At 33.1% G+C, this 57,671-nt stretch carries 50 protein-coding genes, 1 tRNA gene, 1 rRNA gene and 1 pseudogene (1 of these 53 running past the window's edge); 29 read left to right on the top strand and 24 right to left on the bottom strand.

Annotation, left to right across the window (positions count from 1 at the left end; genetic code table 11):
- From PUD86_08665 to polC, 5 genes are all read right to left on the bottom strand, one after another.
- Positions 1 to 283, bottom strand: the 5' portion of a protein-coding gene (locus tag PUD86_08665) for an RNA polymerase Rpb4 family protein (protein MDD6777349.1). 62 nt of this gene lie to the left of the window's left edge; only the first 283 of its 345 coding nucleotides appear in the window; its start codon is at positions 281 to 283; its stop codon lies off the left edge, out of view.
- A gap of 5 nt (positions 284 to 288) precedes the next feature.
- Complete coding sequence (locus PUD86_08660) at positions 289 to 579, bottom strand: 50S ribosomal protein L21e (GenBank protein MDD6777348.1); 291 nt, start codon at positions 577 to 579, stop codon at positions 289 to 291.
- Between the two features lie 250 nt (positions 580 to 829).
- Positions 830 to 3,097: a hypothetical protein gene (locus PUD86_08655; protein MDD6777347.1), complete on the bottom strand. Its 2,268-nt coding sequence runs from the start codon at positions 3,095 to 3,097 to the stop codon at positions 830 to 832.
- 213 nt (positions 3,098 to 3,310) lie between these two features.
- Positions 3,311 to 5,620 carry an anaerobic ribonucleoside-triphosphate reductase gene (gene nrdD / locus PUD86_08650; GenBank protein MDD6777346.1) on the bottom strand — a complete coding sequence of 770 codons (2,310 nt, stop codon included), beginning with the start codon at positions 5,618 to 5,620 and terminating at the stop codon, positions 3,311 to 3,313.
- 222 nt (positions 5,621 to 5,842) lie between these two features.
- Complete coding sequence (gene polC / locus PUD86_08645) at positions 5,843 to 9,139, bottom strand: DNA polymerase II large subunit (GenBank protein ID MDD6777345.1); 3,297 nt, start codon at positions 9,137 to 9,139, stop codon at positions 5,843 to 5,845.
- Between the two features lie 181 nt (positions 9,140 to 9,320).
- Here polC and PUD86_08640 point away from each other — a divergent pair, with 181 nt between their 5' ends.
- Genes PUD86_08640 through PUD86_08630 form a run of 3 tightly spaced genes read left to right on the top strand, consistent with a single transcriptional unit; the run spans position 9,321 to position 11,176 of the window.
- Entirely contained in the window at positions 9,321 to 10,295 is a 975-nt protein-coding gene (locus PUD86_08640) for an acyltransferase (GenBank protein ID MDD6777344.1), read from the top strand.
- A gap of 33 nt (positions 10,296 to 10,328) precedes the next feature.
- Positions 10,329 to 10,799, top strand: a complete 471-nt coding sequence (locus PUD86_08635) for a nucleoside deaminase (GenBank protein MDD6777343.1) — start codon at positions 10,329 to 10,331, stop codon at positions 10,797 to 10,799.
- Positions 10,799 to 11,176 (top strand): hypothetical protein, encoded by a 378-nt coding sequence (locus PUD86_08630; GenBank protein ID MDD6777342.1) that lies wholly within the window; start codon positions 10,799 to 10,801, stop codon positions 11,174 to 11,176. Before PUD86_08635 ends, PUD86_08630 begins: the two co-directional genes overlap by 1 nt.
- A 27-nt stretch (positions 11,177 to 11,203) precedes the next feature.
- On the opposite strand, the gene lysS is transcribed toward PUD86_08630, so the two are convergent.
- The 4 genes from lysS to PUD86_08610 form a co-directional block, all read right to left on the bottom strand.
- Positions 11,204 to 12,787 carry a lysine--tRNA ligase gene (gene lysS / locus PUD86_08625; GenBank protein MDD6777341.1) on the bottom strand — a complete coding sequence of 528 codons (1,584 nt, stop codon included), beginning with the start codon at positions 12,785 to 12,787 and terminating at the stop codon, positions 11,204 to 11,206.
- Between the two features lie 218 nt (positions 12,788 to 13,005).
- On the bottom strand, positions 13,006 to 14,304 hold the full coding sequence (gene thiC, locus PUD86_08620; protein ID MDD6777340.1) for a phosphomethylpyrimidine synthase: 1,299 nt from the start codon (positions 14,302 to 14,304) through the stop codon (positions 13,006 to 13,008).
- Positions 14,305 to 14,538: 234 nt separating this feature from the next.
- A complete protein-coding gene (locus tag PUD86_08615) occupies positions 14,539 to 15,453 on the bottom strand; it encodes a carbohydrate kinase family protein (GenBank protein MDD6777339.1) in 915 nt (304 codons plus the stop codon).
- Positions 15,454 to 15,598: 145 nt separating this feature from the next.
- The gene (locus tag PUD86_08610) at positions 15,599 to 16,465 is read right to left on the bottom strand and encodes a LysR family transcriptional regulator (protein ID MDD6777338.1); all 867 of its coding nucleotides are present in this window, start codon (positions 16,463 to 16,465) and stop codon (positions 15,599 to 15,601) included.
- A gap of 57 nt (positions 16,466 to 16,522) precedes the next feature.
- Between PUD86_08610 and hxlB the strand changes: the two genes are divergently transcribed.
- Positions 16,523 to 17,113 (top strand): 6-phospho-3-hexuloisomerase, encoded by a 591-nt coding sequence (gene hxlB, locus PUD86_08605; protein MDD6777337.1) that lies wholly within the window; start codon positions 16,523 to 16,525, stop codon positions 17,111 to 17,113.
- A 1-nt stretch (position 17,114) separates the two neighbouring features.
- Here the strand turns inward: hxlB and fdhD are convergent, their stop codons facing one another.
- Entirely contained in the window at positions 17,115 to 17,864 is a 750-nt protein-coding gene (gene fdhD, locus PUD86_08600; protein ID MDD6777336.1) for a formate dehydrogenase accessory sulfurtransferase FdhD, read from the bottom strand.
- A 448-nt stretch (positions 17,865 to 18,312) separates the two neighbouring features.
- Between fdhD and PUD86_08595 the strand changes: the two genes are divergently transcribed.
- The 3 genes from PUD86_08595 to PUD86_08585 all read left to right on the top strand — a co-directional run bounded on the left by PUD86_08595 (position 18,313) and on the right by PUD86_08585 (position 22,593).
- Entirely contained in the window at positions 18,313 to 19,116 is an 804-nt protein-coding gene (locus PUD86_08595; GenBank protein MDD6777335.1) for a formate/nitrite transporter family protein, read from the top strand.
- An 88-nt stretch (positions 19,117 to 19,204) separates the two neighbouring features.
- Positions 19,205 to 21,370 carry a formate dehydrogenase subunit alpha gene (gene fdhF, locus PUD86_08590; GenBank protein ID MDD6777334.1) on the top strand — a complete coding sequence of 722 codons (2,166 nt, stop codon included), beginning with the start codon at positions 19,205 to 19,207 and terminating at the stop codon, positions 21,368 to 21,370.
- 17 nt (positions 21,371 to 21,387) lie between these two features.
- The gene (locus PUD86_08585) at positions 21,388 to 22,593 is read left to right on the top strand and encodes a Coenzyme F420 hydrogenase/dehydrogenase, beta subunit C-terminal domain (protein ID MDD6777333.1); all 1,206 of its coding nucleotides are present in this window, start codon (positions 21,388 to 21,390) and stop codon (positions 22,591 to 22,593) included.
- A gap of 94 nt (positions 22,594 to 22,687) precedes the next feature.
- Here the strand turns inward: PUD86_08585 and PUD86_08580 are convergent.
- From PUD86_08580 to mobB, 3 genes and pseudogenes are all read right to left on the bottom strand, one after another.
- A pseudogene (locus PUD86_08580) lies at positions 22,688 to 23,451 on the bottom strand (SDR family oxidoreductase).
- A 172-nt stretch (positions 23,452 to 23,623) separates the two neighbouring features.
- Positions 23,624 to 24,559, bottom strand: coding sequence for a GTP 3',8-cyclase MoaA (gene moaA, locus PUD86_08575; GenBank protein ID MDD6777332.1), 936 nt, complete (start codon positions 24,557 to 24,559; stop codon positions 23,624 to 23,626).
- Positions 24,560 to 24,563: 4 nt separating this feature from the next.
- Positions 24,564 to 25,598 carry a molybdopterin-guanine dinucleotide biosynthesis protein B gene (gene mobB / locus PUD86_08570; protein ID MDD6777331.1) on the bottom strand — a complete coding sequence of 345 codons (1,035 nt, stop codon included), beginning with the start codon at positions 25,596 to 25,598 and terminating at the stop codon, positions 24,564 to 24,566.
- Between the two features lie 405 nt (positions 25,599 to 26,003).
- Here mobB and PUD86_08565 point away from each other — a divergent pair, with 405 nt between their 5' ends.
- The 9 genes from PUD86_08565 to PUD86_08525 all read left to right on the top strand — a co-directional run bounded on the left by PUD86_08565 (position 26,004) and on the right by PUD86_08525 (position 33,102).
- Positions 26,004 to 26,465 carry a 4Fe-4S binding protein gene (locus tag PUD86_08565; protein MDD6777330.1) on the top strand — a complete coding sequence of 154 codons (462 nt, stop codon included), beginning with the start codon at positions 26,004 to 26,006 and terminating at the stop codon, positions 26,463 to 26,465.
- A 1-nt stretch (position 26,466) separates the two neighbouring features.
- Positions 26,467 to 27,564 carry a 4Fe-4S binding protein gene (locus PUD86_08560; GenBank protein ID MDD6777329.1) on the top strand — a complete coding sequence of 366 codons (1,098 nt, stop codon included), beginning with the start codon at positions 26,467 to 26,469 and terminating at the stop codon, positions 27,562 to 27,564.
- Between the two features lie 8 nt (positions 27,565 to 27,572).
- Positions 27,573 to 27,803 carry a 4Fe-4S binding protein gene (locus tag PUD86_08555; protein MDD6777328.1) on the top strand — a complete coding sequence of 77 codons (231 nt, stop codon included), beginning with the start codon at positions 27,573 to 27,575 and terminating at the stop codon, positions 27,801 to 27,803.
- A gap of 13 nt (positions 27,804 to 27,816) precedes the next feature.
- The gene (locus PUD86_08550; protein ID MDD6777327.1) at positions 27,817 to 28,386 is read left to right on the top strand and encodes a molybdopterin dinucleotide binding domain-containing protein; all 570 of its coding nucleotides are present in this window, start codon (positions 27,817 to 27,819) and stop codon (positions 28,384 to 28,386) included.
- The gene (locus PUD86_08545; GenBank protein MDD6777326.1) at positions 28,376 to 29,752 is read left to right on the top strand and encodes a formylmethanofuran dehydrogenase subunit B; all 1,377 of its coding nucleotides are present in this window, start codon (positions 28,376 to 28,378) and stop codon (positions 29,750 to 29,752) included. The genes PUD86_08550 and PUD86_08545 overlap by 11 nt, the downstream gene beginning before the upstream one ends.
- Before the next feature lie 6 nt (positions 29,753 to 29,758).
- On the top strand, positions 29,759 to 31,477 hold the full coding sequence (locus PUD86_08540; protein ID MDD6777325.1) for a formylmethanofuran dehydrogenase subunit A: 1,719 nt from the start codon (positions 29,759 to 29,761) through the stop codon (positions 31,475 to 31,477).
- 2 nt (positions 31,478 to 31,479) lie between these two features.
- Positions 31,480 to 32,355 carry a formylmethanofuran dehydrogenase subunit C gene (locus tag PUD86_08535; protein ID MDD6777324.1) on the top strand — a complete coding sequence of 292 codons (876 nt, stop codon included), beginning with the start codon at positions 31,480 to 31,482 and terminating at the stop codon, positions 32,353 to 32,355.
- A gap of 41 nt (positions 32,356 to 32,396) precedes the next feature.
- Complete coding sequence (locus tag PUD86_08530) at positions 32,397 to 32,687, top strand: DUF2097 domain-containing protein (GenBank protein ID MDD6777323.1); 291 nt, start codon at positions 32,397 to 32,399, stop codon at positions 32,685 to 32,687.
- Positions 32,688 to 32,811: 124 nt separating this feature from the next.
- The gene (locus PUD86_08525) at positions 32,812 to 33,102 is read left to right on the top strand and encodes a DUF2097 domain-containing protein (GenBank protein MDD6777322.1); all 291 of its coding nucleotides are present in this window, start codon (positions 32,812 to 32,814) and stop codon (positions 33,100 to 33,102) included.
- On the opposite strand, the gene PUD86_08520 is transcribed toward PUD86_08525, so the two are convergent.
- The 6 genes from PUD86_08520 to PUD86_08495 all read right to left on the bottom strand — a co-directional run bounded on the left by PUD86_08520 (position 33,103) and on the right by PUD86_08495 (position 39,128).
- Entirely contained in the window at positions 33,103 to 34,785 is a 1,683-nt protein-coding gene (locus PUD86_08520) for an NrpR regulatory domain-containing protein (GenBank protein ID MDD6777321.1), read from the bottom strand.
- A gap of 61 nt (positions 34,786 to 34,846) precedes the next feature.
- Entirely contained in the window at positions 34,847 to 36,205 is a 1,359-nt protein-coding gene (gene glnA, locus PUD86_08515; GenBank protein MDD6777320.1) for a type I glutamate--ammonia ligase, read from the bottom strand.
- Positions 36,206 to 36,457: 252 nt separating this feature from the next.
- Complete coding sequence (locus tag PUD86_08510; GenBank protein MDD6777319.1) at positions 36,458 to 37,201, bottom strand: HesA/MoeB/ThiF family protein; 744 nt, start codon at positions 37,199 to 37,201, stop codon at positions 36,458 to 36,460.
- A gap of 8 nt (positions 37,202 to 37,209) precedes the next feature.
- Positions 37,210 to 38,376 carry an aldo/keto reductase gene (locus PUD86_08505; GenBank protein ID MDD6777318.1) on the bottom strand — a complete coding sequence of 389 codons (1,167 nt, stop codon included), beginning with the start codon at positions 38,374 to 38,376 and terminating at the stop codon, positions 37,210 to 37,212.
- A 116-nt stretch (positions 38,377 to 38,492) separates the two neighbouring features.
- A tRNA-Met gene (locus PUD86_08500) sits at positions 38,493 to 38,602 on the bottom strand.
- Positions 38,603 to 38,690: 88 nt separating this feature from the next.
- The gene (locus PUD86_08495) at positions 38,691 to 39,128 is read right to left on the bottom strand and encodes a C-GCAxxG-C-C family protein (GenBank protein MDD6777317.1); all 438 of its coding nucleotides are present in this window, start codon (positions 39,126 to 39,128) and stop codon (positions 38,691 to 38,693) included.
- A 138-nt stretch (positions 39,129 to 39,266) separates the two neighbouring features.
- Here PUD86_08495 and ahcY point away from each other — a divergent pair, with 138 nt between their 5' ends.
- From ahcY to PUD86_08480, 3 genes are read left to right on the top strand one after another with little or no spacing between them, the layout of a single operon-like run.
- Complete coding sequence (gene ahcY / locus PUD86_08490) at positions 39,267 to 40,517, top strand: adenosylhomocysteinase (GenBank protein ID MDD6777316.1); 1,251 nt, start codon at positions 39,267 to 39,269, stop codon at positions 40,515 to 40,517.
- Positions 40,518 to 40,539: 22 nt separating this feature from the next.
- Positions 40,540 to 41,190: a DUF2119 domain-containing protein gene (locus PUD86_08485; GenBank protein ID MDD6777315.1), complete on the top strand. Its 651-nt coding sequence runs from the start codon at positions 40,540 to 40,542 to the stop codon at positions 41,188 to 41,190.
- Positions 41,191 to 41,248: 58 nt separating this feature from the next.
- Complete coding sequence (locus tag PUD86_08480) at positions 41,249 to 41,917, top strand: PH domain-containing protein (protein ID MDD6777314.1); 669 nt, start codon at positions 41,249 to 41,251, stop codon at positions 41,915 to 41,917.
- 38 nt (positions 41,918 to 41,955) lie between these two features.
- On the opposite strand, the gene fen is transcribed toward PUD86_08480, so the two are convergent.
- Genes fen through cyaB form a run of 5 tightly spaced genes read right to left on the bottom strand, consistent with a single transcriptional unit; the run spans position 41,956 to position 46,546 of the window.
- Positions 41,956 to 42,939, bottom strand: coding sequence for a flap endonuclease-1 (gene fen / locus PUD86_08475; protein MDD6777313.1), 984 nt, complete (start codon positions 42,937 to 42,939; stop codon positions 41,956 to 41,958).
- 12 nt (positions 42,940 to 42,951) lie between these two features.
- Entirely contained in the window at positions 42,952 to 43,515 is a 564-nt protein-coding gene (locus tag PUD86_08470) for a chorismate lyase (protein MDD6777312.1), read from the bottom strand.
- Positions 43,516 to 43,523: 8 nt separating this feature from the next.
- Positions 43,524 to 44,777: a homoaconitase large subunit gene (gene hacA, locus PUD86_08465; protein MDD6777311.1), complete on the bottom strand. Its 1,254-nt coding sequence runs from the start codon at positions 44,775 to 44,777 to the stop codon at positions 43,524 to 43,526.
- Between the two features lie 6 nt (positions 44,778 to 44,783).
- Positions 44,784 to 45,953 (bottom strand): homocitrate synthase family protein, encoded by a 1,170-nt coding sequence (locus tag PUD86_08460; protein MDD6777310.1) that lies wholly within the window; start codon positions 45,951 to 45,953, stop codon positions 44,784 to 44,786.
- 41 nt (positions 45,954 to 45,994) lie between these two features.
- Entirely contained in the window at positions 45,995 to 46,546 is a 552-nt protein-coding gene (gene cyaB, locus PUD86_08455) for a class IV adenylate cyclase (protein MDD6777309.1), read from the bottom strand.
- Positions 46,547 to 46,861: 315 nt separating this feature from the next.
- Here cyaB and PUD86_08450 point away from each other — a divergent pair, with 315 nt between their 5' ends.
- The 10 genes from PUD86_08450 to PUD86_08405 form a co-directional block, all read left to right on the top strand.
- Positions 46,862 to 47,407 (top strand): TATA-box-binding protein, encoded by a 546-nt coding sequence (locus PUD86_08450; protein ID MDD6777308.1) that lies wholly within the window; start codon positions 46,862 to 46,864, stop codon positions 47,405 to 47,407.
- Positions 47,408 to 47,419: 12 nt separating this feature from the next.
- Entirely contained in the window at positions 47,420 to 48,949 is a 1,530-nt protein-coding gene (gene serB / locus PUD86_08445; protein ID MDD6777307.1) for a phosphoserine phosphatase SerB, read from the top strand.
- Positions 48,950 to 48,989: 40 nt separating this feature from the next.
- Positions 48,990 to 49,136: a hypothetical protein gene (locus PUD86_08440; GenBank protein MDD6777306.1), complete on the top strand. Its 147-nt coding sequence runs from the start codon at positions 48,990 to 48,992 to the stop codon at positions 49,134 to 49,136.
- Between the two features lie 104 nt (positions 49,137 to 49,240).
- The gene (gene topA, locus PUD86_08435) at positions 49,241 to 51,397 is read left to right on the top strand and encodes a DNA topoisomerase I (protein MDD6777305.1); all 2,157 of its coding nucleotides are present in this window, start codon (positions 49,241 to 49,243) and stop codon (positions 51,395 to 51,397) included.
- A 263-nt stretch (positions 51,398 to 51,660) separates the two neighbouring features.
- Positions 51,661 to 54,351, top strand: a complete 2,691-nt coding sequence (locus PUD86_08430) for an STT3 domain-containing protein (protein MDD6777304.1) — start codon at positions 51,661 to 51,663, stop codon at positions 54,349 to 54,351.
- 58 nt (positions 54,352 to 54,409) lie between these two features.
- Positions 54,410 to 55,504, top strand: a complete 1,095-nt coding sequence (locus PUD86_08425; protein MDD6777303.1) for a GTP-binding protein — start codon at positions 54,410 to 54,412, stop codon at positions 55,502 to 55,504.
- 20 nt (positions 55,505 to 55,524) lie between these two features.
- Positions 55,525 to 56,070 carry an adenylate kinase family protein gene (locus PUD86_08420; protein MDD6777302.1) on the top strand — a complete coding sequence of 182 codons (546 nt, stop codon included), beginning with the start codon at positions 55,525 to 55,527 and terminating at the stop codon, positions 56,068 to 56,070.
- 97 nt (positions 56,071 to 56,167) lie between these two features.
- Positions 56,168 to 56,848 carry a TIGR00266 family protein gene (locus tag PUD86_08415; GenBank protein ID MDD6777301.1) on the top strand — a complete coding sequence of 227 codons (681 nt, stop codon included), beginning with the start codon at positions 56,168 to 56,170 and terminating at the stop codon, positions 56,846 to 56,848.
- Between the two features lie 453 nt (positions 56,849 to 57,301).
- A complete protein-coding gene (locus PUD86_08410) occupies positions 57,302 to 57,451 on the top strand; it encodes a hypothetical protein (protein ID MDD6777300.1) in 150 nt (49 codons plus the stop codon).
- Positions 57,452 to 57,540: 89 nt separating this feature from the next.
- Positions 57,541 to 57,671, top strand: a 16S ribosomal RNA gene (locus PUD86_08405); the annotation flags it as partial.

The following is a 57,671-nucleotide window of genomic DNA, read 5'->3' as shown; positions in this document are numbered from 1 at the left end:
GATTTGCACTTTCTTTAGCTAAAATTAATCTTAAATCTGCTAAATCTTGTGGAGCTAAGTTAGCGATACGTACTGCAAGCTTGTCTCTTAAACCAAATTCTTCTTGAAGTTTTGCAACGATTTCTTCTGAATCTTCAACGGAATATCTTTTAAATCTTGAAAGGTGATTTAAAGTAATATTTTGTTCGTAGTTTAATTCATTTTCTTGTGAAAAATCTTCAAGAATTTTTCTTACTTCTGCACTTGATATTGGTTCACTTTCAATAATTTCTTTTCCAATCATAGAAATCATTTTTGTAATTTTAAGTGGTCAGGTCTTACAATTAATTCTTTTGCTTTGTTTCCTTCTTTTAAGGATACAATGTAAGCTTTACCTTTTTGACCAGTGACTTTTCCAGTTTTACCATGGAATCTAGGAGCAGGTTGTCCTTTTTGGATACTTGGGTTAATGGTAACGTGAACTAAGTCCCCTTCTTCGAATCTTTGCATTCTGTTAGTAATAGGGTTGGTTCTTCCTGGTCTTTGAGTTTTAGTCATTTTTTTTCTTGATCTACTTTTTAATCCTCTTGATCTTTGCATAATATAACCTCTTATCAGCTGTCTGGGTAATATTAATCTATGTTATCAGCGACCTAGTATTAAATTGCCCATAAATACTAGTAACATAGAATGTGAAAATAATGAATTATCACTCAGTAATATGATAATATTATAATTTTAGTTTAATGGTATTAATATACTTTTAGTTTTTTAGTATTTTTTAAAAAATATTTATTAAGTTTAATATTTTTAGATAAAAAAGAGAGTGTAGTAGATGAGTTTTCATCTACTATTTTGCTGTAATTTTTACAGTTTTACTTAATTTATTATAGTATGCGTTACCTGCATAACTAATTACTGCACTGTATTTACCTTTTTTAGTTAATTTGGTTATTTTGAATGTTGCTTTACCTTTACTGTTGGTTGTAGCAGTGTAGGTTTTACCCTTAACTTTTAATGTAACTTTGGTATTTTTCATAACTTTACCAGCGTTGTTTTTCAAGGTTACAGTGTATTTTTTAGTTTTTGTTTTAGCTTTGAAGGTCACTGAGTTTGCTGTTAATTTTGCAGTTGCTTTTTTAACAGTGATTTTAACTGTTTTTGTTGCTTTATTATTAGCATTGTTTCCTGCAAAACTGATTTTTACACTATATTGTTTAGGAACTAAACTATTTGTGATTTTAATTTGACCTTGGCTGTTAGTAGTTAAAACAGAAGTTTTTCCATTAATAAGAACGCTTACTTTTGCATTTTTAATAACATTTCCTTCACTATCTCTTAATGTAACAATACATGCAGTATTGCTGTTGTATGTCATTACAATGTATTTAGCAATGATAGTGGAATCAAGTTTGTTAACTTTAATACTACCTGCATTAAGCACTACATTTTCATATCCTTCAATGTTGGTGAGATTAGTATTTTCAAATTCCATGGTTGAACCAGGGGTACTTCCAACGCAGTTAATAGTACCTTTTCCATCAACAATATCACAGGATACTTGGCTGCCGTCATTTAATTGAAGAACAACTTTACCATTTAATGGGTTTTTAAGTTCATCTACAACACTAACTTCAATTATAAATGATTCTTTAGTGTTAATGCTTTCAGGAAGCACTAAGCTAATGGTTGCTTTGAAACCTAAATTGGTTAATATGATGTTGGTACTTTCATTTCCATTAATTGCATCATTTCCGAATTTACCGTTTGCAACTAATACATTGTTTGAAATAGTATTGTTTTCACTGGTTTGTAAATCAATTGCATAATCACCAGTGGTGTTGATTAAGTTTCCAGAAATGGTATTGTTATTGGATAAAACAGTCATACTTCCTTTCATTGTATTGTTTTGAAAGAGTGTATTGGTTGCAGCTTTTGCAATGCTTAAAGTACCTTCAATATTGTTGTCACAAAATGTAGTATTGGTTCCGGAAATTGTTATGGTACCGTTAATGTCATTGTTTTTAACAGTGGTGTGTTTTCCAGAAATAGTAAATCCTTTTACGGTGTTGCCGGTTGCGATACAGCCTTCAGTAATGGTCATTACTGCTTGAACTTTGTTGTTTTCTACAATACTGTAAGTTCCAATAGCCATTGATCCTCCACCGGTAATGGTGTTGTTTCTGTATATGTTTTTAGTTGAGGTAGCTCCGTATTGGTTAATAATTCCGTTTCCTTTAAAGTTGTTTAATGTATTATTTTCAATAAGGTTTCCTTGACCACATACTGTAATACCATACATGAATGCAGATCCAGCAACCTGACTGTTAATTACATTATTGGTGTAATTTACGAATTCAGGATTATCTCCAGTTCCAACGTAGATGTTAGATGATAATACGTTACCTGATGAACCTGTTATGTTAAATACGTTATTATCAAAGGTTGCGTATTTTCCTCCTTTACCTAATACAAGACAACTTGAACCGGTACCACCATTTTCAATATAACAGTTTTTAACAGTGGTGTAGTATGAATTTGAGTGAATTGAAGCAAAACCAGTTCCAGAACCCACACCTTTTTCATTTGCAATGATGGTAATTCCATCAATGGTTACGTGTGATGCACCTTTAACGAATACACAGGTGTTTATGAATTTAATATCACTTAAATTAGTATAATTTGCTCCTGCAACAATGTTAAAGCTAATTTTATCTGTTGCAGTTGATATGAATGTTGCATCTTTGGTAGATGATATGATATTAACTTGTTTGTTAATTTCCATTATGAATTTTTCATCTTCGGAGCTTGTAAAGTTACCTTGTAAATCTAAGGTGTCTCCGTCTTTAACTAAATCAGTTAAAGTATTATTTTCATCAAAATAATCTTTATAGTTTTGATTTGTAACTACGTGTGTAGTTGACTCAGATTTTAATATATTTTCAGTTAATGCAGTTTCCTCCACACTAACTGATTCTTCATTACTTATTGAGATTAAATCTTGTGTATTTATCTCATTTAAATTATTATCAATAGTATTATCTTCTGTAGCACTAACTGCGCCGATACAGCAGATTAATAATACAAATATTAAAATAGAAAAATTTTTTATTCTCATTATATCTCCAAAAAAATATCTTATAAAAATTAATAGTTCAAATATATTTTATTAATTTTCAGTATTACTTTTAGTAAACTACATATTTAAACTTTTCAATTATACTTTACAAAATATCTATTTTATTAGGAATACAATTGTTAAAAAAAGTGTTGAAAATTAGCTTGATGGTTTAGTTAAGGGTTAAAAATGGTGTGTGTGAAGATAACCATTTTAGTTATCTTCGAATCTTCTTCTGTCAATTAATTCTTGACGTTTTCCAGGGTTCCATCCTCCGGATGCAGATTTTGCACGTCCAACTTGTTGTACGTAACCGGTAATTCTGTCATACCATTCTACATCGTCTTGTTCTCCACAAGTAGGACAGACATTGTTTAATCCTTTCATTAAAGTTTTACATTTAAGACAGAAACTTAATGCAGAACTGTAAGCCCAGAATCCAATATCGGATTTCTTAGCGATTTTATTAGTTAAACTCATTAATGAATCTGGATCGGAGTAAGATTCTCCCATGAATGCATGGAAAATGTGTCCACCAGGGGTGATACTGTGATATTGTTCTTCAATTTTGATTTTTTCAATAAGAGACATTCCAGTATCTACTGGTACGTGAGATGAATTGGTGTAGTAATTAGCATTTCCATCACCTTGTAAGATAGCTTGATCTCCGTATTGTTTTTTATCAAGTGTTGCGAATCTGTATGCAGTGGATTCAGCTGGAGTTTGGAGAACAGACCATCTAAGTCCAGTTTCATCTTTTAATTGGTTAGCTCTATCGTTAATGTATTCAATACATTTTACACCAAATTTGTTTGCATCTGCATCATCAATACCTGCTCCGAATAATGAGGATAACATTTCGTTAAGTCCAACAAAACCGAAGGATAATGTTGAATTTTGGATTCTGTAGTAGGAATCTTCAGCAACTTTTTGTTTTAAGAATGGTAAAATGTGGAAATCATTTAAACATTTTAAACCTTGTTCTCTTCTAAGCATTAAGGTTTCAACTGCGAGATCCATGTATTCATCTAAGTATTCGAATACTTGGCTTTCATCTCTGGATTGATATCCGATTCTTGGTAAGTTTAAAGTAACATATGCAAGGTTACCGGTTCTTAAACAGTCTTGATCCCAGTCACCAGTCCAGGTATCTTGTAAACAGGTTCTGCAACCCATGTAGTTAGCCATGTCTCCTCTGTATTTAGGGAACATGTTTACAAAGTAGGATGAACCGTATTTTGCAGATAATTCGTGAACTAATCTGATGTCTTCTTCGTATTCACTGGTCATTGTTTCTTTACGGAGAGTGTAGATTGTGTTAGGGAATAAATGAGGTTTTCCTTCGTTATCTCCTTCAAGTAATGTTTCAGTAAATGCTCTTTGGATTAATCTGGTTTCTTCTTCGAAGTCAGCATAGGTTCCAACTACTTGTCCTTTAGGTCCGTATGCAGTTTCTTCTTTTAAGAAGTCAGGAACTCCGAATTCTAATGCCATACTTGTAAATGGAACTTGAGATCCTCTAGCAGCATATGCCATGTTCAAGTTGTAAACAAGCATTTGTACAGATTGTTTGATTTCTTCGTAGGTTCTGCCTCTTGCAAATGGTGCAACAAATACGTTCCAAAGGGACATTCCTTGTCCTCCAGACATGTTTTGTTGTGCTGCAAGCATAATTTCACCAGTGTGGTTCATTAAAGTTTCCATGTGGTTTGGTGCTCCTGCAATGGAGGTATGATCACCAGTACCGTCTACTTTAAGTCCGTATTTGATGAAAGTTCTAATATCGTGTTGCATACAGTTTAGAGGTCTTCCAGCGAAGAATTCTAAGTCGTGAATGTGTATGTCACCAGACATGTGAGCATCTGCTAAGTGTGCTGGAAGCATTTTTAAAAGAGCATATTGTTTTAATGCTTCGTCTGCTACATGTTTGTGAATACTTTCAGGGTTGTGAATCATATTAGCATTGTCTCTGTTACCGTTTTCAATTAAATTGGTAATGTTGTATACTGGAATACCTAAACGAGTGTATCTGCTTCTTAAATCTTCTAAACCGTATTCGACTAATTTTGTGTTAACAATTTCCCTAATCATTGGAGCGGTTAAGTACTCTACATTTAACTTTTTGAGTTCTTTCCAGGTTTCAGTAGCAATTTCGAATGCAGTTTCTTGACTTGCTCCGGTTTCTTCAATTAAGGTATTTGCAATTTTTGATAAGTCAAATGCTTCAATAGTGTCTCTGGAAGTACGTACTTTTAATCTGGTACTTGCTAAGTATTTGTTTGCAACTTCAGAGTCAATATCTTCTAAACATTCGTGTACGATTTTTTTGATTTCTTTGGTTTTAATTCCATCGTATAATTGGGATATTACAGTAGCTACGATTTTATCAGATTCGAAAAAGGGGGTTTCAACCATGATTAATGATTTTAATAATTTTTCGTAACTGAATCTTTCAGTAATCCCATTATTTTTCTCTACATTAATTTTTGCAGATTTTTTTAAGTCGTTTTCAAAGTTTTCCATTTTCAACACACCATTTAATTTTGGTTTAGAGAGTATGCTCTCTCACATATTATACTATGTAATCTCATGTATAATAAAATGTTCGTAACCATACGAACATCTTCAATATTATATTGAATATGATTGCATATAAAACATTCGCCTTGGTTGTGGACTATATATTATTAGGTATGGTTGTCCGGTTATTATTTAAAATCCCAAGAGCGTATGAAAAGTAATTCTTTAGAAGAAAATATCTAAAGAACTCTGTTTTGATTTATCACTTTCAAACAACGAGTTAATACCATATTCCTGGATTTCTAAACGTTGTCTTAAGTAATGTGAAACAGGATATCTATTAACAAGTTCCTGTGATATCTCAAGGTACTTTGTAACAGATCCTTTTGAAACAGATAAGATTAAATTACCACCACAACTGCATTTTCCGGTAAGTGGTATTCTTCTGTATTTTGCACCACATTTTGGACATCTTACCTTTTGTTTGGAAAATGCTCTTGAGTTTCCCATAATGTCAGGCAGGAAGTGTGAAGACAATACTTTTTCTACAACACCTCTTTGATCTACTGCTCTAATATTTTCTGCAAGTGCAATTTGAGCTTCAACCTTTTCTCTCATTGAAGGCAATCTCTTATAAAGACAAACAGTAGGTCCTGCATGGATACTTGAAGTGTGGTGAGAAAACATTAATCCTTCATATTGCTGTGGAGTTCCCAAATGCATTTCTACATTATCAATGTATTCTAGAACTTCTGCAGGCTTATGAGGAGTGTATGTTTCTTCATAAAATTCAACAGGGAATCTGTCAAATATATCTAAGTTGTGAGATTCGTCATCTATCTCTTCAGGGTCAATTCTTGAAGATAAAACTAAAGGAGCATCCATACTTCCTCCTCTAGTATTTGGTAAATATGATTTTGAAAAGTTGATTAATGCATCTAATAACAACATAACTGCATCTTCGTCACTGTCACAGTTTCTACGCTTTGCAGAATGGAAGTAAGGGTGAGCATAACAACCTAATGCTTTTGTAAATCCTACAATTCTTCCAAGTACTCCTGCTGAAGTGTGGGGTGCAAGACCTGCAACCAAGTGTCCGATTAAATCACTTTTCTCTTTAACATTATAGAATGTATCCATATGGTAATATCTTTCAAGCTCATCATCAATGAATTGAGCAGTACGAAGCAAATATTCTCCACAATTATCAGAAATAACAATATCCTGAACCTTAAGCTCAATAATTTGATCTTCATTTTCAATTGGGTTGCCGTAACAGTCTTTTTCATAACCCATTTCCAGTAGCTTTTCAACTGTAACACCAATTTCACTTGGTATGAAATGAGTAAGTGGCAAATCAGTTGAATCGTGTCTGATGGTTCCATCCTTAAATGTGAATACTTCATGTTTTGCTCTAAGTATTCCTTTTTCAATAGGTTCAGGTAATTTTGATTCTGAAATCATACCTACTACACCTTTAACTTCATCAACACGTCTTACTTTAACGTTATCTGAAGCTTTCTTAAGCATAGCTGCAAGAGGTATTGTTTTTAAGGATGGATTTCCCATTTCAGTTGGGCTTCCACATTTTGGACAAAGTGATCCAAAGGAGCTGATTCCACAATCGGGATTGGTACATTTTCTTCTTGAAATATCTACTTTGATACTTCCTTTTTTAGCTGCTGTTGCGACAAGTCTTCTGGACCCACCATTGTTTCCAATAGGAATTAATCCATGTGGTGCAGGTCTCATTAATCTTTCTTTTGACTTTTCAGGTCTACCTACACGTGTACCAATGTATGCAGGTGCTTTATTTATGATTTTAATTTTGGAAATTTCATTTAAAGCTTCAAGAGTAGTTTCTTTTTCAGGTAATTTTTGAGTTAATGTTTTTATGAGTGAATATGAATGGTCTTTGTCAATAATAATTTTGTTGTCACGTACAAGATGAGGAACTCCGATTATCTCAAGAATTCTTTTTTGATAGGATAAATCAAGTTTCATTCCTTCATCTTCACTGAATGTTGATTTTCCTTGTTCAATTAACTCAATCAATGAATTTAAGTCTTTTATTGTTACATCATTGTAGCAGTATGTGTATTTTGGGTGAAGTGGAATATCGTATTTTTCACTTAATTCAAATGCTTCTTTTGCAGTTAAATATTCATATTCCAATTTATGTAAATCTAAATCAGTATTTTCACTATCGAAGTTTTCACTTCTCATTAATAATTGAATCCACCATTCTTCACACCATCCTGATGGGAATAATGGCTGGTTGTTTCTTAAAAACTCTCCAAATGCAACAAGCATGTCACCTAAGAATAAGATTTCAACAACATCTTTTTTAACTTCACGTGCTTGTTTTACAGTGTCTAAGATTAACACGTCTCCATTTTTAAGTTTAACAGTAGGTCCTTCAATAGAATCAACAGGAACTACACAGTTACCTTTTCCAGGATATTCAATCTTAAGTTGTGTTCCAACTGCTAAGAAATCAAGTAATGCCATTGTTGCAGGATGAACTCCCATTGTTGCAAGACCTGTATTTCTAGATCTTCCATATCTTAACCTGAATCCTCCTTTTTCAGAAGGATATCCAAGAACTGGTCTTCCACCAATAATATCCTGAATATATTTTGGTTCATGAACAATATCAGAATCTCCAGCATCTTCTTTGGAGTCATCTTTTTTAGGTTTGGAATATTCTTCAAGCCAATCCCAGTCAAGACCTAATTTATTAGAAATCTTTTTAATCTTTTTAGATTTCTGAATTACTCCTTCAACCATAGCAAGCAATGCTCCACCACGGATGTTGTTTGTCTCAACACGTTCCAAATCCCTGTGTGATACTTCAACTTTATCAGTTTGTTCTCCGGATACTTCTACTGGAATGTGATTTGCAGCGAATCTCACTTCTTCTGGTGTTGGTGAGTATTGTAAATTTGTAACTTCTGATTCGTATAACTCAACTTCCTCTACGTATCTTTCGATTTCATCATCTATTGGTTTGAATACATCAATACCAATAGCTTGTCTGATTTTATCTCCTAAAAGTACAGCTAGTGCAGCTGCAGTACCTCCTGCACTTCTAATAGGTCCTGCAAAATATACTCCAATATATTTTGTTCCATCAAAGTTGTCTTTGATTTTAACATCTGAAATTCCTTCAAGAGGTGCTGCTACTACTCCTTCTGTAAGAATAGCAAGTGCAGTTCTAAGGCCTTGGTCACATCTTTGTTCTGTATCCCAGTCTGCCTTTTCACCAGTAAGTTCAAACTTTCCGGATGCAATTTCTGCAGCAATTTCAAAAGCAACTTCTTCTCTGGTAATATCTTGTTCTAATGTTTTAATTCTTTTAGCTACGCCTTCAGGACCAACAAGCCCTTCAACTCTTTCAGCTAAGTCCTTTGCAAGAGGCACTTCTGTTTCTAATTCAACATCTAGACCTTTGGACCTTGCTTCATTAGCTATTTCGTATAGGTGATGGGTGTCAGCTTCTAATCTATCAAAATAATCCATGGTATCGCCACAAGTTACAAAAATTAATTAATATATTATTATTGGTTTTACTGATATTAATAAATTTTCAATAGTATTTTTATCAAATTTAGTAATACTTAAATATTCTAAAGTATAAATTTTAATTTGTAATTTGTAGTTGAATTTTTATAATATTAATTTTGCTATTTTGGTGATTTTAATGTCAAGTGATAAACCAATTAATGCCATGTACGGTGGTAAAGTTAAATTAGACTTAGATAAACTCAAAAATAATCGTAAGTCTGATGAAGAAAAATCAAAACCTGTTGTAGAAGTTGAAGAAACCATTACTAAAGAACCTGTTCAAGAAGTTCCTAACGAAGAAGTAGTTATTGAATCTGCTAAGGAAGATGTTATTGAAAATGAAGTAGTAGAAGAACCTACTGATGATGTTAAAGAAGAATCTTCTAACGATGAATGTGACATTTCAGATGACCTAAAATCTCAACTAGAAGAAAAAGATGAGAAATTAGCAAATCAATCAAATGAGCTTCATTATTTGACTAATAATATAATTCCTAATCTTAAAAAAGAAAATTCAAAACTTAAAAGTCTCAAATTGGAATTGACTGATGCTCTTGAAAAAAGTACCAGAAACTATTATGATCAATTAGATATTAATGCTGATTTAAGTGATAAAATTGGAAAACTTGGTGCTGAAGGTGCAGTCAACAAAGTAAGAGCAGACAAGCTAGAATCAGAACTCAAAACTATCAAAGATGATTTACAAGCTAAAATTGATCAATACAAAGAAAAACTCGATTCAATTGATGTAGAAGGATTGAAGAAAGAAAATTCTGATTTGTTTGACGAATTAAGTGATGTCAAATCCAAGTTAGAGGCTGCTAAAAAGGAAAATACCAGTCTTTCTGATGAAGTTAAAACTTTAAGAAATGAACTAATTGAAATTGGTAACTACAAAGATGAAGTTGATTCTCAAAATAAAAAGGAAATTGACGGATATAAAGAAGAAATTTCCTCACTTAAAAATCAGCTCAGACTTAAAGAAAGTAGTTTTGATAAATTATCTAATGAATCCAACAAAGCTATTGCTGATTTGAAAAATCAAGTTGCAGAACTTGAGGAAGCATTAGAAAAAGAATCCAATAAAGGATTATTAAGTAGATTTAAATAGATGTTTTATTCATCTATTATTCCTTTTTTTAAAATGACAAACGATAATTATTTTATGGATGAAGCTCTTAAAGAAGCTAAAAAGTCTTCAAAGGATGGAGGCTTGCCTATTGGTGCTGTCTTAGTTAAAGATAACAAGATTATATCAAGAGGCCATAATAGATTAATTCAAAACAGTTCAGTAGTTATGCATGCAGAAATGGATGCAATTGAAAATGCTGGACGTCTTAACTATGAAGATTATATTGAATGTACACTCTACACCACACTATCTCCATGTTCAATGTGTTCAGGAGCTATTATTCTTTATAACATACCAAAAGTGGTTATTGGAGAAAATACTACACTAATGGGTGCAGAGAATTTCCTTGAATCTAACGATGTTGAAGTTGTTGTATTGGATAAAATGGAATGTAGAGAGTTATTTTTAGACTTTATTAAACAAAACCCTGGTGTGTGGGAAGAAGAACTTAAGAAAGTTGGAAATACTACTGAGGTGAAATAATGGAGATTATTGTTACAGATGAAACTGATGAAAGATTTGTTGAATTTTGTAAATCTTTTGGTTGTTTTTTAGATGATCCTCAGGTTGTATTGCTTTTGGTCAGTTTTAAAAAAACTGTAGGATGTGCTAGTTTTAGAGTTTATGACTCACAATCTGCAGAGATTACTACTTTATTTTTAAACTCATATGATGAGAGAGAAAAAATAGCTTACAAATTAATCAGACAGCTTGAAAAAATAGCTATTGATTATGAATTTAAAAGCATTGTTGTTAGCTTTGATAGTCGTGATGATATTTTAGTTGAAATATTTGAAAAATTAGATTATCAGTTTGTTGATGATTCTTTAATGAAAAAAGAGTTTAAAACATTACTTTAAAAATAAAAAAAGAAAAAATTTAAAAGATTAAGCTTCTTTTCTCAATCTTTTAATAACGAAATCTTTGTCTAAACTTAACAAGAATGAAGCTGCTCTTGGACCTTGTTTTTGACCAAGAATCATTTTGTAAATAGCTTGGAATCCTTTTTGAGGTTTTAATTCTTGTGCTTCTAAGATTTCATACATTGCATCGTGCAATTCAGTTGCTTCTGAGAATTCATTGTTTTCCATCAAGTCAGCTAAGTCAGCTAAGAATTTGTCTTGATCTTCGGTCAACGGTAATTTTGGAATGTTTTTCTCTTGCACTTGGAATTTTACGAATTTAGGTGCATAAGTATCTAACCAGTAAATTACGTTGTCAACTCTTTCACGATATTGAGCTAATTCAGTTTCATTTAAGTCGCCAAATTCTTTGTCTTTAAAGCTTTTTGATAATTGGGAGTTTCTTTTTAAAATTCCAAAGATTTTTTCTAAGTCGTCTCCAGCAATTTGGTAAGCGTTAACGAGGAATCTGAAAGGTGGTCTGAATGGTAAAGGACTACCTTCGTTGATTTGTACGATTTCATAGATTTCTTTGAATTTTTTACCTTCTTTTTCAGATGGTGCTTCTTCTTCACCGTAGAATACTTTTTCAACGGTATCAAATTGGTCGATAAAGTCTAAGAAAGACATTTTTGGTGAGAAGTCTTTTGCTTTCATTGGTTTGGATCTGAACAAGTAGTAGTTAAGACTTTCTGCAGGTCCAATTTTTAACCATTCTTCTGGAGCAAAGAATACTCCGTGAGATTTACTCATTGCTTCACCATCGAGAGTAATCCATTCGTATGGTACTGGGAATGGTGCAGGGTAATCAAAGATTTTTTCTGAAATAATGCTACTTACATCGTAGGATCCGCCACTAGCTGCGTGGTCTTTTCCGAATGGTTCACATGTGGTTCCGAAGATTTTCCATCTTGCAGCCCATTCTACTCTCCAGGTAAGTTTACCGTTACCTGATTTGATATCCATTTCACCGTCGTGGCCACATTCACATCTGTATTTGATGATGTCGCCGTCAAAGTCATAAGCATAAGTTGTGTTTACACGTCCACATTCGTCACAAATTGGGTTGTATGGTAACCAGTCATCTGCTAATGGTTCTCTTCTGTATTCGTTGAAAATCTCTTTGATTTCATCAACGTGTTCGAGAGAGGTTCTAATGTAGTCGTTGTAAACTCCAGTTTTGTACATTTCAAAACCGGATTTGGTTTCCATTTCAATTCCGTAATCGTCCATTACTGTGAGTAAAGGTTTTTCAAAGTGTTCTACAAAGTTGTCACAGCAGCCGTCAGGACATGGGATAACGGAGTATGGCATACCTAAGTATTTGTCGTAATCTTCAGGAAGTGGGTATGGAACTTTTCTTAATGGATCGTGGTCATCTGCAATCCAGATGGTTTTTGCTTGTTTTCCGAGTTCCCTTAATTTTTTTCCAATTGCATTAGCAATAAATATGTCGCATGAGTTTCCAATGTGAATTGAACCTGAAATGGAGGTTCCACTTGCAATAACATGTTCTTCTACATCTCTTTCTGCTAATTCAGTAGCTATGTTTTCAATCCAATGTGTCATTTATATTCACCGTTTTAATAAAAAAATTATCATAAAATAAGTTATATTAAAATGATATTTGTTGTTATTTATATAAAAAGATTAGTAAAACTAAGTGATTTGATGATTATTTTTTCAAAGTTTTTAAAAAATAGTTAGTATATGATGTAAAACACGTGGTTTATTACATCATATTTTGGGAAATGAATATAAAAAATAAGAATAGATAGAAAATCTATCTATTTGATTAGGTCAGAATCAGATTTGTCTAACCATTCGTTAACGATTTTTACTGCACAGAAGTTACCACACATGGTACAGGTGTCCTCTTCTTCAGGAGGTCTTTGGTCTCTTTTTGCACGTGCTGCATCAGGGAATAATGCGCATTCGTATTGTGCTTCCCAGTCGAGTCTTTTACGTGCTTCAGCCATAGCTAAATCTTGTGAACCGTCAATTTGTCCGGTTGCTAAGTCACCTGCGTAAGCTCCAATTTTAGTTGCAATAACTCCTTCTTTTACGTCTTCAGGGTTAGGAAGAGCGAGGTGTTCTGCAGGAGTTACGTAACAGATAAAGTCTGCACCTGCTTTTGCAGAGGATGCTGCTCCGATTGCAGATACAATGTGGTCGTAACCTGGTGCTACGTCACATACAATAGGTCCAAGCATGTAGAAAGGAGCGTTGGAACACATTTTCTTTTGAATCATTACATTAGTTGGGATTTCGTTGATTGGAATGTGTCCAGGTCCTTCAATCATACATTGTACTCCAGCTTCACGAGATCTATCAATTAATTCTCCTAAAATGATCAATTCTTGGATTTGTGCCCTGTCGGTTGAATCAGCAATAGATCCTGCTCTCATACCGTTTGCAAGTGAAAGAACAACGTCGTGTTCTTTAGCAAGTTCTAAGACATAGTCAAAGTTTGAGTATAATGGGTTTTCTTGTTCGTTTTCAACAATCCATCCGGACATGAATGATCCTCCACGGGATACGAGTCCAGTTACACGGCCTTGTCTTTTGAGTCTGGTTAAGGTTTCGATGTTAATACTACTGTGGATTGCCATAAAGTCAATACCATCTTTTGCTTGTTTTTCAATAGCATTGAATAAGTCATCTTCAGTCATGTCAACTACAGAACCGTGTTCTCTGATACTTTCGATGGATGCTTGGTATACTGGTACAGAACCAACTGGTAATGGGGACATGTCGAGAACTCTTCTTCTGATTACATCTAAGTCTCCACCAATACTTAATTCCATTAAACAGTCTGCACCGTGGTCAATAGCAATTTGTGCTTTTTTAACTTCTTCATCAAAGTCAACAATATCAGTTGAAGTTCCAACGGTTGCGTTTACTTTGGTTCTAAGACCTGCACCGATACCGGAAGCTTCAATGTCTCTGTTTACGTTACTTGGTATTACAATAGTACCTTTAGCTACAGATTTTAAAATAAAATCTTCTGAAACATTTTCTATTTTTGCAACATGTTTCATTTCTTCAGTTAATATTCCTTTTTTTGCATCACTAATTTGTGTCATGATATCACATCAAATAAGATTTAAAACAGTCAAATTTAATTTATTTAAATTCCATATCATTTTGATATTTTTTTATATTTAATTATTGGTATTTAAATTAATTGGTTGGCTTTTAATTAAAATATTATTGATATGTATCAATTATTTTTGAAAAAGTAGTTGTTTTAGTTTTTTAAATAAGAAATAAAGTCATATTGATAAAAATAAAGTATACTTGAAAAAAAGGAAAGGATTCTAGTAAAATCCATTCATTCTTTCAAATGCTTCATCAAATGTAGGCATGTTGGTTTGACAACCTTGATGTTCTACAATAAATGATGAAACGGTTGATGCGAATTTAGCAGATGATTCTAATGATTCGCCGTTTAAGAATCTGGATAAGAATCCTGCTCTATATGAATCTCCAGCACCAGTTGGATCGATAGCTTCTGTTTTAATAGCATCGATTTTAATTTTGTCTTCATCGGAGTAGATTTCACTACCATTAGCCCCACAGGTTTTAACAATAATCTTTGGACCTAATTCTCTAAGACCATCTAAATCCACTTCAAGAGATTCTAAGATTCTTCCGATTTCATGATGGTTTCCGAAAAGAATTGTTGTATTTTTAATTACATCTCTTAATTTTTTAATATCATACATTCCAAGGTCTTGACCTGGGTCAAATGAAATAAGTAAATCTTCATCTTTTGCTTCTTCAGAACATTTCCAGTTGAAATCAGGATCTCCTGTAGCTAAATGTACTGCTTCAACATTTTTTATTGCGGAGGTAGGTACTTTACTTTGTGCAAACTCACGAGCTGCACCCCAGTAGAAGTAACTGATTTGGTCTGAATTATCATCGGTTAATACAAATGCAGTAGGAGTTGATTCGCCTGGAACAATAATAAGTGAGTCAGTATCAATATCTAAATTTTGCATATGTTCATAGTATTCTGTTTTTTTAAAATCTCCACCAACCGCTGAAACCAAAGATGTTTTTAATCCTAATTTAGCACCAACACAAGCAACGTTAGCTGCTGCTCCTCCATTGAATGTTTTCATGTTGGTAATTGGAGCAGAAAAGTTTGCTTTTGGGAATTCTGGTACTTTAATGATATAATCGTGAGCAGAGTGCCCAATAGCTAGTAAATCTCTATTTTTCGCCATAATATCGCCTTAAATCTTCTATGTTAATATTGTTTCTTATCATTATTTAATGTTTTGAAACTTAAAATTCGGTCATATGAGTGTGATATAAAATATGTCATGTTATATAATTTTACTTTTTCTAAGAGCATCTGAAAAGTATCATCTACATCGGACTGAAACCTTGCTTTTCGATGTCGTTTTGCCCTTCATTTGTTAGGTATCTGATAAACTCGTCAACATCGTCTTTATCTTCGTTTACCTTAACTAAACTTATAACATGTTGGGTATCAAATTTTAAAAGTTCGTTTCCTTTAAAGTAACTTGCATTAAGGAATGTATGTAGATTTTTGGAATTTTTAACTAATTTATATGCTTCAAACTGGGAGTTTACAGTTTCGGTGATGTTTATGTTAATATCATAATGTTTTAAACTGTCCCATGCAAGCCTTTGAGCAGATCCAGAAACACTTACAAAATCAAGATTTTCCAAATCTGAAATACTTTCAATATCTTTTGTTTCTGGACTTGAAATAAGAACAAGGTAATCATAAGCTATTGGATAAAAGTTAATATCTCTTTCAAAAGCAATTAACGGGTCGTCAAGGGTTAATATATCCACAACTCCTCTTTTAGCAAGTTCAAATGCATCTTCGTCATTGCTGCTGTAGATATTTGTTTTAAAAGGTAAATCAATACTGTCCAAAAGACCTGTGCTGATATGACCTCCAACAATGTTGATTGTAGATGTCTTTTCGATTTGGATTGCATATTTTTTGAACTCTTCTAATAAGTCTAATCCTTCACGGGTGAGATGTGTACCATTTCCCACTTTTTTGGTAAGTTTTATCCCTAATTTTTCTTCTGCTTTAAGTATTCTTCTATTAAAAACAGTATGAGAAATATTTAACTGTTTAGCAGATTTTCTTTGAGATTTTGTTTTCGAAAGGGAGTCAAGACTTTCGAATAATCTATATCCGTAAACTTCACCATCTATCTCTAAACTTATCAATCCTTTACTTTCAAATTCCATCAATTATAAATAAAATTTTAATCATAATTAATAATATCGATTTTGGGATTAGATAAAATGGAAATTATGAAAACTTCTATTAACGCGATATTAGATAATATTAAGAATGCTGAAGAATTTTTAGATGAGGAAACTATTGACAAATTTGAAGATATTATTATCGAATCTAAAAATATCTTTGTTACTGGTGCTGGAAGATCAGGACTTGCTGCTAAAGCTTTTGCAATGAGATTAATGCATTTAGGTTTAAGTGCTTATGTTGTAGGAGAAACTATTTCTCCAGCTATTTATGAAGATGACTGTATTATTGCAATTTCAGGTTCTGGTGAAACAAATACCATCGTTTCTGCAGCAAAAATTGCTAAAAATAGAGGTTCTAAAGTATTGGCTGTAACTTCATATCCTGAGTCTACTTTAGGAAAATTATCTGATGCTTATGTTTTTGTTAAAGGAAGAACAAAAAAAGAAGTTGATGACGAAAACTATATGAAACGTCAAATTCATGGAAACTATACTTCCTTAACACCTTTAGGAACTGCTTTTGAGTTGACCACTTTAGTCTTTTTAGATGCAATTGTTTCTGAATTAATGGAAAAAATGCAACAAACTGAAAGTGATCTTAAAGCAAGACATACTGTATTAGAGTAATTTAGTCAAAAATTACTCTATTTTGATTATTATATATATTACAGCGTTGGCCTCTTAAAAATCCAACGAGAGTAATATTTCCTTTTTTTGCAATATTATATCCGGAATTTGCAGGAGCAGCATTTGATGCTAATACTGGAACGCCTGCTCTGGTCATTTTAATTACCATATCTGCTGGCATTCTTCCACTGTAGATTACATAAGACTGATTTAAGTCAAAACCATTTAATATACCATAACCAATTACTTTATCTACTGCAACGTGACGGCTTACATCTTCTTTTACAACAAATTCACCGTTATAAACGATTCCTGCAACGTGTGTTCCACCGGTAGCTTGCCAGATTTCAGCGTTGTCTTTTAACTCTTCAATTCGATCAATTAATTCTTTGACATTTACCTGGAAATCAGACTCAACAGGATGTACTTCTTTAATTTTACTTCTCCATCCTCCTGCAGAATCGGAACATAATACGGTTTCATTTGTTTTAAGTAAGGTATCATCAATCTCTACATTAATCTGTACGCCATCAATTTCAATTTTTTTAATATCTTCTAATGATTTGACGAGATTTTCATTAAATAGGTATCCAACTGCAAATTCTTTAAGTGAATCTTCTATTGCAGATAAGCTTCTTGATATTGTACCATTTATTGTTAGTGTGATGGTTTCATCTTTTACAACTTTTTCTCTTGCTTCGTTGTGCTGATTATTTTTATATGTTATAGCATCAATTTCTTCAATCTTCATCACATCGACCCCTTGTATTTCATATTTTTTTATAACAATAGTTATATTAATTTCTCTTTTCTTATAAATATTAGTGTAATGAAAATTATGTATGTTCAATATTTGTGTTTTCTTTTATAAATATTTAAAATCTTGAAAATTATAAGTATAATTTTTTATTAATGAAATTCAACGATTAAAATTATGTATTGATTAAATTAAGTTTTTTAAATAAATTATTCAATAAAAAAATAGTAAAAATACGATATTAACTATATTTATAATGATTTATCATTATGATTATTTTGTTAATTCTTTATATTTAAACATTTCTTTTTATTTCTAATGATAAATCGTTTATATAGTCATTAAGTAATATAGAACCATAATACTTTAAAAAACATCTCTGTAAGTGGATTCTTTAAGTATTATAAAAATTAATTTATAAAGGGAATAAGAGGTTGATAAAATGAGTTCATTTAAAAGTCCAGTAGATACTGCAAAAGCAATATCAAAAACTGCTGGAGCAAAAGACTCTGCTAATATTATTAATGTAGTATTACTCTCCTTCTTAGCAGGAGCATATATTGCATTTGGGGGTTTATTAGCAATTGTAACAAGCGCAGGTATGATTAAAGCTGGCGCTCCTTTAGGTTTAGAAAAATTTGTATTTGGTGCAGTGTTCCCTGTAGGTTTGATTATTGTTATCCTTGCAGGATCTGAATTATTCACTGGAAATGTTATGTTTATGATTATCGGTGTTTTAGATGGATCTGCTTCTGTTGGCGGTCTTGCTAAAAACTGGGTTGTAAGTTGGATTTTCAACTTTGTTGGAGCTTTATTCGTTGCATACGTTTTAGCTTACATGGGAGGAATTTGTCCTACTGACGCAACCGCACCTGCATATGCTATTACCACTAAAGCTATTGCTGTAGCTGAAGGTAAAGTAACTATGCCTTTCACAGTAGCTTTAATTAAAGCTATTGGTTGTAACTGGTTAGTATGTTTAGCTGTATGGTTAGCTAACGCATCTGATGATGTTATTGGTAAAATATTCGGTATTTGGTTCCCAATTATGGCTTTCGTTACCATCGGATTTGAGCACAGTGTTGCAAACATGTTCTTTATCCCATTAGGTATGTTCTTAGGAGCTAATGGAGTAACCTGGTCCAGTATTATTATAAACAACTTAGTCCCAGTTACCATTGGTAACATTATTGGTGGAGGACTCTTCGTAGCTTGTCTTTACTGGTTCACTTACCTTAAAGAATAAGCACTTGATGAACTTTCAAAAAGCTTAATATTAATTTAAGCTTTTTAAATTTTTTTTAAAAAAACAAAAATATTTTGGAGATTATAAAATGGTTGAAATTAAATATGTTCCAACAATCTGCCCATACTGTGGTACCGGTTGTGGACTCAATTTCGTTGTTAAAGACGGAAAAATTGTTGGTGTTGAACCTTTAAAAAGAAGCCCTGTAAACGAGGGTAAAGTATGTCCAAAAGGAAACTTTGGATACCAATTCATTAATAGGGAAGACAGATTAACTTCTCCTTTAATCAAAGAAAACGGTGAATTTAGAGAAGCATCTTGGGATGAAGCTTTAGACTTAGTTGCTAACAAACTCAAAGAAGTTTCTGACGAAGACCCAAACAAAGTTGGTTTCTACGCATGTGCTCGTTCACCTAACGAAAACATTTACATTACTCAAAAATTAGCTAGAGTAGCTTGTGGAACTCAAAACGTAGACCACTGTGCACGTATCTGTCACGGACCTACTGTAGCAGGTTTAGCAACCACCTTTGGATCAGGTGCTATGACCAACGGATTTGACAGTATTAAAGAAGCTGATTACATCTTCTGTATCGGATCCAACAACATGGAAGCTCACCCATTATTCGGACGTAAAATTATCCAAGCTAAACAAAACGGTGCTAAATTAGTAGTATTAGACCCAAGATTCACTCCTACTGCTAAACTCGCAGATGAATACGTACAATTCGAAACTGGTACTGACGTTGCTTTAATGAATGCTATGATTAAAGTTATCATCGACAACGACTTACAAGATGATGAATTCATTGCAAACAGAACCAAAGGTTACGAAGAAATGAAAGAAGTTGTTCAAAAATACACCTTAGAAAAAGCTTCTGAAATCACTGGTATCTCTCCTGAAACCATTGAACACTTAGCTATTGAATATGCATCTGCTGACAAAGCAGCTATTGTATACTCCTTAGGTATTACTGAACACTCCCACGGTGCAGACAACGTAATGTCCACCGCAAACCTCGCTATGTTAACCGGTAACATTGGTAGAGAAGGTACTGGAGTAAACCCATTAAGAGGACAAAACAACGTACAAGGTGCTTGTGATATGGGTGCATTACCTTCCGATTACGTAGGTTACAGAAAAGTAAGTGACCCAGAAACTACTGCATGGTTCAACGACTACTACAGTGCTGAAGGTTACGAAGTAAACTTACCAACCACTCCTGGTTTAACCTTAGTTGAAATGATGAACGCAGCTCACTCCGGTGACTTAAAAGTATTATACATCCACGGTGAAGACCCTGTTCTCTCCGATGCAGATGTACAACACACCAAAGAAGCACTCGCAAACTTAGAAATGTTAATCGTTCAAGAATGTTTCTTAACCGACACTGCACAATGTGCTGATGTTGTATTACCAGCAGCAGGTTGGGGTGAACAAGAAGGTACTTTCACCAGCGGTGAAAGAAGAGTTCAATGCTTACACAAAGCTCAAGAACCACCTGAAGGCGCATGGTTAGATTGGAAAATCATGGAAGAAATCGCAGTTAGAATGGGCGTACCAAGATCCATCTTCCACTACGAATCTTCTGAAGAAATCTTCGACGAAGTCAGAGAATGTGCTCCTATCATGGCAGGTATGAACCGTGAAAGATTAGACACTCCTGAAGCTCTCCACTGGCCTTGCCCATCCGAAGATGACCCATGTCAACCATTAATGCACAAAGAGAAATTTGCACACCCTGATGGTTTAGGTGTCTTCCAAGCATTAGAACACAAAGGACCAGTAGAAACTCCTGATGAAGAATACTCATTACTCTTAACTACTACCAGAGTATTATTCCACTACCACGCTGCAATGACCAGAAGATGTGAAACCTTAAGCAATGAGGTAAAAACTGGATTCATCGAAATCAACACTAACGATGCTAAAGCTAGAGGAATTATCGACGGTGAAGTAGTAAGAGCTTACTCCAGAAGAGGAGAAATTGCAATTCCTGCACGTGTAACTGACAACATTAGAGAAGGTATTGTAAACATCCCAATGCACTTTGTAGAATGTGCTGCAAATGTATTGACTAACTCTGATTCTTTCGACCCTAAATCTAAAATGGTTGAATTAAAAGCTTGTGCTATTGAAGTAGAAAAACTCCCTGAAAAAGTTGTTGTTAAAGGAGAAGTCTACAAAGATGGTACTGACACCGAAATTAAAGCTGAAGATATGAGTACTACTACCATTAAAGTAGGTAAATAAATAAGGAGTAGATTTAAATGAGCGCAAAAATTAACGATATGTACTACGCATACTCTGCTATCGAAGATATCAAAGAAAAAGGAGAGTACGGTGGAGTAGTAACCACTATTATGAAATACTTATTAGAAGAAGGTATCGTTGACGGTATTGTTGGAGTAACTGAAGGTGCAGATATCTACGATGCAGTACCTATTCTTGTAACTGACCCTGCAGATGTTATTAAAACTGCTGGATCTATCCACTGTGGTACCTTAAACATTGCTAAATTTGTATCCAAGTACTTAGACGGTGCAAGAGACATGAAAATTGCTGTTGCATGTAAACCTTGTGATGCAATGACCATCAAAGAATTGATGAAAAAAGGAAAAATCATCGAAGACAACGTAATTATGATTGGTGTTAACTGTGGAGGAACCATGTCACCTGTTCCTACCATGAACATGATTAGAGATGTATACGAAATGGACCCTAAAGACGTTGTCAAAGAAGAAATCGCTAAAGGAAAACTCATCATGGAAACAGCTGATGGTGAAAAAGGTATTGCTATTAGTGAATTAGAAGAACAAGGTATGGGTAGAAGAGAAAACTGTCAAAGATGTAACCTTAAAATCCCTTACAACGCTGACATGGCATTAGGTAACTGGGGAGTAATCGGACCTTTAGCAGGAAAAGCTACTTTCGTAGAAGTATTCTCCGACAAAGGTGCAGATGTTTTAGGTAAAGTTATTGACGCAGGTTTAATCGCTACCGAAGAACCTCTCGAAAAAGGAATTAAAATCAGAGAAAACATTAACAACTTCATGCTTAAAGAATCCCAAGAGAAGAAGGAAGTTGATTATGCAGGTACTACTGGTGATATTATCGACGTATTCTACAAATACGAAGACGAATTCTCCAAATGTATGAAATGTTACGGTTGTCGTGAAGCATGTCCATTATGTTTCTGTGAAGACTGCTGTCTTGAAGCTGAAGGTCCTGAATGGGTACCTGGTGGATACACTCCTGCAGCTCCTTTCTTCCACTTAACTCGTTTAGTACACATGGTTGACGCATGTACCAACTGTGGACAATGTTCCGAAGTATGTCCATGTGAAATCCCTGTAGCTAAAGTATGGAGTACTGTAAACAACAAAGTAAGAGAAATCTACGGATACGTACCTGGTATGGGCAGTGACGACCCACTTCCATTCACCGACCACGTATCTAAAGCTAAATGGATCTAAGGGTTCTTCCCTTTCATCCATTTTATTTTTTTAAATCTTAAACATAACATTGTTATATTATTATTTTAAAAAAAGAAAAGAAAAAATTCTTTTCTTAAGGTCTTAAACCTGATCCTCCTTGGAGGGTAAGGGTTTCACCAGAAATGTAACTTGCAGCATCTGATGCTAAGAATAAGCAAGTTCCACCAATATCTTTTTCTGCATCACCGAATCTTTGTAATGGAATTCCTTGAATGGTTTTATCATAAATTTCGGGATATTCTTCTCTCCATTGTTCTAACTGTTCAGTCATTACAAGAGGACATACAATGTTGATATTAATTCCATCAGGACCCCATTCTGTTGCAGCAACTCTGGTTAATCCCCTAATTCCTTCTTTTGCAGCAGCATATGATGATTGACCATCTCTTCCAAATAATCCTGCACCTGATGCAAAGTTAATTACAGACCCTTTAGTCTCTTTAAGATATGGGTGTGTAAATTTCATAAAGTTAAATACTGCATATAATCCGGAATTAATTGCTAAGTCAAAGTCTTCTTTTGTGTGTTCAATAAGTTTTAATCCGGACTTGGAAGCTTGTGCATTGTTAATTAATACATCTATTCTTCCAAATTCTTCAACTACTTTGTCAATTGCTCCTTTTACTTGGTCTTCGTAACCGCCGTCAGCTGTAATAGCTAAACTTTCACACCATATTTGTCTTCAAGTTCTTCTTTAGCTTTAAGGAGTGTTGATTCGGTTCTACCTGTAATTACAAGGTTAGATTTTGCTTTTGTAAATGCAGTAGCTATTCCAAATCCAATTCCTTTTCCTCCACCGGTAATTATGGTTACTTTGCCAGACATATCATAATTCATATATATTCACCTTAAATAATTTATAACGATTTATAATACAAATCATGTTATTTATAATTTTATCATTGATTTTTGTTAAAAAAGAGAGAATAATGTTATTTTTACAAATAACATTTTTTTAATCTTTATTTGGTTAAATGGTAATGATTAATTAGGTTTAAAGTAGAATTGTTTAATCTTCTTTGTTGAATGGTTCACGGTTATATATTCCTTTCATGAAGAGTTCTTCAAGTTCCTCTTCACTTTCACCATTTCTTATATGTGAAATTAATTCTACAAGGTTGTCATTTCTAAGTAAGCATGGTTTGATTTTACCATCTGGTGTAATCCTTAATCTGGAGCAACTTGCGCAGAATTTAGCATTATCAACAGGCTTAACTATTTCGATTTCACCATCGTTTATGTAATATTTCTTACGTCCTTGCATAAATTTACGTTCATGAACTTCATCAGATATATTGGTTAGCTTTTCTTCAAGTGGGTCTAATGAATAATGGTGTTTATTGCTGAAGTCATCATCATCACAGCTTTCACTTTCGATTAATTCAATTAACTGAAGGATAATTCCATGTTCCTGACAGAATTTAAACATGTCTTTTATCTCATGATCGTTGATATCTTTCATCACTACCATGTTTATTTTAACAGGATATAATCCAACTTCTACAGCTTTTAGAATTCCAGCTTTTGTTTTTTCAAGATAATCTTTAGATGTTACGTATTTGTAGGTATCTCTATTTAAAGTATCTAAACTGACATTTACTCTATCTAGTCCAGCATCTTTTAAACCCTGAGCATATTTTTCAAGCAATACTCCATTAGTTGTAAGTGAAATGTCTTTAAAATCAAGACTTGCAATCTTTTCAACGATTTCTACGATGTCTTTTCTTACTAAAGGATCTCCACCGGAAAGCCTGATTTTTTTAACTCCTATTCTTTTAGCTATTTTACTTATAGTAAATAGCTCATCAGGAGTCATTTCATTTTTAGAAGATACCATTCCATCATGATGACAGTAAAGGCAGTTTTCATTACATCTGTTTGTAATTGTAATTCTTAAGGAGATGATAGGTCTTTTGTATTTGTCTTTAACTACGTTTTTTAACATGCGCCTACTCTCCTACGTTGATTTTTAATTCTTTAATTTCATCATCAATTTTTAAAGAATTTACAATTGCATAGGTTGTTTCTTTTAAGATTCCCTGGGTAAATTCATTGATTTCAACACTGTGATTGTTTGTTTTAAGTTCAATTGAAGCATTTTCTAGTTGGTCATGTTCAATATTGGAAATAACAATTTCAATTGTTTTAACATCACTTTCAGTTTTAAGGGATCTTATCATTCCATTAATGGAATTTGAAACAATATTTTTTGTAAATGCATTTATTTCTAAATCTTTTCCATTAATTTGAATACTGCAGTTAGCATCAGTTGGGGTTAAGTGGGATTTTCCAGGGATGATTAATTCAATATCTTGAATATCTTCAACATTATAATCTTTTAAATTTAATGTATTGATAACACCAAGAACGGACTGTTTTAGATAATCACTAACGAATCTGTTTAATCCAACTACTTTACCGTCAATTGAAAGGTAGCTGTGAACTTCATCTAAGTTATCTACTGTAATATTTCCATTTCTGATGTCACATGCAATAGCTTCACCGTCATTGTATCCGCAGTTGTTTGCAAATAATGTGTCTACTATGTCGTGTGATCTCTCTTCAATGAGGTCTACTAATTCTGTTAAACCTTCATAATCAATTGTAAAGGAATCAACCTGTTTAATTGTGTATTCATCAACTACATCAGGGGATGTTGCAATTTTTGGGTAATTGTATCTTTTAAATCCTTCAATTACAACAAAATCAACATTGTCCATATGTTTTATTAAAAATAGTAATCTGTTAAGATCCATTTCTTTTCTTACATTAAAGAATGTTGTTGAACCAATTCCAACTACAACATTTGATCCTGCATTTTTATGTTTCCAGGTATCAGTGTTTTCCCTGTCCATTTCCATTGTATGGTGGGAATGTTTTATTGATGCAACATTATAACCTCTTTTTGTAAGCTCTTCAATAACTTTTACAGTCAGTGAAGTTTTTCCAGTATTTTTCTTTCCAACTATGGATACAATTTTCATTTTATCTTCCCCTTATTATATTATAATATTGTATTTTGTATTAATTAAGAATTTCTAAATAATTTATGTGTAGTTACTACACATTTAGGATGACCAAAATAAATTACATGATTTTTCATGTTTTTTTCATACTTTTATGGAATATATTTATTACAAATTTTACATAATTTTTACATTTTTTAATGTTATTAATAAATATACGTTCTTAATTTTATTATTTAAAGGATATTTGATTAATTCTAAAAAAATTAATTATTATGAATTATTATTTAATTATTTTAAGGATTTTAAGAGATTTTATTAAAAAAAATTGTGTAGTTATACCACAGTTATATATAAGTATTGTGTCTTTAATCTAGTAGGTAACTATATTTATATAGGTAAACATATGTGTAATCATTACACATGGTGGTTCAAATGCCAAAACATATTGCTTCTGGTTTAAAATATTTGGCTGCAGTTAAATTAAAAATGACTGGTAAAAGTCATCAAGAGATTGCTGATGAGTTAGGTGTTGATAGGTCTACTATTTCTCATTATTTGAATGGTAGAAACTTATCTTGGAACTCAATTGACGTTGCAAGAACAATCATCGACTTATCTCCCAAAGATTTTTTAATAATGACTGAAGCAATATTTAATAATCCAGAACAGAGTCGTAAAATTGTGAACATTTGCAAAGAAAGAAATTTCCAAGCAAGTGTAGAAGACTCCTGTATTGGTTGCGGATTATGTGTAAATGCATGCAAGATGGATGCTATTAAATTGGTGTCCTTAAAAGCGTATGCAGACTCCATGCAATGTTGTGGTTGTCAGCTTTGTGAAGATGAATGCCCAACTAATTCAATAAAAATTTTGGAGATTTAATATGATTAGAAATTTAAAAGAGGTTAAAGATAATAACTTTGACATTACAAGGTCTGCAGAAGAAGTCAGAAACTTGTCTTTCAATGACCATGTCTGTTTAGGTTGTGGGATTTGTGAATCCACTTGTCCTGTTGAAGCGATTACTGTAAAAGCTGTTGCTATCGATGCTCGTCACAGAATTTCCAACGACATCTACTTCAGTGGACACGAAAAGATTGCTCAAAACTTCCAAGACGACTTTGATGCTCAAAGAGTAAGCATTGACGAAAGTAAATGTGTATTATGTGGTATGTGCAGTGGATTATGTCCTGTTGACGCATTAGTATTAACTATTGATGGCGTACCAATCAGAGAAATCGAAGCATATCCTCATTACAATGCTTTCTCAGAAATTGATGATGATGAATGTGTCTACTGTAAAAGATGTGAAATTGCATGTCCTCGTGACGCAATCGTTATCGACAGAGTTTTACCAGACCGTGCTGATTTAGTAACTGGTGAAATCGATGTAAACGAAGATGACTGTATTTACTGTGGTGTATGTGAAGAATTATGTCCTGCAGAAGCTATCTACGTTGATCACGAAACTGGTAAAGAATCTATTGTTATCAACAAAGATGAATGTGTATACTGTCTCGTATGTAAAAAATCCTGTCCTACTAACGCTATCAAAGCTATTTGTAGAGCATGTAACTACGGAGAGTACGACTTAAACCCTGCTAACGCAGTTGTTACTGGTAACTCTATTATCGACTCTGAACTCTGTGTATACTGTGGATGGTGTGAAGGCGTATGTCCTACAGACGCTGCTAAAGTTAAAAAACCATTCAAAGGTTCTATTGAAGTCGACGATGACAAATGTCAAGCTTGTGGTGCTTGTGTAGATATCTGTCAATGTAATGCTTTAGCATTCCCTGTATCTACCGCTCCAGGTTCCAGAATGGCACACGTTGTTGCTTACGGCGAATACTGTGTAAGTTGTAAAGCATGTGCAAATGCATGTCCTAACGATGCTATTACTGTAGTAAGAACTGAAGTTGACCACACTCCTATTAACTCCGCTACTTGGAAAGAAGCTTTAGATGCTATTAAAGACTAGGTGATTGGATGGAACTTAAAGTTAATCAAGATAATTGTTTAGGATGCGGTATTTGTGTAATCGCATGTCCTGTTAACGCAGCTATCAGTCCTGAAAATGCTGGTGGTAATGGTGCAAAGACTGAAGAAGTAATTATGATGGTTGAAAACGGATTTATCAAACTCTTCAGTCCTGAAAAATGTGAATTCTGTGGAACATGTCAAATGTTTTGCCCAGTTAATGCTATATGGTTAGAATAAGGGGGATTATATAATGCATTACGCTAATACTTATTTAGAAAAACCTGTAGTACCTGATGTAAAAATTACTGGTGAAGGAACTACTGATGTTCTTAAATGTATGTTAAACACTGGATCTGACATCTACCAAGGTGCTTGTAAGAAAAGAGGATCCACTTTAAAAGAAGAATATAAAAACGCTTCCGGTACTTGTTACATGGACCCTAGGGATATGGCTAAATTAGGTGTAAACAACTGGGACACCGTCCTTGTTAAAACCGACTTTGGTGAAGTTGTTGTAAACTGTGCTGTATCTAGAGACGCACCTCACGAAGGTACTGTATTCATTTGTAAAGGTCCATGGGCTAACACTATTGTAAGCCACGATACCTACTGTTGTTCAGACCCTACTTACAAAGGTATTACTTGTACTGTAGAAAAAACTGATAGAAAAGTATTACTCATGGCTGACTTAATGAGATGGGTATACAAAAAATACGTTGATGAAGAAGATGACGATGTTGTTGAAAACATGGATTCTTTAGGTGAATTACCTGTTTATCACGGACGTAAATGGGAGGAGTTGATTGATCATGACTTATGAACCACCTGTAACTGATTATGATCACATTGTTGAAAACTGTACTTGTGCTTTCTGTGGTTGTAATTGTGATGATTTAGATTACTTAGTTAAAGATAATCACGTTGTTGCTGTAAGACACGCATGCAGATTAGGAGCAAGTAAAATCATGGAAGATATGGACCAAAGATTACTTGTTCCAATGATTAGGGATGAAAACGGAGAACTTACTGAAGTTGACTGGGATACTGCTTTAGACAAAGCTGCAGAATACATTGCTAACTCTATCAGACCTGTATTCTACGGTTGGTCTGAAACCTCAACTGAATGTATGAAAGAAGGTGTAGCATTAGGTGAATACATCGGTGCTGTATTAGATAACCAAGCTACTATCTGTCACGGTCCTTCTCTCCAAGCTGTACAAAACGCAGGTTACCCTATTCAAACCTTAGGGGAAGTTCAAAACAGAGCTGACATGATTGTTTACTCTGGAAGTAACGCTATGAACTCTCACCCAAGACACTTAGCAAGATACGCTGCTTTCTGTCGTGGATACTTCAGACAAAGAGGAAGATTCGACAGAACTGTTGTTACTATGGATCCTAAATTCTCAGATACTGCAAAATGTTCTGACAAATGGATTGGATTCGAACAAAACGGAGACTACGGTTTCTACAACGCTATCAGAGCTGTATTAAGAGGAAAAGAATTATACCAAGACGTAATTTCTGGAATTCCTAAAGAAGATATTTACGAATTAGCAGAAGAAATGAAAAACGCAGAATTTGGTGTACTCTTCTTCGGTTTAGGTTTAACTCACACTTTATCAAAACAAAGAAACATTGATATTGCTATTAAAATGATTCAAGACTTAAACAAATACAGTAAATGGGGACTTACTCCTATGAGAGGTCACTTTAACGTAAACGGATTCAACATCTTCATGGCATTTGAATGTGGATTCGCTTTCGGTGTAGACTACTGTAGAGGTTACCCAAGATACATGTTAGGTGAAACCAACACTATCGATTTATTAGTCAGAAAAGAACCTGACTGTTTCATGGTTATTGCAGCTGACCCAGGTGCTCACTTCCCTAACGGAGCAAACCAACACTTAGCTGACATTCCAGTTATTCAAATCGATATTCACTGGGGTCCTTCCACCGAGCTTGCTGACGTAGTATTACCAGGTTCATTCATTGCTGTAGAATGTGCTGGTACCAGTTACCGTATGGATGGAGTTCCTATCTACATGAAAAAAGCTATTGACAAACCAGAAACTTGTCGTGACGACGAATGGATTGTCCGTGAACTTAAAGAAAGAGTAATGAAACTCAGAGAAGAGCCAAACGTAGCTCCAAAATTTGTGCCAAATCCAAACGCACTCTAAGGTGATATAATGGAATATATTCTTAAAAATGGTATTGTCTACGACCCAGCTAACGAAATTAACGGTGAGAAAAAAGACGTTATGTTCAAAGATGGTATTATTGTAGATGACGTATCTGCAGATGCTAAAGTCATAGACGTTACCGATAAAATAGTCATGCCAGCAGGTATTGACCCTCACGCTCACGTTGCAGGTCCAAAATTAGTAGTTGGAAGATTATACAGACCTGAAGATTCCAGAAGAGGTGTTACTCAAAAAACTAAAGTATTAAGATCTGAATCTGGTTTCTCTATCCCAAGTTGTCCTGCAACTGGTTACAGATACTCAAGATTAGGTTACGGTACTGTTGTTGAAGCAGCTATGCCTCCTCTTGAAGCAAAACACACTCACGAAGAAATTGCAACTATTCCACAATTAGACATCCCAGCTTTACCATTATTCGGTAACAACTGGTTCGTAATGGAATACGCAAAAGAAAACAACATTGAAGATATTGCAGCATTTGTATCTGCATGGTTAAAAATCTCCAAAGGTTACGGAATTAAAATCGTAAACCCATGTGGAAGTGAAGCATGGGGTTGGGGTATGAACGTACACGGTGTTAACGATAAAGCACCTTACTTCGACGTAACTTCTAAAGAAGTTGTAATCGCTTTAGCAAAAGCTAACGAAATGTTAAACTTACCTCACTCTATTCACATTCACCCTAACGATTTAGGACACCCTGGTAACGTTCCAACAACCATTGAAACTATGGATGCTGTTAAAAACGTTAAAAAAGGTTCTAAAGCAGCTGAAATCAGAGACCAAATTATGCACATCTGTCACTTACAATTCCACGCATACACTGGAAACAGTTGGAAAGATGCTGCATCTGGTGCTGAAGAACTTGCTAAATACATTAACAGTCACGACCACGTTACTTGTGATGTAGGACAAGTTACTTTCGATGAAACCACTACAATGACTGCAGACGCTCCTATGGAATACGACTTATTCAAATTATCTGGTTTAAAATGGACCAACAAAGATATTGAATGTGAAACTGCAGCTGGTATCATCCCATGTATCTACTCTCCTAAAAACCCTGTTAACACTTTACAATGGGCTATTGGTCTTGAATTGTTCTTACAAATCGACGACCCATGGAAAGTATGTATGACTACTGACCACCCTAACGCAGGTCCTTTCACTAGATATCCTAGAATCATCTCTTGGTTAATGAGTAACCAAAGAAGAATGGAAATGATCGAAAACAGAGAAGTTCACAAATGGGCAGAAAAAAGAACTACCCTTGCAACTCTCGACAGAGAATACGATTTCTACGATATTGCAACTATTACCAGATCTGCTCCTGCTAAAATCTACGGATTCACCGACAGAGGTGCACTTACTCCTGGTTACAGAGCAGACATTGCAGTATACGACATAAATCCTAATGACATTGACCCATCCAGACAAGCTGCTGATATTGAAAAAGGTTTCGATATTGCTGAATACACTATTAAAGATGGTCAAATCTTAGTAAAAGACAAAGAAATTGTAAAAGTTAAAGAAAGTCAAAACATCTGGGTTAACGTAAAAGGATGGGAACAAAACGAGCAAAAAGTTATCGACAACATTATGCCGTTCTTCACCCAATACTACTCAGTCAAATGGGAAAACTACCCTGTACATGACCACTACGTATCCAACCCAATTCAAATAGATGTTGATGGTAAATAGAGGTGTTTAATTTGAAAACAATCACATTTGATCAAATCAAAACTTCTTCAATCGCTTTAGAATTCGATGAATTAATTCCTGATGAAATTTTTTCATGGACTGAAGATGATTTTGCAAAATATCAAGTTCCTATTGGAAATTCCAGATTCCCAATTACTGACTTCTTCGACATCACTGTTGAAGGAGAAGCAAATGGTCCTAACGATGTAAAAATGGTTCTCAACGGAGACTTAAACAGAGTAAAATACATCGGTTGTAAAATGAGTGGTGGAGACATCGTATGTAACAGTAGTGTAGATTTACACGTTGGTGCTGAAATGTCTGGTGGATCCATTCTCGTTAAAGGTAACGCAGCAGCTCACGCTGGAAGAGAAATGTCTGGTGGATACCTTGAAATCGAAGGTAATACCAAAGAATTCACTGGTGCTTCTTACATTGGTGAATGGAGAGGTATGACCGGAGGAGAAATTGTTGTTGGCGGTAACGCTGGTAAACAATGTGGTGAATGTTTAACCGGTGGTAAAATTCACGTTAAAGGAAACTGTGATATTTTAGCTGGTATTCACATGACCAAAGGTGTAATCGAAATTGACGGTGACGTAAACCGTTGGCCGGGTGGACAAATGAAAAACGGTAACATCATTATCCACGGATTCCTCGGAAGATTACTCGAAGGATTCGTTCTCGATGGTGTTGTTGTAGACCCTGAAATTGACGGTGTCACTTACGAAGGTAAATACATTAAATACACTGGAGATATTGGTCTTAACGGTAAAGGTAACCTTTACTTAGACGCTGAAGCTAACAAAGAAAAATTATCCAGCTACGGCGAACTCGACGACGAATATACTTCAATTAGAGAATACAGGAATTTATAATTCCTCTCTCTTTTTTCTTTTTTTTAGTGTAGGTGTTTAGAATGATTGAAGAAGTTGAAATGAGTTTTGATGAAGCACTTGAATATGTTAAAACCAAAGTTAATGTTGGTGATGTTTTAGAACTTTCCTACAATCGTATTTTTGCTCCTGGTGAAGTTTTAGGATTCACTGAAGAAGATGATATGACTGGTGAAGGTTTTAGAGTTAGTCTTCAATTAAACGGTGAAATTTTAAATCAATCTATCGAAATCGATTTCGATGAAATTAAAGATGATTTAATTGAAATGCGTCATATTACTGACGATAAAAAACTTGTTGTAGAAATTTTGTAATTTCTCTCTTTTTTCCTATTATTTTTTTGATCTAATTTTTCATAAATCAATATTTTGTTCGTATATATACAAACAAGTTTATATATGATAACTACTATATTATAGTTTACAAGGGTTGATTATCATGAAAAATTTAGAATTAACAACAAACGACGCTGTAAGTTATTTAAAAGAAAATGTTAAAATTCATGATAGAATTGAAATTTCATATAATAGAATTTTCGCAGAAGGAGAAATCCTAAATATGGATTTTTCTGAATACTTTGGAAAACCAGGTTTTAAAATGTTAGTCTCTCTTGACGAAAGTCGTTTGGGGGCTACTGTTGAAATTGATATTTTTGAAGTTGCGGATGATATAATCGAATTTACTCATTATCCTAAAAATGGTGAGGAAGTGGATGTGACTGTAAGTTAATTATAGTCTATCCATCTTTTCGAAAGGTAATAATTTTTCAATAGCTTTAACCTTAACAGCTATTCCTTTTTCTTTAATTGCAGCGATTGAATTTAAACCACTGCCTGTAACAATACCGAAGTTATAATTGTTTGCTTTTGCGTTGTATGTAACTTCTCTTGGCTTTCCAATTTTGTATATTGGGAATCCTATATTGTTTAAAATATCTAAAATATGGACACTTTGTTCTCTTGATATATATGGTATTTCTTTAAAACTAGCAAGTATTTTACTATGTCCATCATTATTAGTTATAGATGTCATATTTTTAGCTAGGAATATCATATGTGGGTCTTCTGTGGACCCGTTGTATGAAATTAAGTCAATGAATAATGGAGGCTCTGTGAGTTCAAGTAATCCACCATATTTTGGGTTACTCATAATTCCATTATCAATCAAAATTCCATCAATACTTAAACTGCAGATTGTAGCAAGACCAATCATTGAATCATTACTTGGATGTTCAACTAATTTATAGTATGGACTAATGAATTTAGGTTTGTCATTGTATGTTTCTTCCATTATATCCAAAGCCTTGTCAATCTTGTCTTTGTCCATAAATGAAACATTTGTAATGATATTTCCTTTTCTTTTTTCAATATCAAAATCAACTTGCTGGATTAAGTTCCATGTTTTTGAAAGTAAAAATGCAATGTTTTGTGGTGGTGTACTTTTTACTTGTGATAATACAGGATTGATTCTTGAAGCTATTGGAGATAAAGTTTTGAAATCTTTAATCTCTTCAGCAATTTTAATTTCAATATCCTGATTTTCTTCTTGCACTGCACAAAATGGAGTAATTCCACCTACAACAGAGATTCCAACCATTCCTTCAGGTACTGGAACTCCTAAAAGATTCTTTCCTTCTTCTGAAATAGCTATTATTCCACCAATTCCAATTTTTTCTAGTTTATTGATTATATCAATAGCATTTTGGCGGCCAATTCCTGGAATTAATCTGAAGTTTGCAGGAATAATTCCTTCCCCATTTTCAATTACATCCATTACTGATGTAAATCCTTTTGCTGAGAATGCTTCAAGCGGGGATACTGAAGTCTTTTTGTATGAAATTAATTCGGTAAATCCAACAGGTTCATTATCTTCAATTTTTAGAAGTCCACCATATTGTGGTTGTGATGCAATTCCTTCATTAAGCAACACTCCGTCTACTGTTGTTCCACATAAAGTTGTTACTTCTATTTTGTTGTCATTACCAGTATGATTTAAATTAACGTAAGGGCTAACAGAAAGGCCATGTTCAATAACTTTTTTAATTATATCAATTGATTCTTCATTATAAATGGTTGAAGTGTTGACAACAACTTTTCCTTTCTGTGTCATATAGTTGAAGTCTGCTAAATATATCATTTCTTCAAATTTTGAGTAAATGAAATCAACTTGATCATAAATTATTCCTTTTTCTAACTTTTCACGGCCATGTGCTGTGATTTTTCTTCCAGAATTTCCAATTCTTTCAGTATAACCTTTTTCATCTAAAATTTGCATGTGGTATCTAACTGCACGTTCACCAAGATTGAATCCCTTGTTTTTTAGCTCATCTGCTATTAATTTAGAACCAGTTGGTTTTTCTTGTTCGCTTAGTATTCTTAGTATTTCCATCATTCTGTGTTCAGACTCTGACATAAAAAACACCGTACAGTATAATTTCAATTAAATTAAAAAAAATAAAAAGTTAATATTTAGATTAGATATCTAAATATTTTTTCTGTTCGTATCCAAATACTTGAACACGATATTCGTCCCATTCTTGATATTTGAGTTCTAAGAATTTTTCACTTACGTGAGGACCTAATGCATTAAGGATTAATGGGTCTTCTTCAAGAGCATGGTATGCTTCCCATAAACTTGTAGGTAAGACTTTAATTCCTCTTTGTTCTCTTTCTTCTTCAGTCATTTGGTAAATATCAAGTTCTACAGGTTCACCTGGGTCGATTTTATTAACGATTCCGTCAATACCTGCTTCAAGCATTACAGTAAATGCTAAGTAAGGGTTACATGCAGGGTCAGGGGATCTGTACTCAATACGAGTAGCTTTTCCACGTGCTGCTGGAACTCTGATTAAAGCAGATCTGTTTCTAAGACCGTATGCTCTGTAAACAGGTGCTTCGTAACCTGGTACTAAACGTTTGTATGAGTTTACAATAGGGTTAGTAATTGCGGTAATTGCAGGTGCGTGTTTTAATAATCCACCCATGAAGTGAAGAGCGTCTTTTGAAAGTCCAGTTTCGGAATCTGGGTCTGAGAAGAGGTTTTTATCTCCTTTGAATACAGACTGGTGACAGTGCATTCCACTTCCACTTACTCCAAAGAATGGTTTTGGCATAAATGTTACTCTGTAGTCCATTTGATCAAAAGTAGCCATGTTGTCTACAATAGCTTTAATAGCTTGTTTAAAGGTAATTACTGCATCTGCAGTTTTAAGTGCATCTTTAAATTTGAATGCAATTTCGTTTTGACCTGGAGCTACTTCGTGGTGAGATGCTTCAACTTCAAAGTCTAAATCTTCTAAGTTTAAGGTTAATTCTCTTCTAAAGTCAGTTCCTTTATCGAGAGGTTCCACATCAAAGTATCCTGCGTCATCGTAAGGCATTGGGTATCCTTTTTCATCAATGTCTACAATAAAGAATTCTGGTTCTGGACCGATGTTATATTGTAAGCCCATTTCTGCAATGTGAGATAAGGATTTTTTAAGTACTCCTCTTGGATCTCCTGCAAATGGTTTTTTATCAGCAGTCCATACGTCACAGATAAATCTACAGGTTGCAGATTCTTCTGGTCTCCAGGAAAGTCTTGAGTAAGTATTGATATCAGGTTTTAAAACTAAATCACTGTCGTTAACACCAACAAATCCTGCAATAGAGGAACCGTCAAATAACATTCCTTCATTAAATAATTCATTTAAATCGTCGTCAGGATCGAATGGAATTACGATATTTTTTACACTTCCGTTGATATCAACGAATTGTAATCGGATAAACTTAATGTTATCCTCTTTCATTTGTTCTCTGATTATTTCAATTTTTTCTTCTGGAATATCGCTCATCGAATCAAGCTCCATTTATTAATCATGATTAATATAAACATAGTCGGAAAATACTTTCCATCGAGTCTATATCTTAATTTTGTAGTATATAAATATTTGTGGAAAATAGTTATATAATTTCTATTATGCAATTTTTACTATATTAATGCATAGATTTTATAGTTTTTAATAAAAATTAGTATATTTGTTTGTATTATTGTTATTTTTTTGTTCAAATCAAAATAAAAAAAGAATAAAATTTTAACTTAATGTTTAGATTTTTTCTAAAGAGAAAGAACCTAAGTTCAATAAGTCAAAAGTTAAAATTTCAGGTGCAACAGTTACTTTTCCAACACCTGTAATGATTTTAAAAGCTTCCATTGCCTGGATACATCCAACTAAATTAGGAGTTGGTCCAATAACAGGTGGTGTTGCTGCTGCAATGCTGTTTAAACTTTCAATCACATCAGCAGTTAATTCCTTTCCAAGAGATGGAAGGTTGAACATTTCCTCATAACTTTTTGTATTTGGTAGGAATGTTGTAACTTGACCTAATGTTGCATTAATTGCACCATGTACTAAAGGAATCTTTTTTTCGTTTGCACATCTTGATACGATAACTCTTGTTAAAACATTGTCGAGTGCTTCAATAACAAGATTTGAATCAGCTATGATTTCGTCAATGTTTGTTTCATCAACATGTGTGTTAATGCAGGTTACTTTAACAAATGGGTTGATTAATTCAACTTTTTGTTTTGCGACTTCACTTTTAATCATTCCAATTTTATCGGTAGTTGCGAAATTCTGTCTGTTTAAATTGGATAAATCAAAACAATCTTTATCAACCAAAACAAGTTCTCCAATACCCATTCTTGCAAGCATTTCAATTGTTTGGCCTCCGATTCCACCACATCCGATAACTGCGATTTTACAATTTTTGTAACGTTCTTGTTCTTCTTTGTTTACGATGCTCATTTGGCGGGTTACGATTTCCCAATAGTCTTTATCGTTTGTCATTTTTTCACCTAGAAATGATCGAATTCGCTTCCGAAGTATTCGTATACCTTTTGGAGTTCTTCTGGAATATTTAACATCTGTGTACAAAAGGGTAAACATTCTTCACACATTACACAGCTGTCTGCTCTTGAATCTTCATCGATTAAAGCAAAATATTGCATAGCACTAGCTTTTGGGTTTTGCATCATGTGTGCTATGTTGTATTCAGTTAAACAGTTGATAATGTCAACTCCGTGAGGGCAAGGCATACAGTATCCACATCTGGTACAGCTATTTCCAAGATATGTTTTGTATGTTCTTGCAACTTCTCTTATTAATTCACTATCATTTGCACTGATGATGTCTTCTGTTGATGCTATTTCAATGTTTTGTTTAACCTGTTCTAAACTGGTCATACCGCTGAAAACACAGTCAACATCATCTCTGTTCCATAAGTATTGTAAAGCCCACTCAACAGGAGTTCTTTTCTTTTCTGCACTGTCCCATAATTTTTGAATGTCCTGTGGGATATTTTGAACAAGTCTTCCTCCACGAAGAGGCTCCATAATCATACTTCCAACATTAATGTCTTTTAAATAGTTAAGACCCATTACTCCGGACTGGTAATATTCATCAAGGTAATTCATCTGGGTTAGTGCAACTTCCCATTTTGGATATTCATCAAGGATTTCAATAAAATAATCAACTTCAATATGTGATGAAAATCCGACATGTTTGATTTTACCGCTGCTTAAACCGTCATCTAAAAAGTCAAGAGCTCCAAGATCACGTACTTTATTCCAGTCAGGAACTGTAAGTGAGTGGAGAAGATAAATATCAATATAGTCAGTTTGTAATTTTTCAAGTTGAATATCTAAATAATAATCAAAATCGCTTCTTTTTTCCATTAACCATGAAGGAGATTTTGTTTGTAATATAATTTCGTCTCTTAAGCTATTTTCAGTTAAATATTCACCAAGAAACTTTTCACTGTTTCCATTACCGTCAAGCTCTGCACTATGGTATGGATAAGCAGTATCAATTATGTTAATTCCATTTTCAATTCCGTAGGTTAACATTTCAGATGCTTCTTGTTTGTTGATATCTGCATTAGAATTAGTTGTAGGAAGTCTCATTGTTCCAAAACCGAGTCTGGATACCTTAAGACCTGTCTTTCCAAGTGTATTATATAACATTTGTAAACCTCAAATAATTAATTAATAAGTATTTTGATAAAAAGAGTATAAAATTATTATTATTTGAAAAAGTTTTTTAAAAAATAAGTTAGATGGAAATTCCTGGGATTTTAGGATGCCGGGGGCGGGATTCGAACCCGCGATCTCACGGTATCCCAGGAATATGTCAGAGCACTGCATTATTACCCTATGAGCCGTGCGCTCTAACCAGCTGAGCCACCCCGGCATCTAACAATAATATTTTATTATTGCATCATATTTATACTTTTTGTTTTTTTATGATTTTATTAAGAAAAAAAATAATTTATAAGAATTTATTCGTTGAGGATTTTTTCAACAATTTTCACTGCTGAAGCAACCATATTTGGGCAAAATTCATTAAATAAATTATTTTCTTTTGCATATTCCACACCTTCTTTGGTGGTAATGTCACATTTTAATAATTCATTACAGAGATATGACCCATTTTCAGCTTTAAATTCATCTAAGAATTGAACACATTTATCATTGGTAAGTAATTTGTTTTCAGTATCTCCAATTTCGTTGTGTCCGTATTTTAATCCTAATGCCATTAGAGCACCAGTACATGCTCCGCATACTTCTCCTTTTCTCATTCCACTACCAAAACATCCTCCAATTTTAAGAGCCTGTTTTTCACTAAGTCCTAATTCTTCACTGAATGTTGCAAATACTGATTGTGAACAATTAAAATCTGATTTAAATAATTCTAATGATTTTTCAACGTGTGTCATAATTACCTCTCCTATGTTTTATTTTTATATTTTTTATTTAATTAGTTTATTATTTAGGTAAAGCATAACTTTATTAATGTTATTAAAAATATACACATATTATTAATTATATAATTTAAAATTATAGGAGTTATTTTTATGAGTAAAGTTAAAGATATGTCCTTAGCACCTGAAGGTGTAAGAAAGATTGAATGGGTTCAAAAACACATGCCTGTTTTAGAAAACATTAAACAAGAATATTTAGAAACTCAACCTTTCAAAGGAATCACTATTGGTTCATGTTTACACTTAGAACCTAAAACTATTAATTTAGGTTTAACTTTAATGGCTGGTGGAGCTGAAGTTGCAATGACTGGTTGTAACCCATTATCCACTCATGATGATGCAGTTGCTGGAGCAGCTGACCTTGGTTTGAATGTGTACGGGTGGAGAGAACAAGACGACGAAGAATACTATCAAACCATTAATATGGTACTTGACCATAAACCAGACATAATCATTGACGATGGAGCAGATATGATTATGGTTCTTCACAATGAAAGAAAAGAATTATTATCTCATATTAAAGGAGCATGTGAAGAAACCACTACTGGTGTACACAGATTAGAAGCAATGCACGCTGACGGAGCATTAAAATTCCCAGTAATTGCTGTAAATGATGCTTACACTAAATACTTATTTGATAACCGTTACGGAACTGGTCAATCAAGTTTCGATGCTATTATGGGAACTACCAACATGGTTATTGCTGGTAAAACCGTAACCATCTGTGGATATGGATGGTGTGGAAGAGGACTTGCTCTTAGAGCAGCAGGTCTTGGTGCTGATGTTATTGTAACTGAAGTTGATCCAATCAGAGCACTTGAAGCAAGAATGGATGGATACAGAGTAATGACTATCCGTGAAGCTGTAAAACAATCTGACTTAATCGTTACTGTAACTGGTAATGCTGATATTATCTCTGGTGATGATTTCAAATACATGAAAGATGGATGTATGCTTGCAAACTCCGGACACTTCAACGTAGAAATCAACAGACCTGACTTAGAAGCTATTTCAACTGGTGTTAAAGAAGTACGTGAAAGTATTGAAGAATTCACTACTAAAGACGGACGTAAAATCTACTTGCTTGCTGACGGTCGTTTAGTAAACTTATCTGCAGCACGTGGACAAGGACACCCTGCTGAAATTATGGACATGAGTTTTGCTGTACAAGCATTATCTGCAAAACACATCTTAGAAAACGATTTGCCTGTTGGTGTAACTAAAGCACCAGATGCAATCGATTACAATGTTGCTTCTATGAAATTAGAGGCTATGGGTATTGAAATTGACTCATTAACTCAAAAACAAAAAGATTACATGTCTAACTGGCAAGAAGGAACATAATTTTCCTTCAATCTTATTTTTTATGTCTTTTTTTAAATATATTGACAATGGTGAGGGCCCAACTAAACTATTTATCGGCGGTCTTCACGGCAATGAAGGTGTAACTTCATTAAAATTCATCAAAAGAATTAAAGATGAAAACTTATCCTGCGGACAATTCTATTTTTATAATTTTGATAAAACTCCATATATTTCAACTATTGATAAAAAATATTATGAATCTGAAATCGGAAAGAAAGTTTTGGAGTTAATTAACTATCACAAACCTGATTTTTACACAGAACTTCACTGTTATAATCTTAAAAATTATGTTAAACTCACTTCAATGGAGCGATATAAAAAAACAGGAATTCCACCACTTATTAAATTAGGAAATCATGTTTTAGTCTCATCAGTATCTCCTTTGATTAGAATGACATATTTTTCAACTGAAACTGTATGTAAAACACTTGAGTTTCCATGCTTTGAAAAATTAAACCCTCAAATTATTGATGAGTATGGTTTTAATAAGGATTTAGCTATTGAAACTTATGAAGAACTTCTTAATTTGATTTTATCTTCCTCATCAAGAAAACACTTTGAAAATGAGATGCTAAAAAAATACAAAAGTCAGGTTTACACAGCCATGGAATATGCTCAAAAAGTATTTGGTAAGGATTTCCCACCTTATTAATTATTAAAATTGTTTATATAATATGCCTATTAAATATATTATTTACTGGTGATATTTTATGGCAAGGTTTTGTAAAAACTGTGGAAAAGAATTGGAGGAAGGTTCTATTTTTTGTAATGAATGCGGAACCAAATTCGGTGAATCCAAGCTTTCATCTAATTATAGTAAAACATCTACTAACCAATCATTTAAAAAATACTCTATTAGTATGATTGATGGTGAAGAGGTTATTAGAAGTTCTCAAATTCACGTAGGATGTCTTTATCTTCCGTTAATTATTATGGGTATAGGATTAATGATTGGAGTTATGACAATAATAGCTTCAATATATTATGGCGCTTTTGGACCTATTGTAATTTTTAGTTTCTTAAATATCTTCACTATTGTAGGTTTAATCTGGTTTATAATCAGATTTTATGGTTATAAAACCAACGATTTAATCTTAACCAACAAAAGAGTATTTGGTAAGTGTGGTTTAATCTCTACAACACAGATGCAAAGTTCATTAAATAAAATAGACTCTGTATCTTTTAGTAATGGTTTGATTGGTAAAATTATTGGATATGGAACTGTTCAAATAACAACACAATCTTCTGTATTCAAATTCAGATATATCCGTGAAGGTCAAACACTCTACAGTGATATATTCAATCAGATTGAGATTTATGTAAAAGAAAAAGTAGAAGAAAATGCAAAAGCTATTGCTCGTGCAATTAAAAATGAATAAATTTAGAAGATATTACTCTTCTAAAAACTTTTTTTTATTTAAAACCAGGCATCAAGACTTCCCTGTGAGGAATTTAAATTTTTAAGTTTATCTGAAGCCTTGGAAACACGATCTTCGGAAAAACCATGTTCATAACATAAAAACTCAATAATTTTGTCTTTATTAGGTTTTTCCCATTTGATTTTATAGTCAGTATTTACATTATGGTTTAAGAAGATTTCACGAACTTCATCTAAATCATGACTGGACTGTTTTTGAAGTTCAGCTATTTTTTCTTTTAGCTGTCCTTTATGCGCTAATTTAAGTGCTGTTTTTGCACCAACTCCTTTAAGTCCATCGCAAAAATCAGTTCCGATTAAAATTCCCATATCGACTAATTCTTCACGTGTTACATTTAGTTCTTTTAAAACTTTGTTTAATTGGTAATATTCCAAGTTTCCAAGATTTGAATTAACTGCAAGGTTTCTAACAACCCTTTTTGCTCCAAATAATAAACAGTCATAATCTTGTGATGCAACAGCATATGCATCTCCATTTTGAACAAGATATGCTGCCTGTGCTTCACCTTCACCTTTAGCATCAATATAGGGAATTCCCATTAATGTCAATAGCTTTTTAGAAGATTCAATAATTTCGGGAGATAATTTAGATGATCTCATTGCAAATTTACGGGCTTTTTCAGTATCTCCTTTAGCTAGTGCATCTTTATAGATTTTTTCAGCTTCGTCTCGAATCTCTCTTCTTTTAGCCTGTGTTTCACTTTTAAGTTCAGGTGCCTGTCCATCAAAGATATAAATTGGTTTTATGTCCTTTTCAATCATTGAGGAGTTTCTATATAATATTCCACTTAAGTGTGATGTGATGTTTCCGTTTTCATCTGTTAGTGGTCTTCCATCACGCTGTCTGATTGTAGATAAGAATTGGAAAAGTGTATTGAATGCATCAATAGAAACAGTTCTTCCTTCTAAATCCTTAAAGCTAATAGACTCAGGTTCAACAATATCTTTTAGTTTAACACCCATTTTTTCACCCAGTTATATTTCAGTAAAATAGCTAATAGGGAATACTTCTTTAATCCACATTAAAATTTGGTCATGGTGGATAATGACGTAGTCTCTTGCAAGCATATCTTCATCAGTATCAAACAATTCTTTTAAAGTGTCATTAGGTTTTTCAATGTAAATATTGTTGATTTCTCTTCTAGATTCGATATTATAATTTTTTAAGATTCTACCGATTGGTATGTCTGCTCTGATTAAGTCAGTACAGATGTCCTTTGTGCATCTGGATAACGGGATGTGAGATATTGCATAAATTAAAGGTCTTCCGTTTCTGTGCATTATTACTTCACGGTAATTAATCTCTTCACCTTCATCAACATTAACTAATTTAGCATGGTCTTTATCAGCATCTTCAAAGTGCTGATCAAGTGTTGAGAGGGTAATTTTACCATATAATACGTCTAAAATTGCTGTAATTGATCCATCAGTTGTTAATAAAATTTTTTGAGTGTTGGAGAAGGTTTTACCATATTCTTCTTCAACACGGCTAATTTTATCCATGATGTCTCTGTTTGCTTCATTTTTTGGTTCTGACATTTTAATCACTATAAATCTTTTGGATCGGTAATGACACCTTTAATTGCAGAAGCTGCCACTACTTTTGAATTGGATAAGTATACTGAAGATTTTGTATCTCCCATTCTACCTTTGAAGTTTCTGTTGGTAGTAGAAATACATGCTTCTCCTTCTGATAATACTCCCATATGTGCTCCAAGACATGGGCCACAACCAGGGTTACAAATAATAGCTCCTGCGTCTATGAATGTATCGATGTATCCTAATTCAATAGATTGTTTGTAGATTTCTCTTGAAGCAGGGAAAATAAGTAATCTTGTGTCATTGTGGATTTTGTTTCCTTCCAATAACTCTGCTGCATCTTTTAAATCGGAAAGTCTACCGTTAGTACATGATCCAATTAAACATTGATTTACAAAGGTTCCTTCTACTTGGGAAATTCCTTTAACATTGTCCACGTCATTTGGACATGCAATTTGAGGTTCCATGTCAGTTATGTCAAAGTGCATTTCTTTTGAATAAATTGCATCTTCATCTGATTTTACAATACTTAATTCAGATTCTTTTTTACCAGTTCTTTGACATACATAATCAATAACTTCACGGTTTGGTTCCATTATACCGTTTTTAGCACCCATTTCAATAGCCATATTACACATGGTTGCTCTTCCTTCAACACCCATTTTTTCAATGGTTTCACCGCAAAACTCTGCAGTTTTATATGTTGCACCAGCAATTCCAATATCTCCGATAATGTTTAAGATAATATCTTTTGGTGCAATAGATGGATTTAATTCACCTTCAATTTCCATTTTAATAGCTTCAGGAACCATAAACCATGTTTTACCAGTTGCCCAAACCATTGCAAGGTCAGTAGCACCCATTCCTGTTGAAAATGCTCCAAAAGCACCGTAGGTACAGGTATGTGAATCAGCACCAACAATAACCATATTCGGTTCAACTAATCCCATTTCGGGAACAACCTGATGACAAATTCCTTCACCATGAATATAGTTTTTAGTAATGTTTTGTTTTTTAATAAAGTCACGGCAAACTTCCTGGAATTCTGCAGAACCAATTGTGTTTGCAGGAACGTTGTGGTCAAATATGAGAGCTATTTTTTCAGGATCCCATACTTTTTCAGCTATTTTTTCAAATGTTTTAATAGCTGGTGGGGAAGTTCCGTCATGAGACATTGCAAGGTCAACTGGAATTTCAATAATTTCTCCAGGTGTTACCTCATGACCTGCTCTTTGTGATAATATTTTTTCAGTAATATTCATTGTAATCTATTCCTTATTGTTGATTTTTTTAACAATTTCCTTGAATACTTTGTCGTTAATGTATTTTCCTTCTTCTCTGGATTTTTTAACTTCTCTTACAATTTCAATGAGTTGTTCATCACTAACGTCAACTTCACATTCATTTAATTTAGCTCTAACTGCTCTGCATCCAGAGTGTTTTCCTAAAACAAGTTGTCTTTTTTGTCCGACTAATTCAGGAACATATGGTTCGTAACATAAAGGTTCTTCAATAACTGCATCAACGTGAATTCCGGATTCGTGTCTAAATACGTTATTTCCAACAACAGGTTTGTTAGGTGGAATTTGGAGTCTGCTTGCGTTAGATACAATATCGGATAATTCTTTGATATATTTGGTTTTAAATCCGTAATCTTTACCGTAAAGGATTTTTAAAGCCATTATTAATTCTTCAAGGGAAGCATTTCCTGCTCTCTCACCAATACCGTTAACAGTAGTTGAAATACCTTTTGCACCTGCTAAAATACCGGTAATGGAGTTGATAACTGCAAGACCAAAGTCGTTGTGACAGTGGAGTGCAAGATTTACCTTTAAGTCTTTTACAAGTTCTCTTACAAGATAATCTATACCTTGAGGAGTGATTGCTCCTGTTGTATCTGCAATGTGTACTCTGTCAGCACCACATTCTTCTGCTTTTGAGTATATTCTTTTTAAGAATTCAATATCTGTTCTTGTAGCATCTTCTGCGGAAAATGCAACATATAATCCATGATCTTTAGCATAGTCAACAGCAGTTTCACATAAGTTAATTGCATCTTGACGGGTGATGTGCATTTTGTGGTCTAAGTGAATATCTGATGTTCCAACAAAAGTAATAATTCCACCTACATCACAATCAAGAGCTACATCGATATCTTCTTTTTTGGTTCTGGTTAAAGCTAAAATTGTAGCGTCAAGACCTTCATTAGCTATTGTTTTTACAGTTTCTTTTTCTTTTTCTGAAACTATTGGAAAACCTGCTTCAATTTGATGAATCTTAAACTGATCAAGCTTTCTAGCTATTTCTAATTTTTCCTCAAAACTAAAACAAACGCCAGGGGTTTGTTCTCCATCCCTTAATGTTGTATCATATATGAGTAAATCCTCAGGGAATTTTAATTCAGATTCTTTATTATAATGACTAATAAAATATTGCAATATATCACATCTAAAATATTAATTTGAATATATAATATATATTAATTAGTTATATTTAAGTTTTCTAAAAGTTCCAAATATGAGGTTCTCTCAAAGCCGTCTGTTACTCCTAATTTTTCAAATAATTTGAAGATTTCATCTTGAGCATCAGTGTAGTTTTCCCCATCTTCAAGTGCAATTTCAATTTCCATATATGGGTCAAGTCCTTCGATGTCATCTAAGGATATTTCAAAGTTTTCATATGTGTAGTACTGTCTGTTTTTTCTAACTGCTCTTACTTTTCTAAAACCTATTGCTTCAAAAATATCTGAGCATTTGCCAGCATCTTCAATTCCCATTTCAATTTCTTTTCTGGTTTTTGAGTGTTTATCTATTTTAGGTCCTTTATATGTTATAAAAATGTTAACGTCTTCATTTTCTTTGGTTGTTCTTATTCTTAATGCTTCATCAGTATCGGCAAAGTCTACAATAGGACTGTTGAAGTATATGTCCTCTTGGAATTCATGTTTACTTTTAGTTGCACCGATACTATCTAACTTTTCTTCCATTTCACTAAAACTTGAAATTTTAGCCTTTACTTCCACTTCTATCATGTTATCTTCCCTTTGAGATTATTTATTTTTTGAATTAAACTTTATAACTAATCTTTTTGTATAAAAGTTACTAATAATTAGTAACATTTATAAATACCTATTATCTTACTATTATTTTAAGTTTATATATAAATAAAATCTTATTTTCAAAATTAAAAAAATTCCTATTTTTTTTAAAATTTTGATTAATTTATTTAAATAAACATACCTTTATATACTATTTGAATTAAATATTTTATTAGTAAAAATTTAACTTAATTTTATTGTTTTCTTAAATTTTACTATTCTACTTTTAATAATTAAGGAGGTTTTAAATTGACCGATGTTGAAATAAAAATTGAAAACATTGTTGCTTCTGCAAGCATTGGTAAAGACATTGTTCTTACTGAAGTGTCCCAAGCTTTAGAAGGGGTTAATTTTAATCGTGAACAGTTTCCGGGATTAGTCTTTAAACTAAAAGATCCCAAAACAGCAGCATTAATTTTTAGCTCTGGTAAGCTTGTATGTACTGGAGCAAAATCTATAGATGATTCTAAATTAGCAATCAAAAAAACTGTAGATTTAATGAGGACTATTGATACTGAAATTCCTCATGAGTTTGAAATTAAAATTCAAAACATTGTGGCTTCTGCTAACTTAGAATCCACATTAAATTTAGAAGCCGTAGCTTTAGAACTTGAAGATACTGAATATGAACCAGAACAATTCCCTGGTTTAGTATACAGATTATCTGACCCTAAAGTGGTTTTATTATTATTCGGCTCAGGTAAAGTAGTTTGTACCGGAGCTAAAACAAAAAGCGACGCTAAATTAGGTGTCGAAAGAGCTTACGATAGATTAAGTGAGCTAGATTTAATATAATTGGTGGTATTATTGATTAAACTTGTAGTATTTGACTTAGATAACGTTATTATTGATGGTGAAGCGATAGATGAGATAGGAAAATTAGCAAATGTTGAAGAAGACATAGCTGCAATTACTGAAAAAGCTATGCAAGGGGAAATCGACTTTGAAACTTCTATTAAAGACAGAGTTCAACTTCTTGAAGGTACTTCAATTGAAGATATCGAAAAAGTTGCTGATGAGCTCCATTTAATGGCTGGTGCTTCTGAAGCTATCAAATCTTTACAAGATAATGACGTAGATGTAGCTATCATTAGTGGTAGTTTTGATGTAGTAGCTGAAAATGTTAAAGGTAAACTTGGAATCGAAAAAGTTTGCACTAACAGTTTCACTGTCGAAGATGGTAAATTAACTGGTGAAGTGACTGGTCCTTTAGTATCTGGTTCCAAATTAGATGTTTTAAACGGACTTGTTGAAGAAGCAGGAATTACTTTAGATGAAGTAGTTGCTGTTGGAGATGGCGCTAACGACATTTCCATGATTGAATCAGCTGGTTGCGGAATTGCATTCAATGCAAAAGATTCTGTAAAAGAAATTGCTGATATTGTAATAGACGAAAAAGACTTAACCAAAGTCTCTGATGAAATCCTTAATCAATTAACCACTGATGATGCTGAAACTGAAACTGTAGAAGAAGAAAAAGCACTTCCTAAATCTGACTTTGTTCTCGCTGACACCATGGAAGGTGTTAAAAAACAAAAAGATGAAAAAGAAGCTGAAATCTCCAAAGTTGCTGACGAAAGAGAAAATTTCAACAAAATAGCTAAAGAACAACGTAAAATTAGAGATGAATTAAACGCATCTTTAAAAGAAAACTTAAACAAAGCTATTGAGTTCAGAAATGAACGTAATGAAATTAACAAAGCTGTTGAAGCTGCTAAAAAAGCTCGTAATGAAGCTAATAACAAAATTAAAAGTTTAGAATGGTCTTCTGGTAAACGCGACAAAATCAAAATAGAAAATGAAATCAAAAAGATTGATAAAATCATTGAAACTCGCGTTTTAGACATTAAAAAAGAAAATCAGCTTGTTAAAAACGCAAACGATCTCAGAAAACAATTAATGAAAATTCATGAAGATGAATCTGTTCAAGGTGAATCTCAAGAACTCAAAAAGTTATCTGAAGAAGAACACGAAAAAGTTATTACTCTTTCCGAAAAAGCTCAAGTTGCTCACGAAGAAATGCTCACCTACTTCAGAAAAACTGATGATATCAGAACTGCAGCAGATGAAGCACACAAAAAATTCATCGAAGCACGTAAAAACGCTTCTGCTAAACATGAAGAATTCAAAGCAATTTTAAGCGACATTCACGTAATCAACAAAAAATTAGATACCAACAGACCTAAGAAAAGAAGAACTGAAACCAAACCTTCTAGTGGATCTAACAGAAACCGTGAAGAAAAAGAAAGAGCAGAAGAAATCTTTGCTAAATTTAAACAAGGTGGCAAAGTATCTACTGAAGAGATTTTACTCTTACAAAAATACAACATAGGTTAAGCTTCTTAACCTACTTTTTTTTATTTTTTAAGGTCTTAACATGACTGAAGAAAAAATCGAGACTTGTTTTATTTGTGGTAAAAAATTTGACATGAATAAGGCAGACCTTGCATATTATCGTAACGGCAAATTTCCTATTTGTGACTTTTGCGCTGATTTTTATCGTTTTTACAACGAAGATTTATAACTTTTTTTAACTTTTCAATTTCAATTTTTATTCAAAATATTTTTATATAACCTATTATTATAATCATAAGTATTATTTTTTTTAAACCGGGGGGTTTTATAAAAATGCATGAAGTAATTGTATGTGAGAAGCCAACATCTGCTGAAAAGATTGCAAAGGCGCTTTCGCCTAGTGCAAAAAAGAAAGTATATAATAAAAAGGTGAAATATTGGGAACTCGAAAAGGATTCAAAAAACATTACAGTTGTATCTGCTGTAGGACATTTGTATTCACTTACTCCTGATAACCCAAAGGATAATGTTTATTTTAATCTTCATTGGGCTCCTGCTTATGAAGTTAATAAAAAGGGCAGTGGATTTACTAAAGATTATGTACGTGCAATCAAAAAGCTTGCAAAAAATGCAGATTCCTATGTTCATGCATGCGATTATGATACTGAAGGTACCTTAATAGGTTATAATGCATTAAGATATGCATGTGGTCAGGAAAATTTGGATAAAATTTCCCGTATGAAATTTTCCACTTTAACTAAAAAAGACTTGCTTGAAGCATATGATAATAGAATAGATCTTGATATGAATCAGGTAGATACCGGTATTGCAAGACATGTTTTGGATTATTATTTTGGTGTAAATATTTCTAAAGCATTAATGAAATCAGTAAGCAGTGCCAAACACAGATTCTTAAAATTATCTGCAGGACGTGTACAAACTCCTACATTATCTATTTTAGTTGAAAGAGAAAAAGAAATTAAAGAATTTGTCCCAGAACCATACTGGTTAATTAAAGCTATTGTCGAAGGCGATATTGAAGTTAACCACGTTGATGGTAAAATCTTTGATAAAAAAAGAGCTGAAGAGATAATGACTAAATGTCAAGGAAAAGATGCTGTAGTGGATAATATTAAACTTTCCAATTCCACAACAAAACCTCCTGTTCCATTTAACTTAGGAGGACTTCAGTCTGAAGCTTATAATGTATTTGGATTTTCACCTAAAAAGACTCAAACTATTGCTCAAAATCTCTATACTTCAGGATATACTTCATACCCACGTACTTCCTCACAAAAATTACCTGAAAGTTTGGATTTCAAATCAATATTTGGTCAATTAAGCAATGACAAAGAATTCAAACAGCATATTGATCAGCTTCCATCCAAGTTAAAACCAAATAATGGTAAAAAGGATGATGCAGCTCACCCTGCAATTCACCCAACTGGAATTTTACCTCAAGGTTTATCTAAGGATGATAAAAAGATTTATCAGCTTATTGTTTACAGATTCATTGCAGTATTCTTTGAAGCTGCTAAGTTCGAAACAATGAGTACTACTTTAGATATTGAAGATGAAAAATTCAGATTCAAACGCAGAAGAGTTACTCATAAAGGATGGATGGAACATTATCCATTTAGAAAAATCGATGATGAGATATTCCCTGATATTAAAGAGGGAGATCTTATGAAGGTTTTAGAATTAATTTCAGATGAAAAAGAAACTAAACCTCCTGCAAGATATAATCAGGCTTCTCTTATTAAGGAACTTGAAAAAAGAGAACTTGGTACTAAAGCAACACGTGCAGATATTATCGATAAGTTGTATGATCGTAAATACATAAACGGTACTCAGCAAATTGAGGTAAATCAGCTTGGAGAAAACATGATTGACACTTTAAGCACATATTGTAATAATTTAACTTCAGAAGAGCTTACTAGGGATTTGGAAATCAAACTTGAAGGTATTAGCGACAATAGTTCCAGTCGTAATGAAATTGTAAAAGAAGGTAAAAAAGAAGTAAAAGTCATTTTGGATGATATTACTAAAAACTCAAAAGAAATAGGTTCTAAATTATATGAATCCTATCAGGAAAGTAATATTGTTGGAACTTGTCCTACCTGTGGTGGAAATCTTGTAAAAAGATATTCTCCAAAAACTAAAAGTTCATTTGTGGGATGTGCTAACTATCCAGACTGTACTACTAGCTATTCTATTCCAAAAGGAACTAATTTCCTTAAGAAAACCTGTGAAAAATGTGGTCTTCCGATAATTTCATTTGGTAAACCTCGTCAAAGAGCATGTCTTGATCCTAACTGTGGAAAAGACAAAACCAAAGTTCATAAACCTACTGAAGTGGGTGAATGTCCTGAATGTGGTAAACCACTTTTAAAACGTTCAGGCCGTTATGGTGAATTCATCGGATGTAAAGGTTTTCCAAAATGTCGCTTTACATGTTCTGTTGATGAGCTTGAAAGTAAATTAAAATAATCTTTTAATTTATTTTTAATCAATATCTATTTTTTTAATAATTTTTTTCATATTTTTATTATTTATTTTTAATATTTTTGGATTTTAGTCAATTCTTATTTATTTTTTAGGATATGCACAATACTTAATAATGTTAAAAAATAAACCTATAATCTAATAAAAATATTTTTTCTTTCAATATTTTTATTTTTAAAATTATTAATTTAATTAAATTGCTTTGAAACTCAAAGTAATGTCATGAACGAATTAAATGAGGAAATTTAATGAATAAAGAAACAAAAATGACAATAGTCAAGTCAGTATTCATTGTTTTAATTTTGCTCGCAGTCGTTTTTGCACTTAAGATGCCTGCTGCAGATTTACATATTATACCTGATGAGGCTAAAGGAGATTACGTTGATGCTTCTGGTCTTCCTTATTTTAGTGAAATGGATTCATATTATAACTTAAGGTTGACTGAAGATTATGTTGATCATGGTTTTGTAGGTGATCAGCAAATAAACGGTAGTGAGTGGGATATGCACAGATATGCTCCTACCGGTAACGAAATTAATTATGAACTGGGTATTGTGTATGTCACTTCCTTTTTGCATGATCTTGCTAACAAGTTCTTTGGAGGAGATTTCTCAGTTAGAGAAATTGCATTCTGGACTGGTGCTATTATATCCACACTTGCAGTAATTCCAGCTTACATTTTCTCAAGAAGATTAACCAATGAGTATGGTGCAATTGTTGCTACCTTAATTATAACTCTTGCTCCAAACTACTTCGCACACACATTCCCTGGTTTCTTCGATACAGATATGTTCTATTACATATTTTCATTGTTCTTCATATTCTTCTTTGTAGAATGTATAAGAACCGAAGATATCAAATACAAAGTATTATTTGCAATTTTATCAATTGTATCTATTGGTTTGTTCTCTCAATCTTGGACTGGTTACATATTTTACATTGGTCTTATGGGAATATTCGCAATTGTTTATCTTATTGCATGTTACTACTTTAATGTTGGTGAAGATACTCCTGAAAACTATTCAAGCAAATTCCAATGGTTTATTAATCAAAGTGCTTTAAAATCCATTGTTATTTTAGGAATTATTGGATTTATTGGTCTTGCAATATTCAAAGGATTAGATGGAGTATTAGGATTATTCAGTAGTTTATTCGGATTACTTTCATTGCAATCTGCATCTAGGGTTGTTGGTGGATTCCCTAACGTACTTGTATCTGTTGCAGAGATGCAAATTCCAGCTATGCTTGGAAGCGGTATGAACTCATTGTTCTTAGCTAACACTGCTGGTGCTGTAAACGGTATTGGTGGTATTGGTGTTTTATTCGCAGGTTTAACTGTACTTTACTTATTCGTAAGAAACATGTTAAGACTTAGAGGCGGTTCAGTAATTTCAAATGAAGCTGCTAAACCACATAAATCTGAAAGATTGGCTGCATCCAAAAGACTCGACAACAGCCGTAAACTTAAAATTGATTTAAGCAAATTCAATTTAGAACATGTTTCAGACATTTTATCTGATAAAAAATTAACAATATTATACGGTACTTTATTTGTAGTATGGATTGTATTAACTGCTCTTGCAGTAACCAGAGGTTCAAGGTTCATTACCACAATCGTATTACCATTTGCTCTTTTAACTGGTATTTTTGTAGGTATTGCAATCGAATACATTAAAACCAAAATCAATGATGACAGAATTTTATTAGCAGTCACAGTTATTGCAGCTATTTTCGTTGCAGTTCCTGCTGTTACTGTTAACACCGTTCTTGGTATTTTAGCATTTGTAATCATTGTTGGTGCTGGTGCTGCATCTGTTTATGTAATCAAACCAAAAGCAATGTCTAAAAATGTTACTCCACTTAAAAAACAAGTTGCAGTTATTGCTTTAGTTCTTGCTTTGGTAACTCCATGTGTTTGTGGAGCATTCTTAACATCTGAAACTGTAGTTCCAGGTACTAGTGATCCAATGTGGAATTCAATGGAATGGATTAATCAGACCCAACCTGCTGATACTGTAATTACATCCTGGTGGGACTTCGGTTACCTCTTTGAGATTGCTGCTGATAAACAAGTAACTTTCGATGGAGGTTCTCAGTCAGGGGACCGTGCTTTCTGGCTGGGTAAAGCAATGACTACTGATAATTTAGAATTATCTGCAGGTATTTTCAGAATGCTTGATACAACTGGTGGAAAAGCTGTTGAATCATTAATGAACATTACTGGTGATTCAGGTAAATCAACCGATATTTTAATCGATATTTTACCAATGAAAGCAGCTGATGCTCAAAAAACATTACAAACCAAGTATCATTTAACTGCAGCACAGGCTAAAGATGTTGTTCAGTATTCACACCCTGAAAACCCTCGTCCAGTAATATTTGTTGCATCTTCAGATATGCTTCAAAAAGCTGGTTGGTGGAGTTACTTCGGTGCATGGGACTTTAAAAATCAAAGTTCTGTAAACTACAACTATTATGTGCCATCAGAACAAGTAAAAGTAAATCCAGGTTCTACCGGTAAATTGAAATTACTTGATGATCAAGGAATGACCATTAATGCTGTAATCCAAAGAGGTAGTGGAAACAACTCAACTACTGCATACACTGAAGCAGTCTACACTGACAGTGGAAAACAGATTATGGTAAACGACACTCCATATAATCCATTAAACATTTCACATATGATTGTCGTTGAAGACGGAATGGTTATGAAAAACGAATCTGTTGGTAATGTGAAAGATGCAAACTTTACTTTATTGTTAATGGGTGAAAAGAATCAGTACACACCAATCTTAATGAGCAATGAATTAGCAAATTCAATGTTTACCAGATTATACTTATACGGTGGAGCTGGTCAAAACATATTTGAAAATGTTCACGCAGAAAACGGAGTATTGTTGTTTAAAGTAAACTTTAATAATACTGCTGCTGGTTCATAGGCAGCAATGATTGGGATTTTCCCAATCTAAAATTTTTTTTACATAATATGGTGATTTAATGGGGATTGAAGAGAAAATAAAAGATATTGAAGAGGAAATACAAAAGACACCATATAATAAAGCTACTTCACATCACATTGGTAAGCTTAAAGCTAAATTATCTAAATTAAAAGAAGAATCATTACAAAGAAGTAGTGGTGGCCATAAAGGTCAAGGATTTCATGTAAAAAAAACAGGAGATGCAACAGTTGTGCTTGTTGGATTTCCGTCTGTTGGTAAATCTACTCTCTTAAATGAAATTACTAATGCTGAAAGTAAAGTTGGAGCATACCAATTTACAACATTAGATATTGTTCCTGGTGTTATGGAACATAAAAATGCAAAAATTCAAGTATTTGATATTCCGGGAATTATTACTGGAGCAAGTAGTGGTAAAGGTAGAGGTAAAGAAATTTTATCTGTTGCAAGAACTGCAGACTTGATTTTAATTGTTTTAGATACATTAAATCCACAACACTTAAGTGTTATCTTGGAGGAATTAAGAAACATTGGTATTAGACCTAATGAACAACCTCCTGATGTTACTGTTAAAAGGAAAAAACTTGGTGGTATTCACATTTCTTCAACTTGTCCACTTACTCATTTGGATGAAAAAATCATAAGATCTATCATTAATGAGTATGGTATGCATAATGCAGACATACTTTTCCGTGATGATGTGACTATGGATCAATTTATTGATGTTTTGGATAGAAATAAATCATATGTTCCGATGAAGATTCTATTAAATAAGGTGGATCTTGTAGATGACGCATACCTTGAAGAACTTAAGAAATACATTCCAGAATTCATTCCAATTTCTGCTGATAAAAAAACCAATATTGATGAGTTAAAAGATACTATCTTTGACAATCTTAATTTGGTAAGGGTTTACTTAAAACCTCAAGGTAGAAAAGCGGATATGAATGATCCTTTAGTTATTAAAAAAGGTACTACTGTAATTGGAGCATGTCGCAAACTTCACCGTGAATTTGTGAAAAACTTCCGTCATGCTAAAGTATGGGGAACTTCTGTTAAATTCCCTGGACAAAAAGTAGGACCTGACCATGTACTTAATGATGAAGATGTTTTAAGAATTATTCTTAAAAAATAATTCTTCTTTTTTTTGATATTATGAAAAAAGCTATTTTTATAACTGGTACTCCATGCACTGGTAAAACAACTGTTAGTGAAGTACTTTCTTCTAAATTAAACTGTAAATTAATCAAAGTTAATGATTTAGCTATTGAAAATGATTTTGTTTTAGGAATCGATGATGAAAAAGGATATAAAATCATCGATATTGATGCTCTTAACGAAAAAGTTTTAGAAATTATTTCTAATAGTGATGAATTAATCATATTTGAAGGCCATTTGGCTCACTTATGCTCTGGAGCAGATAAAGTAATTGTTCTAAGAGTAAATCCTGATATCTTAAGACCAAGACTTGAAGAGCGTAACTACTCTGAGAGTAAAATTCTTGAAAACCTTGAAGCTGAAGCTATGGGAGTATGTACAGCAGAAGCATTCGAAGAGTATGGTGATAAGATTTCTGAGATTGATGTTAGTAAATTATCCATTGAAGAAACAGTAAATGTTATCTCATATGTAATTGAAGAAAAACTTAATTTTCCAGCTGGTGAGATTGACTTCATGGATTGGTTAATTTCAAATCTTTAATTTTTTTTATTTTTTTTATTATAATTACTATTTTTTTAAAAATTTTTATTAATAATAAATATTTAATATAAGATTACCGAAACTTAGGTGATTTATTATGGAATATGAAATTAAAGGTGGAGCATTTCCAATGGTAATCTGCACATTGCAGAAAGGCGAAACAATGCAAAACGAAACTGGCGCAATGGCATATATGACTTCAGATATTAAAATGGAAACTAATATTGGAGGAGGACTCTTAAAAGGTATTGGAAGAGCTTTATCTGGTGATACTGTATTTTTAAACTACTTTACTGCAGAAAAGGATGGTGAACAAATCGGATTTTCATCCTGTACTCCTGGTAAAATTGTTCCTATTGAATTAGATGGATCACAAACTATTATTGGTCAGAAAAATGCATTTTTAGCAGCTGAAAATGGTGTTAATTTAGACATGTTCTTTAGAAAAAAACTTGGTGCAGGATTATTTGGTGGTGAAGGTTTCATTCTTCAAAAATTATCTGGACAAGGTACTGTATTTTTAGAAATTGATGGAGAAGTTATCGAACGTGAATTAGCACCTGGAGAAAAATTACTCGTTGATCCTGGACACATTGCTATTATGGAAGAAACCATTAATTTTGACATTGAAAGAGTTAAAGGTGTTAAAAACATGTTATTTGGTGAAGGTCTCTTCTTTGCAAAATTAGAAGGTCCTGGAAAAGTATGGATACAAACCATGCCAATAAGCAGATTAGCAGAAGCTATTGTTCCGTATGTACCTACAAGAGCTGAGTAGGATTATGGAATAATATTTCATGAAGATTATTTGTTTGAAAATAATCTTCTTTTAATTTTTTTTAACTTAATACTATAATTTATGAACACTTTTTTTAAAAATAACCTATCAAAATAGAAATGTTTATATATAGGTTATGTTTTCCGTTGTATGAAATGACTATATTCTTATGTTTTTTAAAAAATTTTATTTATTTCTCATCATTGATTTTATTTTCATCTGTGTAATTAAGAATTATAAATTTCATATTTTATTTTGATAATATTTTGTTTTATTGTTATTTGGAGATTATTTATTTTTAATTTTTAATAATTTGAATTAATTATTCTTATTTTAATTTTATAAATATTTTTGCAATATTTTTTAATTATTTTTGTTAATAATATTTCTGTATCTATAGTATGTGCTATGTGTTTTATGGCGATGGTTTAAGTTAAATTGCATGGAGCAATTATGACTATGATGACTGCTTTTTCCGCACGTAGCTATAAATTATCATGTTTATTAAAATTATCTAATAAATGTGCTTGTGAGTACCTGATTTTTTTCGGGTATGATGTACGTTTTGTAGATGTGGTGAAATTTGATTATAGAAACTTTTAGTTTTTATCAGATTTTTGTGCAAATACTCGTCTATGTTTTTATGTGTACTTCAATTATGCTAATAATTAGTGTATTTCTGTTTGTGTTCAATTCTGTTTGATCCTGGCAGATGCTACTGCTATTGGGATTCGATTAAGCCATGCAAGTCGAACGAGTTTAGACTCGTGGCGTACGGCTCAGTAACACGTGGATAACCTACCCTTAGGACCGGGATAACCTT

This window comes from Methanobacteriaceae archaeon, assembly GCA_029219465.1.
Lineage (GTDB): Archaea > Methanobacteriota > Methanobacteria > Methanobacteriales > Methanobacteriaceae > Methanocatella.
This window is presented reverse-complemented; position numbering and strand designations above follow the sequence as displayed.

Excerpts from the sequence above, each read along its gene's own strand:
- PUD86_08660 (MDD6777348.1), bottom strand. The coding sequence starts at position 579 with ATGCAAAGATCAAGAGGATTAAAAAGTAGATCAAGAAAAAAAATGACT.
- PUD86_08655 (MDD6777347.1), bottom strand. The coding sequence starts at position 3,097 with ATGAGAATAAAAAATTTTTCTATTTTAATATTTGTATTATTAATCTGC.
- nrdD (MDD6777346.1), bottom strand. The coding sequence starts at position 5,620 with ATGGAAAACTTTGAAAACGACTTAAAAAAATCTGCAAAAATTAATGTA.
- polC (MDD6777345.1), bottom strand. The coding sequence starts at position 9,139 with ATGGATTATTTTGATAGATTAGAAGCTGACACCCATCACCTATACGAA.
- PUD86_08640 (MDD6777344.1), top strand. The coding sequence starts at position 9,321 with ATGTCAAGTGATAAACCAATTAATGCCATGTACGGTGGTAAAGTTAAA.
- PUD86_08635 (MDD6777343.1), top strand. The coding sequence starts at position 10,329 with ATGACAAACGATAATTATTTTATGGATGAAGCTCTTAAAGAAGCTAAA.
- PUD86_08630 (MDD6777342.1), top strand. The coding sequence starts at position 10,799 with ATGGAGATTATTGTTACAGATGAAACTGATGAAAGATTTGTTGAATTT.
- lysS (MDD6777341.1), bottom strand. The coding sequence starts at position 12,787 with ATGACACATTGGATTGAAAACATAGCTACTGAATTAGCAGAAAGAGAT.
- thiC (MDD6777340.1), bottom strand. The coding sequence starts at position 14,304 with ATGACACAAATTAGTGATGCAAAAAAAGGAATATTAACTGAAGAAATG.
- PUD86_08615 (MDD6777339.1), bottom strand. The coding sequence starts at position 15,453 with ATGGCGAAAAATAGAGATTTACTAGCTATTGGGCACTCTGCTCACGAT.
- PUD86_08610 (MDD6777338.1), bottom strand. The coding sequence starts at position 16,465 with ATGGAATTTGAAAGTAAAGGATTGATAAGTTTAGAGATAGATGGTGAA.
- hxlB (MDD6777337.1), top strand. The coding sequence starts at position 16,523 with ATGGAAATTATGAAAACTTCTATTAACGCGATATTAGATAATATTAAG.
- fdhD (MDD6777336.1), bottom strand. The coding sequence starts at position 17,864 with ATGAAGATTGAAGAAATTGATGCTATAACATATAAAAATAATCAGCAC.
- PUD86_08595 (MDD6777335.1), top strand. The coding sequence starts at position 18,313 with ATGAGTTCATTTAAAAGTCCAGTAGATACTGCAAAAGCAATATCAAAA.
- fdhF (MDD6777334.1), top strand. The coding sequence starts at position 19,205 with ATGGTTGAAATTAAATATGTTCCAACAATCTGCCCATACTGTGGTACC.
- PUD86_08585 (MDD6777333.1), top strand. The coding sequence starts at position 21,388 with ATGAGCGCAAAAATTAACGATATGTACTACGCATACTCTGCTATCGAA.
- moaA (MDD6777332.1), bottom strand. The coding sequence starts at position 24,559 with ATGTTAAAAAACGTAGTTAAAGACAAATACAAAAGACCTATCATCTCC.
- mobB (MDD6777331.1), bottom strand. The coding sequence starts at position 25,598 with ATGAAAATTGTATCCATAGTTGGAAAGAAAAATACTGGAAAAACTTCA.
- PUD86_08565 (MDD6777330.1), top strand. The coding sequence starts at position 26,004 with ATGGTGGTTCAAATGCCAAAACATATTGCTTCTGGTTTAAAATATTTG.
- PUD86_08560 (MDD6777329.1), top strand. The coding sequence starts at position 26,467 with ATGATTAGAAATTTAAAAGAGGTTAAAGATAATAACTTTGACATTACA.
- PUD86_08555 (MDD6777328.1), top strand. The coding sequence starts at position 27,573 with ATGGAACTTAAAGTTAATCAAGATAATTGTTTAGGATGCGGTATTTGT.
- PUD86_08550 (MDD6777327.1), top strand. The coding sequence starts at position 27,817 with ATGCATTACGCTAATACTTATTTAGAAAAACCTGTAGTACCTGATGTA.
- PUD86_08545 (MDD6777326.1), top strand. The coding sequence starts at position 28,376 with ATGACTTATGAACCACCTGTAACTGATTATGATCACATTGTTGAAAAC.
- PUD86_08530 (MDD6777323.1), top strand. The coding sequence starts at position 32,397 with ATGATTGAAGAAGTTGAAATGAGTTTTGATGAAGCACTTGAATATGTT.
- PUD86_08525 (MDD6777322.1), top strand. The coding sequence starts at position 32,812 with ATGAAAAATTTAGAATTAACAACAAACGACGCTGTAAGTTATTTAAAA.
- PUD86_08520 (MDD6777321.1), bottom strand. The coding sequence starts at position 34,785 with ATGTCAGAGTCTGAACACAGAATGATGGAAATACTAAGAATACTAAGC.
- glnA (MDD6777320.1), bottom strand. The coding sequence starts at position 36,205 with ATGAGCGATATTCCAGAAGAAAAAATTGAAATAATCAGAGAACAAATG.
- PUD86_08510 (MDD6777319.1), bottom strand. The coding sequence starts at position 37,201 with ATGACAAACGATAAAGACTATTGGGAAATCGTAACCCGCCAAATGAGC.
- PUD86_08505 (MDD6777318.1), bottom strand. The coding sequence starts at position 38,376 with ATGTTATATAATACACTTGGAAAGACAGGTCTTAAGGTATCCAGACTC.
- PUD86_08495 (MDD6777317.1), bottom strand. The coding sequence starts at position 39,128 with ATGACACACGTTGAAAAATCATTAGAATTATTTAAATCAGATTTTAAT.
- ahcY (MDD6777316.1), top strand. The coding sequence starts at position 39,267 with ATGAGTAAAGTTAAAGATATGTCCTTAGCACCTGAAGGTGTAAGAAAG.
- PUD86_08485 (MDD6777315.1), top strand. The coding sequence starts at position 40,540 with ATGTCTTTTTTTAAATATATTGACAATGGTGAGGGCCCAACTAAACTA.
- PUD86_08480 (MDD6777314.1), top strand. The coding sequence starts at position 41,249 with ATGGCAAGGTTTTGTAAAAACTGTGGAAAAGAATTGGAGGAAGGTTCT.
- fen (MDD6777313.1), bottom strand. The coding sequence starts at position 42,939 with ATGGGTGTTAAACTAAAAGATATTGTTGAACCTGAGTCTATTAGCTTT.
- PUD86_08470 (MDD6777312.1), bottom strand. The coding sequence starts at position 43,515 with ATGTCAGAACCAAAAAATGAAGCAAACAGAGACATCATGGATAAAATT.
- hacA (MDD6777311.1), bottom strand. The coding sequence starts at position 44,777 with ATGAATATTACTGAAAAAATATTATCACAAAGAGCAGGTCATGAGGTA.
- cyaB (MDD6777309.1), bottom strand. The coding sequence starts at position 46,546 with ATGATAGAAGTGGAAGTAAAGGCTAAAATTTCAAGTTTTAGTGAAATG.
- PUD86_08440 (MDD6777306.1), top strand. The coding sequence starts at position 48,990 with ATGACTGAAGAAAAAATCGAGACTTGTTTTATTTGTGGTAAAAAATTT.
- topA (MDD6777305.1), top strand. The coding sequence starts at position 49,241 with ATGCATGAAGTAATTGTATGTGAGAAGCCAACATCTGCTGAAAAGATT.
- PUD86_08430 (MDD6777304.1), top strand. The coding sequence starts at position 51,661 with ATGAATAAAGAAACAAAAATGACAATAGTCAAGTCAGTATTCATTGTT.
- PUD86_08425 (MDD6777303.1), top strand. The coding sequence starts at position 54,410 with ATGGGGATTGAAGAGAAAATAAAAGATATTGAAGAGGAAATACAAAAG.
- PUD86_08420 (MDD6777302.1), top strand. The coding sequence starts at position 55,525 with ATGAAAAAAGCTATTTTTATAACTGGTACTCCATGCACTGGTAAAACA.
- PUD86_08415 (MDD6777301.1), top strand. The coding sequence starts at position 56,168 with ATGGAATATGAAATTAAAGGTGGAGCATTTCCAATGGTAATCTGCACA.
- PUD86_08410 (MDD6777300.1), top strand. The coding sequence starts at position 57,302 with ATGACTATGATGACTGCTTTTTCCGCACGTAGCTATAAATTATCATGT.